We start from the raw sequence: 57,671 nt of genomic DNA on the forward strand, positions 1-57,671 counted from the left end.
GTTGTTGCGGATAGCTAATGGCCGCAAATCAGCTTCCAGTTGTTTTAATTGGCCAGTCGGTGACAGTTGCTGCCGATTGTCCTTGGCTTGGACTAATAAGTGGCGTTCCCAGTCCCGCGTCGCCGGGTTGATAATTAAGTTGTATATTTCGCGTAGTAAGTCTTCGCTGTTTGATTTCATCTGGATTGCGATGCAAAATATGAAGAAATATCGTCAGTCATGACTAATTTCTACATTTATGGCGATTGCATATTTCCTTTCTTTAGCTTGTTGATTGTTGTTAGGTGACCTAGCCTTGATATTTCACAAAGGCGTAGTTACACTGAACAACTTTGGAGACGTTAGGATTAGCTGGAACTGGCTTTTTGAATGCTGTTGTCTATCGTTAGGAGACCGTCAAATTTAGCTTGATTTTAACACGATGGTTTCACGGGTACATAATGTTATGATTTGAAATTTGATTTTGATAATCTCAAAGTTAACTGGCTGATGATTAAAACGCCATGAAGTAAGTGCGATGGGTTAAGAAGCCTATAAAAACGTGCCTGATAATAAGGTGAATGTCGCGATAAACATGTAACTGGGTGTGCGCTTGGTGGTCGTTAATCGGTGAATTGATGGTTTGTTAGCAATTTTGCATATTAAAAATAATTATTTGAAATGTAAAAACTGAATTTTCCTAAACTGTATTTGTAAATTTGTGTTTTATATGGGATTGTTAGTAACAAGTACATCAATTTAAAAATGAACCAAATTTTTACCTAGTACAGTTAAATCATATTCAACACGAGGAGGAATCTCCAGATATTGTTTTCTATTAATTAATCCGTCCATTGTGAAATCATTAAGAGAATTAGCAAGGAATTTTGACGGGATGGAATCAAGAGTTCTCTTTAATTCGTTATATCTCATTGGAGCCTTTTTTAATGCAATAACGTTTAAAATACTAATCTTATATTTTCCTCCAATTTTGTTGAGTGTGTATCCAAATCCGGTCTCGGATAAATCTATATTAAAAACTTCTTCTAGTAAATCGTCTTTTATCATTGCATTAGACTCCTTTAGGTGCGTTATTGTAAAACTTGTAAACAAAGCAGTCCTATACTTATTTCATGTTTAAATCAAGGAGAGATTAAAATGAAAACTATATATTTACGCACATCCTTATGACGGAAGTCTAAACCACTCAATTTTGGAAGGCATTACAAAAAAATTCACAGATAATAATGTTGAATACCAATTAATTAATTTGCATGCTGACAAATTCAACCCAGTACTTACATCGAATGGGCTATACAAGTATTTTCACGGTAACGCAGATGATCTATAAAAAAATACCGATCAATGCTTAAACAGACGGATGATTTGATCATGATTTTTCCAAATTGATGGTATGCCTGCAATTCTCACAGTTTTTTTGATAAGGTAATGATTCCACAAGTTATTTACGAAACTGATAGTGATGGAATGATGTTTGAAAAACTTACTGATATAAAAAAAGGCAACAATTGTTACGACTGCTGGTCAGACGGAAAACTATTTTGAAAAGAATAATATCAATTCATTATCAACGACGTTTATTGACCAAATACTACCTAATATTGGAATGAAGAAAGAAAATATCACAAGACTACATTTTGGAACAGTACATCAAACTAAAGATGATAGTTCTGCATTTTTGAATAAAGTCATAAAGACAATTTAATATAAGTGGTCGTTGGAACTACAGCATGGTCAAGAGTGATTTACAAGTTTCAACCAGCACGGATAAATTATTGTCTGAGTCTGTTTTAGACTATACGACACTACGTTTTCCATGGCTAAACGACCGTGACGAAGTTAAGTATTCGATTACTTATAAAGATGAACCGTTTTTTAGGGGCAGGTTCGCGTCCAAGCATGGCCGACGTGATTGTTAAGATTATTGCCGATTCCGATTATCTGAAAAATGATAGTGTTGAGGTTGCAGATGCGGATACTTGGGGTGAAACGCGTCCAGTTTATTAAAAGTCATTGATTTTTATTCAACAAGACCTGTCAAACTTGACCTTTGGCGGGTTTTGTTGTGTTTAGACTCAGTAATTTAATTTAGATAATTCGTTTATATTTACAAGTTCGGATAAGATTGCAAAAAATTTAGCTTTGAATAAGCAAGCATTCTCATGATTCACATAGTGAGAGCTGCTATTTTTAATTTTAACTCATTATTGGTCGGCATAGCTAACAGGATAACCATTATTTCAAGCAGTTTAAACAAGACGACTAGTTTCTGATTTCTATTTAATTTTGTCTTTGAAAAGGCGTGCGTTGACGATCAAAAAAGGTAATGGACACACTTTTTTCTTTATAACCTGCCGATGTTTTTAAAAGCATTGAGATACAGCATGATTTAATAAAAATAAACGTAATTACATTAAAAATCAATTGTAATTTTAGCATAATAGTCTTAACAGAACTTGAGGTGATACTATGCAACAATATTTAGTTTTTGATATTGGTGGTACGGATTTAAAGTATGCCATCATTGATCGGTCAGGTAAATTGATTCTAAAGGCAAAACAGCCAACTCAGAAAGATTCTTTGTCACAGTTTGTTCAGGAATTACAGGTGATTATTACCCAATACGCTGGTCAAATTAGTGGAATTGCCATTAGTGTTCCAGGCAAGGTTCACCATCCCGATGAAATGATTGAGTTTGGCGGCATGCTCCCAATTCTTAATCGCGTTCGATTAAGTGATTATTTGGATACGACAGTCCCAATTGTGGTTGAAAACGATGGGAAAGCTGCCACACTAGCAGAATTATGGCAGGGAAATTTGAGAGCGGTTAATAATGGCGTCGTTCTGGTTCTAGGTACCGCGGTTGGTGGCGGAATTGTTTTAAACCACCATTTGATTCGCGGCAGTCATGATCAAGCGGGTGAGTTAAGTTTCATGAAAGCTGGGCAAAAATTTACGCCGTTAGAAATGTTTGGGGCCCAAGGATCTGCAGTACGAATAATTAAAGAGATTTCACAAAAGCTAGGATTACCAACGTTAACCGATGGTGTTGCAGTTTTTGACGCCATTAAGGCCGGTAACCGGGTTGCCACGACTATTTTTGACCACTACTGTTATCAGATTGCCACACTCATTCAAAATATTCAGAGTGTGATCGATGTCGAACGTTACGTGGTTGGTGGTGGCATTTCCGCGCAAGCGAGTGTTGTTGAAAATATTAACCGACAACTTGACCGGCTGCGAGCCAATAATTCTATGATTAGTTCAACGTTGCAACGGCCGGAAGTGGTCACGAGTCAGTTTCACAATCTGGCCAATAGTTACGGCGCGTTATACCAGTTAATTCAAGAAACGGAGTTGAGTAAAAATGGATAAAAATTTCTTGTGGGGTGGAGCGGTTGCTGCTCATCAATTAGAAGGTGCTTGGAATGTTGATGGTAAAGGTGTGAGCGTGGCGGATATTATGACTACAGCCCAAAATGGTCATGAACGGCGTATTACTGACGGGGTAATCCCAGAAGTGTACTATCCTAATCATCAGGGAATTGATTTTTATCATCGTTATCCTGAGGATATTAAGTTAATGGCGGAAATGGGGTTTAAGACGTTTCGAATCTCCATCGCTTGGACCCGAATTTTTCCAAACGGGGATGAATTACAGGCTAATGAAACTGGATTGAAGTTTTATGACGATTTATTTGATGAATGTCGTCGGTACAGTATTGAGCCCATGATTACCCTATCCCATTTTGAAATGCCTTATCATTTAGTGACAGCGTATGGGGGATGGCGGAATCGTAAGCTAATTGATTTCTTTTTGAAGTATGCGGAGACGGTTTTTAAACGCTACCGTGAAAAGGTTAAGTATTGGATGACTTTTAACGAAATTAATAACCAAACCGATTATACTAAAGCCTTCTTCATGGTGACTAATTCTGGTTTGAAGTTGACTAAAGATGACCCCGCTGCTGAGCAACTGATGTACCAGGCTGCTCATTATGAATTGGTAGCAAGCGCGCTTGCTGTAAAAATGGGGCATGCCATTAATCCTAAATTTAAAATCGGTAATATGATCAATATGACCCCAATTTACCCTTTAACGGCTGATCCAGATGATATGCTGATGGCCCAGAAAGCGATGCAAACTAGGTATTGGTACACTGATGTTCAAGCTAATGGGCAGTATCCAAGTTACGTGATGCGCTATTTTGAACGCTCCGGTTTTAACTTAGACATTACTTCCCATGATTTAGCAGCCCTTCGTGCAGGCATCGTTGACTACGTTGGGTTAAGTTATTACAATTCTTTTACCGTGCAAGCTAGCGCCAACAATCCAACTTACAAGTTCATCGGTGAAGCAACAACTGTTGCGAACCCAACGCTAAAAGCTAGTGATTGGGGTTGGACAATTGATCCGAAGGGTTTACGGTATGCCTTAAACTGGTTAAACGACCGTTATCATCTCCCACTGATGATTGTTGAAAATGGACTAGGAGCAGTAGACAAGGTTACGAATGACGGAAAGATTCATGACACCTACCGCATCGGTTATTTACGCGCACACGTTGAACAACTAAAATTGGCAGTTGATGTTGATGGGGTAAACGTTATGGGTTATACGCCATGGGGGTGTATTGATCTAATTTCAGCTGGAACTGGGCAGATGTCAAAGCGGTACGGCATGATTTACGTTGACCAGGATGATTCAGGTCATGGTTCGTTAAAACGATTACGGAAGGACTCTTTTTATTGGTATCAGCGGGTGATTCAAACAAACGGGCGTGTTCTATGAATAACAGTGAGGTAAAGGCAAAACGTCGTGTGTTTTCCCTATTAGCAATTTCCCTATTACCTATGACAACGGGGGTAGTTGCTAGTGCCGTCGCTCAAATTGGTAATGTTGACCCCACGATGAGTAACTTAATTGTGACCATGCCATTGTTTGCAATGACAATTATGGTTATCCTAAGTGGCCGGTTGGTCGCCTGGCTAGGAACTAAAAGTGTCGTGATAGGAGGATTACTGATCACGAGTCTCGCGTCCGTGCTAGCGTTTATCGCACCTAATTTAACGGTATTACTGGGGGCACGGTTACTCCTAGGTGTGGGTTTAGGTTGTTATAACTCTCTAGCGGTTAGTTTGATTAGTATTCAGTATTATGGCGAACAACGTCGGCGTTTGATGGGATTTCAAAACGCAACTCAGGGGCTCGGTGCGATGCTGGCTTCATTGGCAGTTTCCGGATTGTTGCTATTGGGTTCGCGCTACGCTTTTTTAATCTACCTGATTAGTTTACCAATTGCGTGGTCGTATTTTAAGAACGTTCCGAATGTACAGTTTCCAAAGATGCTCCGAACTACTCAGCTTGAGCGAACGTCATCACGCCCGGCCTTGTGGTACTACGTCATCACGCTGTTTCTATTAATGACGTTATACATGGTAGCAAATTTGACCATTCCGAGTTTGATCTTGACGCGCCATATCGGGACTGCAAGCACAGGTGCGGTGGCTCTAAGCTTATTTTCCCTGGGAACAATTTTAGCAGGGGTGAGTTTTGGTCGATTAAAGGTTCGGTTACCCCGATTCATACTAGCGCTTAGCATGTTGACAATGTTGGTGGGATTTTCGGGACTATTATGGGGGCAAACTAAGCTAATGATCATGCTTGTATCATTTTTAATTGGTGGGAGTTTTGGCCTTTACGTGCCTGAAATTTTTAATACCGCTACGACGCTAGTGACTAAGGATAAAGCTAATACGATTACGATGGTTTTAATGACTAGTTCAAACTTGGCTTCGTTTGGCGCTTCGTTTTTCTGCGTTTTACTGAAAACGAATGGTACCAATGCTAGTCTTCTGATCAACGCAATTCTGATTTTATTCGTTCTAATTGTGATTAATTTGTCCCAGAACAAACGTCTTGATCAGGCCATTGAATAATGTGAATGATGTAAATAATAATTGATTGAAAAGTGCTCAATCTGAGAGCACTAACGTAAAGACCGTGATTATTCTTAATTTTTGGAATAATCACGGCTTTTTAGCTTGTGTACTGTTCTCATAGCTGAAAAAAATCAATCTAAAGATCATGAAAATATAATTAAGTTCTATTTTAAACTCTATTTGGCTAATTAGACGATTTGTTGTTGTTGGCGAAACTTGAGTGGAGTTTGTCCGGTTTGCTTTTTAAACGCTCGGGTGAGCTCTCCCTGATTAGCAAAGCTTAATTCATCAGCCACCTCGCCAATTGACTTAGTGGTAAAGATCAATTGCAACTTTGCATACTCGATTTTTTGAGTGATAATAAACTGCATTAGTGGGGTTCCAGTAGTCTCTTTAAAAAGGTGCATCAAGTAAGAATCGCTGGCATGAACGTGTTCGGAAACCGTGGAAACATTTTTCACTGTAAGAACATGATCATAAATGTATTCTTGAGCTAAGTAGATAATTGAAGGAATATTCTGCCGTTTGACCCGGGCAACATTTTTTAAGAACAGTTCTCCAATTTCGCGAGTGTATTCGTAAACGTTCGTAATATCGGTTTGACGTTCAGCCGTTTGGATACACTGATCACTGAGCCCATAAGCTACTTCAGCAAATACGCCCCCACGAATTGCGGCTCGGGTGAACAGGGTCGTCGCGGCGATGGTAATATTTTTTTTGCTCCGGAGATCATAACTGGCTAAACGGCCAAAGTTGCCGGCTGCCATGAAAGGAACATAGTAACGGTTAAATTCCGTTAAATTACCATGTTCGACGCCCAATAGCATCTGTTGTTCGGTAAGGTAGCCTTGATAGTAAGCATGTGGTTCGGTAGCCATAAAATCACGGGGCTTGTGGGTAATGCGGGTCAAGGCTTCGTCAACTGCGGCTAGTTGTGCACTTGAAAATTTGGGCAGAACTTGATTCAACTCAATAAACAGTGACTGAAGATTAGCTTTAAACTGAGTCAAGCTACTGAGGGGCATTTCGTCAGAATAATTTTCGTTGCCTTGAACCGAAACGTTGTGATTCCATATCGCAATTAAATCATTTTGGTATGGGAATGTTGCAATTAAGCCAACTTGATTTAAAAAGGCTAAGCTAATATTTTTGGATGATTCATTTGGGGTAACTAATTTATTGAGCCATTTTGTATTAAAGGTCGGTGTTACCGGGCTCGTATAACTAGTCAATAAGTCATAGTGTTGGTTGAATGTGTAGGTTGCGTAATTCGTACCTTGGTGGAAAAGTGTTAATAGCTGGGTAACGGGAATATTCATAAAATCACCTTAATCCATAATTTAATAAAAAATAGCATTTATAGCTAAAATATTTAAATCGATTATAGCATAATACTAATTGTAAACGGTTACTAAGGAATTGATAAACGAGGTGTCCATTTTGAAATTTGAGCGTATTGAAATTAACCATATGGTAGAACCAATGGGCTATCAATTTCCTGAATTATTAATACAGGGATTTGTAAGCGGTTCAAATTATGACGATTTACAAAAAGACTTAGAAATAAAACAATTTACTAATATTATCTATCAGAGTGGGTGGCAGCGCGCCACAGATTTATGCTTTCAGTTAACTGATTTGAAATTGACTCCCAAAACACGTTACGTGGTTACCATGCGGTTAAAAGACGGTGCTGATCATCAGTGGCAAGTTGAGACCTGGTTTGAAACGGGGTTAATGACCCAACAACTTGCCGGCGAATGGATTGGTACCAGCCACTCAGATTTACACGGTATTGAATTGGTGAAACAATTCAATGTTCCACAAGGTGTTCAACAAGCCCGGCTATATGTAACCGGTTTGGGATTATATGAAGTGTATTTGGACGGCATGAAGGTGGGTTCTGAGTACTTAGCGCCAGGGTTTACAAATTACAGTTATTATACTCAATTGGCAACCCATGACGTTTCAGCCAGTTTGGCGACGGCGGGACAGCACGAATTAGTGGTCCGGTTAGCGGACGGTTGGTATCGTGGCAAACTCGGGCTGAACGAACGGGGCGGTATAGCCGCTAATTACGGAAATGCATTGATGACAAATGCCGAACTGGATTATCAAGGAATTGACGGTATTGCCCACCGCGTCATCACTGACCATACTTGGGTAGCACGCTTATCACCGGTAACCCACTCCGGACTTTATTATGGTGAAGATTACGATGTAACTCAGACGGATACCAAGGTCCCAGTTACAACCTTCGAGCAACCTAGCAAGTATGTAGTTGACCGCTTGAGTTTACCTATTACGACACATGAACGGTTGGCCGTTAAAAAGGTAATTCGAACCAATCATGGTGATACAGTGCTAGATTTTGGACAAAATTTTGCGGGGTGGGTCATTTTTAAAGATCGGTTGGTTAAGGGGACTAAGATTCAAATTGAATTTGGCGAGATCATGCAAAATAGTGAGTTTTACCGTGAAAACTTGCGTTCTGCCCGGGCAACCTTTACGTACGTCAGTGACGGTAAGGGGAACACAGTCCGACCTCATTTTACTTACTTTGGATTTCGTTATGCACGATTAGTTAACTTTAGTGAAGTTGATCCGGATGACTTTCAAGGAATTGCGCTGTACTCTGACATGCGAACGATTGGCGCAATAGAAACGGATCAACCGTTAGTTAATCGCTTTTTCAAAAATGTTCAGTGGGGACAAAAGAGCAACTTTATGGATGTGCCAACTGATTGTCCACAACGTGACGAACGGTTAGGTTGGACAGGTGATGCTCAGATTTTTGCGAAAACTGCCAGTTACAACATGGATACTTACCAGTTTTTTACAAAGTATAGTTTTGACATGGCCGTTGAACAAAGTCTTCACCAGGGTAAGGTCACACTATACGCACCCGCCGTTGGCCAGGATGACGGCGGTAAGGCCGTTTGGAGTGACGCCACGACCATTATTCCATGGACTATGTATGAGCGAACGGGAGATGCCATTATTTTAACCCAGCGATTTGGTGCAATGGCGTCTTGGGTTGATTGGATCCATGACCGGGCAACTAGTAAAGGACACCCGTTCTTATGGCTAGGTGATGATCAGTTAGGAGATTGGTTGGCGTTAGATACAGATGATATCATGCATTTAAAGGGACGTACTCCTGATGATCTGATAGCAAGTGCTTACTATTACTATTCGGCTAGTATTGTGGCTAAAGCAGCGACAGTCCTAGGAAAGCAACCGGAACAGGACTATTACCAAAACATGGCCGACAACGTTAAACAAGCATTCTTAAATGAATTTTTCACTAAAACAGGTCGATTTATTACGGATACCCAAACGGCGCTTGCACTCTGCTTAAATTTAGGGCTATTTCCGGAAAATCAAACAAAAAAAATGACGGCCCAGTTGATTCAGACCATTGAAAAAAATCAGAACCATTTAACGACTGGTTTCGTGGGTACGCCCCAGTTATTACCGGCGCTTTCTAGTAATCAGGCGCATGGGGTGGCGGTGGCACTTTTCTTAAATCAGGGGTTTCCAGGCTGGTTATACGAAGTTGCTCACGGTGCTACTACGATTTGGGAACGCTGGGACTCTGTTGAACCAGATGGCACAATTAATGATAATGGTATGAACTCACTCAATCACTATTCTGCGGGGGCTGTTATGCAGTGGGCCTATGAATACTTAGTTGGGATTCAACAGTCTGATGCAGGAAGAGTATTGACTATCAATCCGGGAATTACGCCAGAATTCAGACATGTTAATGGGCAAACTGAGATTAATAATGGTGTAGTCAAGGTTGATTGGCAATTATTAAATTCAGCGGGTAGTAAGGTTGAGATTCACACGACGATCCCGTTTGGAATCCAGGCCCGGTTACAGTTACCCCGAGCAACTGAGTATTTAATTAATGGTCAAAAATATCGAAACGGGGATTTACTCGCAGCGGGCGAGTACGTGTTTACCTACGTGCCAGCAACCCCATTTTTAGCTCAGTTTAGCGTTCATACTCAGCTAGAAAAATATTGTCAGGATGCTGACTTAACACGTCAACTTAGTAAGCTGGTGCCATTCTGGAGTTTCTTAGCCTTACCAGGAAACATGGAGAAATTTGAGAAATATTCATTGTTACAATTAAGCTCAGAAATGCGCGGTATCGGGTTTAAGCCATTTAATCAGCAAGATATTCAAACTATTAACCAAGTGTTTACGAATGCCGCTAGTCGGCACGTCCAAGAGGAGGAACAGCATCATGCGTAAAACATTCATGCGACTTTCATTATTATTACTATCGATTTTTACCGTAAGTGCGGGAGCCACCGCTGCCACAATTCCAATGATGATCCGAAGTTTTTCAAATATTAACCCCACGTTAATTGAACTTTTGATGACTGTACCATCATTAGGAATCATCATCTTTACACCACTTAGTAATTTCTTTGCTGATCGATTTGGCGTAAAAAACACTATTCTGACTGGGTTAGTGGTGATTTTGATTTCAGGAATCACACCAGCGTTAACTACGAACTTTAGTTTGATTTTTGCTTCCAGAATTGGAATTGGTATCGGTACTGGCCTATTAGCATCGTTTGCACAATCCTTAATTATTTTCTTGTACGACGGGGAAGAGCAGCAACACATGATGGGACTTTCCAGTGTTTTTCAAGGCTTAGGGATGTTTGTAATCACCTATTTTGCCGGAGTTTTAATGAATTTTAATTGGCAAACGGCTTACTGGGTCTATTTAATTGCGCTACCAATTGCCTTAATGGTTGCTTGGTTTATTCCCAAAGGTGTCGGTAAAGTCGAATCTAACCCTGCTGCAACAACTCAGAGTAACATTAACAGTAAACACGTCGATGGTAAAATTTGGGGACTGGCTGCATTTGCTTTTCTGTTCAACGTGACCTTTGCGTTTATTACAATTAAATTTGCGACTCTAGTTGTTTCCAGACATTACGGAACAGTGATGGACGCAAGTACCTTGTTGGGAATGATGTCCTTTGCAATGGCTGCGGGTGGATTTATCTTCATGTATATTCAGAAACACTGGAAAGCCTATTCGATGGCGATTGCACTAGGGTTTGCAACAATTGCATTTTTTATTTTAACCGTTTCACATTCACTAATCTTAAGTGGAATCGGGGTTATCTTTGTTGGTATCGCCGTGGCTGTTTTTATGGCCTCAATGGTAACTTCTGTGAGTTATTTAACTTCCGCCCAACAAGTTCCCTTTTCAACGTCAGTTGCTATTACTTGTGCTAACGTAGGTACGTTGGTCTCACCATACGTTGCTCAGATGATTAGTCAGCTATTTGGTAATCAAACGCCTAGCTTTACTTTCATGGTTGGGGCAGTTATTTTTCTTGTACTAACCATCTTGGCTAGTTTAATCGGGGTAAACTACGGTAAACTGGCATACACGCAATCCGCACCATTTAAACAAAAAGCAATTTAGGAGATATGAACTATGTTAAGTAAAGAAGCCCATGCAGCTATCGCCATTGCACAGACGATTAAACTACAACAAGCAGCACCATTAACGGCAGAAAACATTAAACAGGCGCGGATTGGCGCGGATAATGGCAATTCATACACGCTACCGGATAGTGTAACTTTAAAGATTGTTAAAACTGATAAAGTTAACGGTGAATTTTATTTATTGAATCAAAATCAACACCCTGAAACGGTTTTAATGTTTTTGCACGGTGGTGCGTACGCTACCGGAACGGTTAAATCTCGGCGTGAGCTGGCGATTAACTTAGGATTGAAGAGTGGGTACGATACTTTTTCAGTGGATTACCGGCAATATCCGGAAGCTAAGCACCCCGCCGCACAACATGATGTGGAACGGGCGTATCAATATTTACAAGAACGATATCAAAACGTGGTCCTGTTTGGCGAATCTGCCGGTGCAAGCTTAGCGCTAACGCTAACACTGGCGTTGCGGGATCAACAAAAGAAACTGCCAGCTAGAATAGTGGTATTTTCACCAGTCATTACGCAACTAAACTTATTGGCTTCCGAATTCTTAAATCAGGAGCGCGATCCAATGTTGTTAGGAGCGGGGAAACCGGTACCGTATTTTGATCACCCTGAAAGTACTTCACCCTTAGTTTCTCCAATTTACGGCGACTATATGAATTTTCCACCGATTATGATCAATTGTGGAACTGAGGAAGTGAAGTACGATGACGCGGTAATTCTAAATAAGTTATGTGAAGATGCACATGTTCCGGTCACGTTTAAGGCGTGGCGAGACCTGTTTCATGTATTTGTCCTATTCGATATGCCCGAAACCGAGGTTGCCTTAACGCAAATTGCTAGTTTTTTGCAGTTATAATTGAGTTACAGGTTGTGGCAGTAATATCCTGTAGTAATAAAAGATAATGTCAGCTTTTATTACAACGCTACAATACTCGTAGTTAATGGCGCATAATGCTTGTGAAGAAAATGGACAACGATCATGATGAAACTGTTACACGGCTTTTCCATGATTGTATACGTCAATGATAAATACCAACTGGACCTTCTAAACCATAAATTGATGTTGTTACTACCACGCTTTAACTAATGTTCAACTAAAGATTGAAAAAACACTATGCTTAGGGGCATAGAAGTTACCCGAAGTGGGACTCCTATGCCCCTATTATTTTATAATGGTAGTGAAGACAAAACCGTGGAAAATAACGTTTATAATAAAGCGGTTGCATTTCCGAACATCTTTCGCTAGAGTGGAATAGTAAACCTAAACTGACCAAGTTCTAGTAGGTCAAGCGGATGAGAGGGAACCTTAATATGTATAAAATGATTGTTTGTGACTTAGATGAAACCTTAATGAATGACGATGGTACGTTGTCAGAAAAAAACACGGCGGCGATTCAAGCCGCCGCTGCTAAGGGCGTTTACTTCGTGCCGAACTCTGGCCGCAGTTACACGTCGTTTCAAAATGATTTAGAGACGATGGGCTTGCGTGATCAACCGCACCAATATTCGATTTCTTATAATGGTGGCTTGATTTTAGAAAATAAAGATAACCGACCGATTGCGGTCAATGCGATGCCTCATGACGTTGCGAAGGGGGTTTTTGCAGCCGGCATTGCAAACAAGCAGGCGGCTACGCATGTGTATACGCAAGACGCGTTATATATCTATAATCCGATTTCAACGGATTCGGATTATCTTCAAAACCGTGGCGTTACGTTTACAACGATGACAACGCCTGACTTTGACCAATTCAAGGACCTGAATGTGATGAAGATTATTATGGCATTGCCAACGATGGCGGACCGCAAACAAATGCGGGCGGATGTTGAAGCCATCGTCGATCCTAGTAAACTGGCCGTAACTTACTCATCTGATCGGTACGTGGAGTTCAATCCAGCTGGAGTCGATAAGGGGAGCGCCGCGGTTCAATTGGGCCAACTGCTGGGAATTAGTGCGGATGAGATTATTGCAGCGGGCGACAATAGTAATGATTTACCAATGCTGAACGCGGTCGGGCTACCAGTGAGTGTTGCTAATGGTATCGATGCCGTCAAAGCAGCGGCAAAGTACGTGACGGTTGGCGATAATAATCATGATGCGTTGGCGGAAGTGATTAACAAATTTGTTTTATAGCACTATATTTATCATAAAAACAAAAGTCCAGGTTTGAATTCCGGCTTTTACAAGTGGTATCATGGTAATTGAAAATATGATAATATGAGAGCAATTATTGGTTACAAATTACCGAATGGGGGAACACGCATGAGTGCGATTCGCGACGATTTAGCTAAGGCGATTAAAAATAAACACCTGGTTGAGATTTATTCAAAGGGAACCAATGAACAGTTCAGTGTCGGTTACGTCATTCAGCAGGATGAAAAGTTTGTGCTGGTTAAGGCCGTTAACGTTGATGGTGAGCTTGATGGGTTAGTCGTTTTTCGTAAGGCATCGTTAGCCCGCGTGATTAGTGACACGGATTATTTGAAGAGCATGGCGACCATTATTACGTTAGCTAAACAACGTGGTTACTATGATATTTGGAATACCGAACGCTTGATGAATAAATTATTGAAGAAGCAACATAAAACTAAGCATTCGTTGTTAAAGACGTTGTTAATGCAAGCGTTCCATCATGATCAAGTCATCCAATTATCTGGACGAATTAAGAAGCACGGTGATAGTTACGCTGGCTTTATTCACAGTGAACATAAAAAGTATATTGAATTTAATTACGTGGATATGTTTGACCTTGAAAAGCGGCCACAAATTGCAATTCGCTATGCTGAAATTGATGAGGCCAGTTTTCATAGTTTCGAAACCTTTAATACAACTGCAGTTATCGAGAGTTTTATGCCCGGTGACTTTCACTAATAACAATCTTTGAGCGACGCCAATAATGAATGGGGGTCGCTTTTTTGTATTCGTGACTGTTGCGACGTGTTGCTATTTTTCAGGAGCCGAAAAATAGCATTAAAGCTGGCTTTTCTGATGTTTATGAGTCGTAGCAAGGAAGTCAGTGATTCAGTAAAGATTGTTAAGTTTTTACCGCGCAAATATACAAATCACATTTATTTCGCTACAATAGTAATATTGAGCATTATGCGGGGGAGGGGAGCAGTTATCGTTTACGTTTATTGGTATATCGCGGCTTTTGACCATTGGTATTCGGTTATGCTGATATTCTTATTACAGCTATTAATTAATCGTGAATTGCGCCAGAAGCGGGTGTATGTCAGTATTGCGGTGATGACCCTGTTCTTAACGGCAATCTACATGTTATATGACGATTATTCGGATATCGTTACGTTTATCGTGAATATGGGATTGTTGGCGTTTGTTCGCCGTAAAAAGTACTTTATCGTAACCAGTCTAACGGCCACATTAGCATACATTCTCTTTAGCTTTTTTGGTAATTATGCGACAGAATCCATTTTTCATCTACTCAATCTTGGCTTGAATGATTGGAGTGGCTGGCTGTTTGAAGTTATTGGTGAGTCGATCGTCACGGCATGCATGTTGGCCGTTGTGGTTAGTTTTAAAGTTTTGCAAAAACGTTATCCGCGTCAATTTAGTGACGCAGTGACACTGAATGTGATTGTCAGTGCGCTGGCGGTGGTAGCTGTTGCTTTCTTTACGATTACGGTGGCTGCAGATAATTATAATATTGGTTCCGGCTTCTTGGGTATTTTGATGTTGATTCTAGTTGCGATTTTAATGATCAATGCGGGTACCTTTATCTACCTGTTTTATAGTTATACTTTACGGGTTCAAAGTAATCGCCAAGCGCTAGAGCGCAAACAATATGATATTTATGTTAAGAACTTGGAAAATAGTTATCAGAATTTACGCAAGTTTCGCCATGACTATCAAAATATCTTGCTGTCATTGGGTGAATATATTCAGACGGCTGATGATCCTGAATTACAGTGTTACTTTGCCCAAGTTGTAACAAAATCAAAACAGAGTCTAAGCCGTGATTTTGGCCATTTTGATAATTTGGAACAAATTAAGGACAAATCGTTAAAGGCCATTGTTCAGAGTAAATTTTCAGCGGCGCGGCAAGCTGGTATTCAAGTGCGCTTAGAAGCGAATGATCCGATATCAGTCATCGCGATTGATCCGGTGACGCTGGCACGGGTCAGTGGTATTTTATTGGACAATGCCATTGAAGCCGTCAATGGTCAGAGTGGTGGTCAGATTACGGTGGCGGTCGTTAAATATCCTCGAATGGTTGAATTGATTTTTGCGAACTCGTTAACACAGCCCATTGAGCGGTTGGACGAATTAATGGTCGCAGGGCACACCTCTAAGGGCGCCGGCCATGGTCAAGGCTTGGCCACTGTCCGTGAATTGTTGGATCCACTGACTAATGTGACTTACGAGGTGAGTTCACGGCAACGATTTGAATTTATTATTAGTATTGAAAGTGAGTGAGCAGCGTGTTAAAGACCTTTGTTGTGGAAGATGATCCTGAGCAATTAGCAACATTGAAGCAAATTATTAAAAATCACATTATGATTAATGATTTCGATATGGAACTAACTTTGGCAACTGGTCAAGCACAAGAATTGCTGGATTATGTCGAGGCGAATACTAATGTCGAGGGCTTATACTTCCTAGATATTGAATATCCAGGTCAGGAATTGAACGGTTTGTCGCTTGCAACTCGGATTCGTGAAACGGATGTGAACGCCAAAATTGTTTTTGTATCGACCCACTCAGAGATGGCTTTTTTAACCTTTGAACGCCGAGTCGAACCATTAGACTTTATTGTTAAGGATCTTGGTCAGGAGACGGTTAAGGCTAAAGTTGAAACGGATATTCGAGTTGCTTATGAGCGATATACGAAGCAAGGCGTTACGAGTAAGGCAATGTTCTCTTATTCTAAGGGGGGCCAACTCTTTAACGTCCCATTGGAGCAAGTCTTGTTCATTGAGACTGGGACGAGTCGTAATAAGTTGGTGCTACACTTAATTGATCGGATTGTTCAGTATAACGGCAAGATTAGTGACGAGACGGTCGCACATCCCGAGTTATTTCGGGTCCACAAAAGTTTTTTAGTGAATCCGCAAATGCTAGTTCGAATTGATAAACAACAACAGCTGGGGTACTTTGAGAATGGCGAAGCAGTTGATATTGCGATTCGCAAAATGCATGACTTGGTGACATTGATCAAGCGTTCGGAATTGAGCGTCACTGTTAATTAATGTTCCAAGATAACTCTAATGTAACAAAATCGTCAAACTAATATGGATTTTAATGACGTTGGTGCAAGCTATTCAGAGCTTTGCACCTTTTTTGGTTTTTGCTGTCAATTTAAGATTATGCTAAGACTATCAAAAACACCAGTTATGGGGACTGGTTTGGAGGTGGGGTAATGAAGCAGTTTTGGTCATTAGTATTAATGATTCTGGCTGGTTGTCTCTTGATCTTTGGTTCGGAATATAGTCTTCAGGGGGATTATCATCGACACGTCAATCATCTGACCGTGTCGAAGGTCGTCTATCACCACAATGCCACCTCCGCAACGATTAGTGGGCGAACGAAACACGGTATTATTGTGACCTTAAGAAGTGGTAAGCATGTTCGACAGGTGATTTCAAATAAGCAGAGTGGTCAATTCTACGTTAAAATGCCAGTTAACAAGCGGGTGACGATCAAAGTCGTTGGGCTAAAACCCAAGGTGTTAACGGTACCAACTGGGACAAAGAGTTAGATTGGGATGAGCGGGCATTGCCGGCTCTTTTTTGATTTGAATTGTCAGCGGTACGGATTGCTAAAAAACGGTTAAGCTTCATGTTAAGTAGTAGGCGACTTCTGAATTTTAGCGTACAGTAAAATTCAGAAAGAAAAGGAGCAGTGGCTGTATGTTAGTGGTTGGCATTATTTTAGTGATTGGGATTGTGGGGACGTTTGTCTTGAGGTTTCGGTACCATTTTCGATTATCAATGGGGACGATTACTGAAACTGCATTTGCCTGTTCATTGTTGAATATCGGGGTGTTTTTACTGTTTATCTTGTTGGGGCAATTAACAGGACCAGTACTATTCTCAGAGCGAGCATATTTGCCAATTTATCGGTTATTACAAGGGGGCTTAATTCCAATTATTGGCATTGTTCTAGCAATCATGGGAATGGTTCGCGAAAAAGGGCTGATGAATTGGTGGTTATTGCACTTTAATATCCTATTTTTGATTTTTGATGTGCTATTGGTTTGGATGGGTGGTTACACGAGCTGAACAAGCGATAAAAGACGCCCGCCGGCACTTGTGCAATTGAGCGAGCTAGTTGTCAGTGGCATGAACCGCTGATATTTTTTGTGAACGTATTATTTTAGTAGTCATTGGAACTATTAGGATATTAATATAAAGCAAAGGTTAAACGGGCTATTTCAGCGCTGAACTAATGGAATTATAGATTAATAATTCCAATAGATGGTCAGTAAACAGGCAATGATCTGGCTTGATGGTGCGCTTTTAGAGCATTCTAAACAAAAAAATGACTCTACCGCCAGAAGCAGTAGGGCCAAAGAGTTAGGTTTAAGTACAATATGGGGGATTGTACTTGCTTGTCCATCCACTTTGGGGGAGTAAAATGGACAAGTGTATAACTATTAGGTACAAGTATATACTATTACATAATTGTGAAGAAAGTGTGAAGATTTATTCGAAATAGCCAAAATTATATTTTATTTTTTAAATGTATGATTGTTTTTCGATAATTTTTAATGAACAATACAGTTTTTATTAATAATATTTAAATTCAGATCAAATGAATATTGCCAATTACGACTTGCAATTACGTGTTTGATTACTGGGACTGCGGTAAAATTATGCCGAGAGGTGAAGTCCAATGGCGTTATTTGACCGTAGCTTGGGATGGCTTGCAAGAATTCTTATGATGACCGGCTTAGTGGTTGGTGTTGTCATCCCACCAATGTTACTTAGATTAATTAATCAATTGAATCAGCGTCCTAACACAACGACATGGCAAGTATTAGTGGTGATTAGTTATGTTCTTGTGTTTGTAATATTGGCCGTGACAGCTAATGCTTTGATGCGACATTACACTGGTGAGTATGAGTCGCAACCCTTAAAACGTCGTGATTGGGCAATCATTGTAGGCAGTTACGCCGCTATTTTGATTTTAGAAGGGATATTTCAACTGATCAATCAGATTATTTACCATCAAAGCCAAACTCAAAATAATATGGTCATTCACGATTTGATGGCCGGTAGTACGCTCTCGTTGTGGCTAATGGCATTCAGCGCAGTTTTTTTAACACCAATTACCGAAGAACTAGTTTTCCGCGGTGTCCTTACTAATTTGTTTTTTAAGCAAACTTGGCTAAAAATTTTGCTTAGTGGTCTGGTTTTTGGGGGGTTACACAGTAGTTCGACAGTACCTAGTTTTCTGATCTATGTGACAATGGGGCTGATATTAGCGATGGTTTACCGGCTGACTGGCAAGATCCGAGCAGCGATGATTCTTCATTTTATAATCAATGCGTTTGCGATGAGTATTTTGTTACTACACTGATAATTTTTGAATTAGATCGGTGACACCAAACTATAAGAGGTTTAATGACAATAACTGGTAATGATCGATTTGAATAGCAAAAAGGTCGGCGTTAATCGCCGACCTTTTTGACTATTTAACCTCAATAAGCGCAACTGATTAGAATGCTTCACCAGAATAGTCGATCTTTTTAGGATCGGCGTTTTTGATATGTTCAGAAGCAAAGTTAACTGTTTCACGAATTTGATTGTACGTTGATTCATCGAGGCCAAGTAAGTCCATGCAAGAATTAACATGAGCGAAAATCTCTGGCTTGGCATCAACAGCCTTTTGTGACAATGAAATATTAACTTGCCGTTCATCATCCGTATCACGTTTGCGTTCGACCCAGCCTTGCGTCTGCATCCGTTTGAGTAGCGGTGTTAAGGTGCCGCTGTCAAGGTTGACGTGTGATCCAAGTTCGCGGACCGTCATCGGACTCTTTTCCCACAGTGCCAATAAGGTAATGTATTGGGGATAAGTCAGCTTAAAGGGTGCTAATGCTTCGGAATAAAAGTGATTATAACGTTTGCTGGCGGTGTAGAGCGCAAAACAAAGCTGTTCGTCTAGCAAAATGTTTTTTGTTGGGGTTGCCATCAAACCGCCTCCTTTACTATCTATTTTAGTACATTGTACGCAATTAATTCGCCAAATGCAATTAATATTACGCAAATACATCATTTTCAAACAATTTAATTATAAGTGATGATTAATTAACCAACCTTGTTAAGGGCTTGTGGTTGGAGGGCCTGCAGAAATAAGGTGGCCAGTGCACGTTGATTGATCGCCAACTGGTGATTGTCCGTGAAGGCGTAGAGCGGAATCTGGGTAGGTAGACTCTGAGCGTAATGGCCGGTGACCGGCACCGAGTAGGTAGCTTGGACTTTCTTATGAGCAAAGCCGTGGGAGGCCTGTGGTGTGGTTTTGATGGTTAATGAGGCCAAGACGTGATAACCACCCGGAACTAAATGACGTGCGTGTTGAACGTGCACGCCGTGTAATCGTGAGCGTAGCTGTAGACCAGTCGTGGTCGTCAATTGTAAAGCCTGCTTGAGTTCCAGCAGATAGCTTTGTTGACTATTAATATTCTTCAGCCGAATCTTAAAATGGCCGAAGGGGATGGCACGGTCCTGATGCTGGACGGCTAAGCTATGTTGTTCAACCCGAAGCTTAGGTTTGACGGGCTCAAAAGTATATTTTTGTAAAAGTTGTGTTGCAGTTTTCAAATTCTCACTCCCCATGCTTAACTTAGTCCTTTAAAAACTGTTGGTCAAATAATTGGTTACATTTGCTAGTCATGACCTTTTCAAGTAAAATTATAATGATAGGGGGTTGGGATAATGTTTATGACAACCGGTGATTTACAACGCTCGCACATGATTAAAGGCGTTGTCTCCGTTACCAAGCACTTGATGTTTGAATCTGATGGAATCGATCAATTTGAGCGGTTCGATGATTTAATTGAACAAGTCAAACCATTACTGTTGGAAAAGGCGGAAGCCCAAGGTGGTGACGGATTGATCTATGTGAACTTTAATACCGAAGTGGCTCAAATGAGTGTGGCACCTCGATTTTTAGTGGTGACAGGCTATGGGACCGTCGTCAAGCTCGTTGATGAATCTGTTTAGGCCTCAGGATCTGAATTTTCAGGTCCTTTTTTTGACGTTATAGAACCGTTGGGTAGAAAGGAAGGTTGGATGACAAGTCATTCATTTACTAAGGGTGCCATTGAAGTTTTCGATGCAACTCAAAACAACTTAAAACATGTTAGTTTACAAGTACCTAAGTATGCGACGACGGTATTTGTCGGTTTATCTGGTTCTGGAAAATCGTCACTGGTTTTTGACACGATTGCCGCGGCATCACGTCGGGAACTAAATGAAACGTTTCCCAGTTTTACGCAACAGTATTTACCGAAGTATGGGCAGCCACACGTCGGTCATATTGAACACTTACCAGTTGCCATTGTGATCGCACAGCAACGACTGGGCAAAAATGCCCGCTCGACTTTGGCAACCTACACGGGAATCTACTCCTTGTTACGACTGTTGTTTTCACGGGTCGGGCAGCCGTTTATTGGGTATTCGGATACTTTCTCGTTCAACTTGCCACAAGGAATGTGCCCAACTTGTCAAGGATTAGGCTACGTTGATGATATTGATGAGCAACAATTGATCGACCCAGAGAAGTCATTAAATGAAGGTGCCATTACGTTTGTGAGTTTTGCACCGGATACGTGGCGTTGGCGACGTTATGCGACCAGTGGTTTGTTCGACAATGATAAACCTATTAAGGATTATACGGCCGCCGACTATGACCTGTTGATGCACGCGCCACAACAGAAGCTAGCACATCCTGGGGACGGGTTTCCCCGAACGGCATTGTACGAAGGCGTGGTTCCGCGGATTCAACGGTCGATCATTGGTAAGAAGGAAGCAGAACATCATCGTGATGCGATTGCGGCGATTGTGACACGTAAACCGTGCCCAACGTGCGGTGGTACTCGGCTTAAGCCAGTGGTGCTAACCAATCATATTAACGGGGTCAATATTGCTCAGGTGACGGCCATGGATTTGAAACACGTTTTAGCATTTCTGCAAGGAATCAACGCGCCGTTAGCCCAAGACATCGTGCGGGAACTGACGACTAAGATTCAGTCATTGGTCGATATTGGCCTAGGCTATTTGACGTTGGACCGTGGCACTAGTTCGTTATCTGGCGGTGAGGCGCAGCGAATTAAGATTGCCAAGTATTTAACCAGCGCCTTGGTTGATATGGTTTATATTTTAGATGAGCCAAGTGTTGGATTGCACCCACACGATATTCAGCTGATCAAGCAAGCATTGACGAAGTTGAAGGATAAAGGGAACACAATTCTGATTGTTGAACACAATCCGGCCATGTTTACGTTAGCTGATTACGTTGTCGAAATGGGCCCCGCGGCTGGTCGGACTGGTGGTCAGGTGACATTTACTGGTACTTATGACGAGCTATTAGCTTCTGATACACTAACAGGTCGATGGCTACGTCAGCCGCATGTTTGGAGGTCGGAGCGACCTGTTAAAACTGTGCTAGCGTTGCGACATATTAACGAAAATAATCTGCATGATGTTAGTGTGGACGTACCTCTTGGGGTGATGACAGTTGTTTCGGGTGTGGCCGGGTCAGGGAAGAGCTCCTTGATTACTGCGCTAAAACAACAATTAAAGACGGCTTATATTGATCTGGCCCAGACGCCCGTGGGCTTGAATATTCGCTCAACACCGGCGACTTATTTAGGGGTGCTAGACCAAATCCGACAACTATTCGCGAAAGCCAATGGCGTGGCAACTAGTTGGTTCAGCTATAATGGTAAGGGCGCATGTCCGCGTTGTAAGGGCAAAGGCGTGACCATCACGAATATGGCCTTTATGGATCCCGTTGTGCAGACATGTGAATTGTGTCATGGGCTGCGGTATAATGAAACGGCGCTCAGTTATGCCTATCAAGGTAAGACGATTGCCGACGTCCTCCAGCTGTCAGTCACCGCGGCGTTAGCCTTCTTTGCCGTGGTGGATAAAGTGGCCCGGCCACTGACTAATCTAGATCGGGTCGGGTTAGGTTACTTGACATTGGCACAACCATTGACGACCTTGTCGGGTGGCGAGCTGCAACGATTGAAATTAGCTGTGGAATTAGGTAAGCAGGGAACGGTATACTTGTTAGATGAACCGACTGCCGGCCTGCATTTGCAAGACACACAACGTTTGTTAAAATTATTTGATGCCTTAGTGGCCGCTGGTAATTCGTTGATTATTATTGAGCATAATCTGGCAGTAATTAGTCAGGCCGATTGGCTGATTGATGTGGGGCCTGATGCTGGTCAGTATGGCGGCCGAATTCAATATAGTGGGACGCCCCGTGAGTCTGTCAATGTCGCGACTTCTCGAACCGGTGCCGCGCTGAAAACTTGGTTAGACGCTTAAGGGACAGCTGAAAGTGAATAAATAAAAAAGCACGTGCAATTTGCACGTGCTTTTTTAGAAGGGCGGTAGGTGGGAATCGAACCCACGCGTGCCGGAGCCACAATCCGGTGCGTTAACCACTTCGCCACTACCGCCATCACGTTAACTTTTCGTCAACATATTTAGTATACACTAAAATCAGGAGTTGCATAGGACTTTTACTGATTTAGAGAAAAAAACTGCATAAATATAGAAAAAGGTTTATTTTTATGTTGCTTTTCGCTATAATTAATAATGTTGTTAAACGCAACTGCCCCAGTGGCGGAACTGGCAGACGCGCAGCGTTCAGGTCGCTGTATTGGAAACAATGTACAGGTTCGAATCCTGCCTGGGGCATAAGGGATATATCGGGAAACTTAGAAGTACGGCAAACTAATGGTTGTCGTACTTCTTTTGTTTTATCTATTTTTGAATTACATATAAATGGGCATTGGTTGTGGGACATTTTTTATAAAAAATCACCCCCTAAAAGTATGTTTAGTAACATTACTTTTGGGAGTGATTGGTATGTGACAACTTGTCAGTTAATTAATTCGCTTGTTTGGTTGTAATGCTACCATCTAAATAAACAAAGTAACTATTCAAATAATGACCGCGACCACCGTTAGTCGTTTTCTGATAGGTATCGACTTGATAGTAGTGATGCCCATATGCATCCTGATTCGCAGTTGGAATGACACCAAACGTCTGCTGTTTAGGCTTGTTAAGGACCTGATCCACGGCCGCCACGGCGCTAGTTGCGCTGGTGATATGATCGTCAGTTGCCTGATAGTGGTCACCCGACTGTTTCTTGGCGCTGGCATCTGCGGCCTGATTGGCACGACTGGTCTGTTCTGCCCGATTAGCTGCTGCGACTGAATTTGCCTGTTTGGTTGAGATATTCGGTTCAGCGTTAGAGGTGCAGCCGGCTAAAAATAGTAGCGAACAGAGACTGATTATAATTGCCCGGTTCACGTTTCGGCCTCCTTATTTTGTTTGTTCTTGGGATAAGCTCGGATAGGGGGTCTGCCGAATAACGTTCAAATCGACGACGGTCATCACACCGATTGATAAAAGTAACAATACCGCTAAGATTAATTTTTTCATTAAAATAACCTCACTTGATAATCTTGATACACCTATTTCCAATTTGGAACCCAGATGACGCGGTCAATCTGCTCTGGAATAACGGTAATCTTGGAACCAGTCTGTGGTCCAGCTTGAATATCAATGACGTATGAGACCGGTCCGGCATCGACTTCAACAATCGAGCCTCGTTGACCGTCGACCGTATTGACTAAACTATAGAGTGGGATCTCGTCGTTGCTGATTTCCATTTCATATAATGTAAATTGCAAGAAGTAGGACTTCTGACCAGTTTTTATTTTTAATGGGGTATCAATGGCACCATAGTCGGGCAGGGCCCGATTCTGGGCATTTGGATCATTCATATACTGCATTTCGTCAACGGCATCAATAGCCATCTTCCATTCACCACCGGTTAAGTTCGTTTTGGAGGAAAGCGTCATAACTGAATTGGCATAAATGTCGATCACGTTGAAGGCTTCGTCGACCTGCTTCTTTGGCAGATAACCAATTGTATAACCGTGCTCAGCAACTTTTAATTCAACCCGCACTGATCGCTGAGGGCCATCGACCTCTTCGACCAACTGAATTTCACCGATATTGGCATTGGCGTCCACCCGGTATTTTTTCGCGTAGAGATAATCCGCTTTAAGGCCAGAATCATTATAACCACCATATGGTTTAAAGTAGCCTCGAGCACTGGCATCGGCCAAAGCAGCTTCAAATTCTTTTTGGTAGTAATCTAGCCCAATGACGTAAGAACGGAAAATCGCCCGTGAATTGGCATTGATTCGCCGCGTTTGTGGCACGGCCACGGGATGGGGGACGGCTTGATTAAGTCGGTTACGAAAACCGTTATTTTGAGTCTGCAACTTGGTAATCTGACGATCTTGTTCCTGATTAGTTAATGTCTGGTGGACAAGCCGCTGCCGAATCGATTTTAACAACGCGGCCTGTTCGTTCGCCGCCTGGTTGACATGGTGGAGATGGACTAACACCGCAATTAAGATGATGATTAAAATTAGACAGGCTAGGACTAGCCCGGCAACAAATAAATAAGTTCTCATAAATAATTCACTCCAAAAAGAATTGCAGATTAGTTTAAGTATAAGCGACCAGCTCATTAAGCGCCAATTTAACGGCTGTGCTTGTCAGGTAGCCGATAACAAGGTATGATATTGCTATTGTATAATATTTTCGAGTCAGAAGAAACGGTGGCGAACGGCGTGCAGTGGTTGATTAAAATCTACCATCAATATCAATATTTTTGGAAATACGCACTGTTTGGCTTTATGGCCGCGTTAGTGAATGTTTTGGTATTCTGGGTACTTCATTCAGTTTTGGCGGAACACTATTTATTTTCCAATACAATTGCTTGGGTGTTAGCAACTTTGTTTAGTTTTTTTACCAACAAAGCGGTGGTCTTTCAATCTAAGTCCCAAGACTTTGGGCACTGGTGTCGAGAGTTCATTAGCTTTATGCTGACCCGGGGATTATCGTATTTTTTCGATACTTTTCTCATGTTCGTCGGCATTTCGCTGTTATTTTGGGCACCGCTACTGGTTAAAATCATTGACCAAGTTCTTGTGGGCCTATTTAACTACGGGACATCGCGATTAATTTTTATGGAAAGTAATCAAAAAATGCGGATGCGCCAACAAATCATGAAACGATTGAGTGATCACAATAGTTAATGATAGTAAGGACGGCAAGTAGTCAGTTATCAAGGCTGCTTGCCTTTTTAATATGCAGTTAATCACGTTCACCAGTAATCAACAATTTCGATACCAGCAGGGCCGATAAGAATTTTAGATCCAACTACCAGTCAGTTGCCAGTGCAAACCGATACCGCAAATGATGGTCAATAAAGTTCCGCAAATTAGTAAGGTGAGCAGGCCGTGGTTCAAGTGGCTTTCTTGCTTACGCGCAAAGGCGACTTCGATTAAACCGATGGTACCTAGTCCTAGAATTGCTTTGAGAAGTGTCAACCACCAGTTGCCAGATAACGTTCTGATAGCTAGTGCCACACCCGTTATGATGATCAGTAAGTATCCTAAACGACTAAGAATCAAAAAGCGGTTAGCTGATTTGACCGAGTGACGACTGAGACCAATCGTAATCGTCAGCATGAGCCAGAGCCAACCAATAATGTGTCCTAATAAGTACATGACAAAACCGCCTCCACATTTACAATTCATGTCTAATTTTAGCATGAAAGTAGGTGTTGGCGGCGGTTTCTTTTATTGTACTTTAATTAAGTTTTTCTGTTGGATGTAATCGACTAATTCAATGACCGTTTTAAAGCGGTTAAACGGTGTGACGATGTGAACGCCGTTGAAGCGCGCACAGATACCATCAATCAATTCCTTTGCAATAGCAATGCCCACTGCCCGTTCGGTTCCGGTCTGTTCGGCTTCTGCCATGCGCTCCAAGATAGGTTCTGGAATCCGAATGCCATGGACTTCATGGTGCAGGAATTCAGCATTACGCCGTGAGACGAGTGGCATAACACCAACGAACACTGGCACATTCACGTGATTAGCCGCTAGAGCATCTGCCAAAGCGTCAACGTTTGCCAGATCATACACGGGTTGGGTGATAATGTAGTCACAACCATAACTTAACTTCCGACTGATCGACTTGGTCGATATTGAAGTGCGATAAGCATTAGGATTAAAGGCGCCTGCGACCCGAAAGTCACTGGCTTCTTTAAGCGATTTACCTGTGGGTCCAATGCCGCTATTGAATTGCTTGATCAACTTCATCAGTTCAACGGAGCGCACATCGCTGACCGAAGTGGCTCCCGGAAAATCACCGAGCTTAGCCGGATCACCCGTGATTGCTAAGATGTCCTCAATACCGAGACTGTGCAAGCCCATAATTTCTGATTGTAGACCAATTAAATTATGATCGCGGGTCGTCAAGTGCACGATTGGCGTGATGCCGTAGTTCAACTTGAGCTGCGCCGCAATCGTCGTATTAGCAATCCGGACCGTTGCTAACGAATTGTCAGACAGTGTAATGCCATCGACACCAGCGGCTTTTAACCGTTCAGCACCCCGGAAAAATTTAGTCGTATCAAAATCGCGGGGGGGATCGAGTTCGACTAACGCCGTTTTTTGGGTCGCAACTTTTTGCAGAAACCGGTGCTGACTCTTTGTCGTGACGAGCGTTGGTGGCTGTAGTTTTGTAGCCGGCTGGTCATGAGCAACGATGCTGCGATTACTTAGACCGCGGACAGTTGCGCTGGTATGCAAAGGTGTGGTCCCACAGCAACCGCCAATAATGTTCAAACTGAGCTGACGAAAGCGTTCAGCGTATTCTTCGAAGTAGCTTGGTTCACCATCGTAGACCACCGCACCGTCCTGATCAGTGCCAGGTAAGCCAGCGTTTGGGTAAACAGCTAGTTTGACGTTAGCTGGAATTGCCAAGTTTTCAAATGACTGGGCTAAATAGTAAGGTCCCAGGCGACAGTTTGTGCCGATTACGTCGGCGCCGGCAGCGTTGAGTTGGACGATGGCATCAGTGAAGCTCGTACCGTTTCGTAAGACACCGGGGGCCAACATTGAAACATTCGTGATGACGGGCAAGTCAGTATGGGCCTTCACGATTTTTAACGCGGCGAGTAGTTCTGGCAAATCATAATATGTTTCGAGCAAGATGCCATCTAACTGGTTGGTGGCTAGAAGAGCGGTAAGTTGTTCAGTCACGCTGGCAGCAATCGTTGCTGGTGTCGCCCGTTGAACAGTTGCATCGGTATCGCCGGCTAGTCCACCAATCGTTCCCAGAATGTAAACGGGGTGATCCGCGTGTTCCCGTGCAGTCGCTGCAATTTTCACAGCGGCCTGATTGATGGTGGTGACTTGGTCTTGTAAATCATACCGGGTCAACTTTAGGCGGTTCGCAGCGTAGGTGTTGGTTTGAATAATATCGGCACCAGCCCGAATGTACGATCGGTGAACGCGTAAAATCGTGTCGGGATGCGTCAAATTCAGGTTTTCAAAAGCCGAATTGATGCCATAGTTACCATATAAAAGGGTGCCCATTGCGCCATCGGCAACGAGGACCCGTTGCTGGAGTGCTTGTTTAAACTTCATTCAAGCCACCTCCTTAGTGGATGCTAGTGGTTAGTTGGGCCTGGATCGCGTTGCGCGCAGCAATCATGTTCTTTAAGGCTGCTAGGGTTTCTGATTCTTGGCGGGTTTTGAGACCACAGTCAGGATTGATCCAGAATTGCCGGGCGTCGATAACGCGTAGTGCGCGTTGGATGTTGGCTTCAATTTCCGCAACACTCGGTACGCGTGGACTGTGAATGTCATAGACCCCCAGACCGATTTCTTGATCATATCCGGTTTGTTCAAAGGCACTAATGATTTCACCATGGCTACGAGACGTTTCAATCGAAATGACATCTGCATCCAGAGCTTTGATGGTATCGATGATATCGGCAAAGTTAGAGTAGCACATATGGGTATGAATCTGAGTGTCGTTTTGCACGCCGGTCGTGGTGATCTTAAATGAGTACACTGCTTCATCCAAATAGGCTTGCCAATGGCGCTGCTTGAGTGGCAAACCTTCCCTAAGTGCTGGTTCATCAACTTGAATAATCTTAATACCAGCTTTTTCCAAGTTTTGAACTTCTTGCCGGAGGGCCAAAGCAATCTGATTTTGAACCTGCGCCCTAGGGATATCGTCGCGAACAAAACTCCAGTTGATAATGGTCAGCGGTGCTGTCAACATGCCTTTAACCGGCTGGTCGGTTAGACTTTGTGCGTAAACGGACTCAGCAACGGTGATTGGTTCCGTGTAGGCGACATCCCCAAAGATAACGGGTGGCCGGACGCCTCGTGAACCGTATGATTGGACCCAACCATTTTGGGTCGCATAGAAGCCAGTCAGTTTTTGACCAAAGTATTCGACCATGTCAGTGCGTTCAAATTCACCGTGAACCAGGACGTCGAGGCCGAGGTCTTCTTGTAGCTTGATCCATCGTTTGGTTTCAGCATGCAGGAATGCCTGGTAGTCGGCGTCGGTTAAATTACCCTTGCGCCATGCTGCTCGTTTTGCTCGGACTTGCGCACTTTGCGGAAAGCTCCCAATCGTTGTTGTTGGCAGGAGGGGTAGGTGTAATCGGTCGTGTTGTAACTTAATCCGGGTCGCAAATGGTGCCTGGCGTTCGAATTTTTGATTACTCAGTTGCGCTTCAGCGGCGCGAACCGACTGGTTGTTGCGGTGACTGGACTGGTTGAGGGCGGTCAAGTTGGCCTGATTATGGTCAAACACTGTTTGAACAGCGGCAACCCCCTGATTGGCTGCCACGGTTAAGGTATGCAATTCTGCCAATTTCTGGTCCGCAAAGGCCAGACCGCCTAGTAAGACGGGGTCAGCCTTGGTTTCATTTTTGGTGGTAATGGGAACGTGTAATAATGAGTTGGCCGGTTGGAGCCATAACTGATCATCGGTCACGATTTGCCGTAACTGTTGAACTAATGCAAGTTTTGCTTGTAGATCACTAGCCCAGACGTTATGGCCATCAATAATGCCAGCTGCGAGAATTTTGTCGGTTGGGAAGCCGTGGTCGACCAAGTGCGCCAGGTTTTCACCATGGTCGTGTACTAGGTCTAGTCCAAGTGCTTGGATTGGCCAGGTCACGATTTGGTCGTACTGATCAAGACTGTCGAAATAAGTTTGGAGTTCGATTTTTAAGGATGGGACAGCCGCATGCAAATGTTCAAGTGCAGTCTGATAAGGTGCGAGTTCCGCAACCGTCGATGTTTTGACTAGGGTCGGTTCATCCAATTGAATCCATTTTGCGCCAGCTGTCGCTAATTCTTCAAACACTTGTTGGTAAAGCGGTAATAACCGCGGTAATAGTTCGTTGACGGCGGCGTCATTCAAGTACTGTCCGTGACGTTTACCCAATTTAAGGAAAGAGATGGGACCCAGAATGACTGGTTTACCATCAATGCCAAGTTCTTGCTTAGCTTCTTGGTAGTAGCGTAGCCAGCGATTATCTAATAACTTAAAGGACACGTCATCGAATTCAGGAACAATGTAGTGATAGTTGATATTGAACCACTTTGTCATTTCGGCCGCCACGGCGGTATCAGTCCCACGGGCAATTGCATAGTAGTCGGGTAAGTCCAACTGGTGATCAAAGTGACCAAAGCGACTTGGAATCGCGTTGAATGCGACTAGTGTATCTAAAACGTGATCGTAATCCGAATTGTCAGCGACCGGAATATAGTCCACTCCCAGGTCGCGTTGCTTTTTCAAGTTAGCTAGGCGTAATTTTTTAGCAGTGGCGTGAAAGGTCACGTTGTCTAATTGTCCTTTCCAAAAGTGTTCCAATAAGTGCTTCCATTCACGATGTTCACCTAAACGTGGATATCCCAAGTTACTATTAATAATTGTCATTAAAACCCACTCCTTATATTTAGCAAATTATTTTAAACGAAAAAACGGCAACCTCATCCTGATTAAAGGACGAAGTTGCCGTTCGCGGTACCACCTTAATTTGTCAATACCTCACGATATTGACCTCAATCCGTACGTTTCATACGGAAGCTTATTAACAGTAGCTAACTGTCATCACCTGGCGAAAGCTCAGTGGTGCCGTTTGGAGGCCATTTTTCATCAATCGTTTTCCGGTTTGGTTTGCACTATTCCAAACTCACTGCACGGGTAGCGATGATTACTTTCCTCTTCAGGACGTTTACTTGTTTTATGATTGATTAGAAAATACCACCAATTTCTAATTTAGTCAAATCATTTTTTAATCTTTTACGCATGTTCAAGGCACAATGTGACGCACTCGCTATTTGAAGCCAGGCAAGTAAGAAACGTGGTGTGAACAGCCACTAGTCTTTGCCAGCAATCGTTGTTGGATTCCGACCGCTAGAGCTGGTGAACATTGTTGAAACACAGCTCCCACATGGTTGGGTTGACATTGTAGGGCTTCATAACAGGGGCGTTGCGCTAAGCATTCAATTAAGGATTAAGTTGGTTAAGGGTGCTGACGATATTGAGGAAAATCAGGCACTTGGGTGATCAATGTACTGGTATAAAGAGATTTTTACAGTCCTAAAATTTGAATATTTCATCAAAACTGTGGGTGAATGTCCTAATCTACACTCAGCAGATTACCAGGAGCGTACTTGTTAAAAGAGCTAAATTTCATGAAATCATCATATTTTTTTCGAGTTAAGGGTACTTATTTTCACAATTAACTTGCTAGTATATTTGTTGAGCCCACTAACGAATTATCAAAGATCAAATAAATAATAATGATTAGGATGATGAAGAATGAGTCAAAGCTTATGGCAACGATTGTTTAATCACCGTCAACAAACGAAACAGGCCGTATTAATTCTTGGAAGTGGCCGTTCCGGGACATCGGTAATGACTAAGTGTGTTAATTTGATGGGTATTTCTCTCGGGACTGATAACCTGCTGGCACCTAGTAAGCGGATCAATCCGAAAGGCTATTTTGAGAATAAAGATGTCATCAATATTCACAAGTCACTTGGAAGTCGCATTCGGTACCGGCCAGCCTTCAAGGGTTACTATGATAGCTCGAAAATCAAAAAGGACCGGGTAGCGTTAACCACGTACTTACGAAATTTTTTTGAGAATGAACAGTATCTGGCGATTAAAGACCCGCGGATGAATGATTATATCGAATTGTGGCAACATGTTTTGGCTGACGTTGAGGTTCAACCGGCCGAGATCGTCTTGCTACGTAATCCAATGGACGTGGTCAATTCGAATGAGCGCGCCTGGCACCGTGATACCACGCTCGCAATGCGTCAATGGCAAGTCCGGACGTTGCTTTCATTACGTGATACCGACCGTGAGCACCGCATTTTAGTCACGTACGAAGATCTGTTTGGTCAGACACTGACGACGTTGCAACAAATCGCGACCCAATTTAACTTACCGTGGACGAGCGACGAGACGGCCCTCCAAGCGCAAATCGATGACTTCATCGATCCAGCACTCCAAAAGAGTGATAGCGGTGAAAGTTTAGCTGATTTTGAAGCTCGAATGGACGTGGAACCCGATGTTAAGGCGCTTTACTTACTAGGCCGTCAAGCTGCGGCTGACCCGGATTACTTCGCCTCGGCTGAATTTCAACAGCGCATCGACGAGATGACTAACGAGTATTTAGCCAAGTATGGCGCTTTATACCGGGACTTTAACGTCAAGATCAATAGTAAAACGTTCTTTGTATTCGGCGAAAATCAAGCCCAGGTTGATCAGGTCAACACGACTTTACGAAATGGTCAAGTCAAGATGGTCGGCACAGAAGCTGACAGTCATGAGGTTGCTGAAGATTTGAGCGAACGGTTGAATAATAATACGATTGCCATTCAGACGTACCCCTTAGATTATTTAGTGGTCGAGCAAAAGGAAGCCCTGAATAATTATCTCCGTAAAAACGCGAAACGCGAGACGTTATGGGGGATTGGGGATGCTAAAAACAATGAAATCGTTGAAATGTTAACGACAGTCAGTGCCGAGTTAGGTGCGGATACGCATAACGTGGTGATTGCAGATGACTTAACGGCCATCACTGATGAACGTGAGCGCCGATTAGCGATTCAACACTTAGTACGGGCGTTGCACGCGGTTGAACAGCCACCATACTTGGTCCTGATGGCTGACGAACTGGGAACCCCTGCGTCGCAAAGTGCGGTGACGGCTTTTATTGCTGCTGAACCGACCAAGGCAGCGCCATTACGAGACGAACAGCCGGACGAAACGTTCAAGCTGCGGACCCCGCTAGACATGGATGAGGTGGCGGCAACTTTAACAGCGTTGTGTCGACATGCGAGTCAGGATGAACAACAGCAAGCCGCATTGAACCATTTTGTAAGTCTTAATTATGATGAAATTTTAAACGTGAAAGGTGATCAATATGCAAACAGTGTACGGAATTAAAGCTCATGGTGGTAAGTTAGTTAATTTAGAAGATTTTAGTGAAGCAACGCGTCAGGCTGCTGAGCAGCTGCCAAGTTTAACCATCAATAATTGGAATATCTCAGACTTGGAATTAATTGGGATTGGTGGTTTTAGCCCCCTGACTGGCTTCATGGTCAGTGATGATTACCATTCAGTGGTCAACACGATGCACTTGAAGAGTGGCGTTATCTGGAGTGTACCAATTACGCTGGGTGTGTCCCAAGCGGATGCTGATAAGATTGAATTGAATACTAAGATTGCTTTGAAGGGCGCTGACGGCGTCATTTATGGCACGATGCAAGTTGAAGATAAGTTTGTTCCAGACAAGCAATTGGAAGCCCAAAACGTCTACAAGACCACCGACGAAGCCCATCCAGGTGTTAAACGTTTGTATGCCAATGGTGACGTCTACTTGGGTGGTGCAATTAAATTGTTGCATAAGCCAGATCATGGTGCTTTTAGTGATTATTATATGGAACCATTAGAAACTCGGAAGATGTTCCATGACCTCGGCTGGAAGCGGATCGTTGGGTTCCAGACACGGAATCCAATTCATCGGGCGCATGAATATATTCAAAAATTAGCTTTGGAAAACGTCGATGGGTTATTCTTAAATCCATTGGTTGGTGAGACCAAGGCGGATGATATTCCAGCAGATGTTCGGATGGAAAGTTATAAGACGATTCTGAAGTATTACTATCCAGAAGACCGTGTTCGGTTGGTCATTTATCCAGCCGCGATGCGGTATGCTGGTCCTAAGGAAGCCATCTTACACGCAATCGTTCGTAAAAACTATGGTTGTACTGACTTTATCGTCGGTCGTGACCATGCTGGTGTGGGTGACTATTACGGGACCTATGAAGCCCAAGAATTAATCACTTCGGTCGAAGATGAGATGGGCATGCACTTCTTCAAGTTCGATAATTCCTTCTACTGCAAAAAGTGTGGTTCAATGGCAACGCAGAAGACTTGCCCACACGGTGCCGAAGATCACATCTCATTGAGTGGGACGAAGGTGCGTAAGATGCTGGCTGATGGTGTTGTACCACCAAAGGAAGTTTCACGTCCCGAAGTTGCCCGGGTCCTCATCGACGGGTTGAAGCGTAAACGTGAACAGCAACAGGAGGTCTAAGCATGGTGAAATCAGATAATATTACTTGGCATCAATCGCAAGTTAGCAAGGCCGAACGGCAAGCGCTGAACCATCATAAAAGTGTGGTTTTATGGTTTACTGGCCTGTCCGGCTCCGGTAAGTCGACGATTGCGAATGCCGTTGAAAAAGCATTATTTGACCAACAAGTTGGTAGTTACGTTTTAGACGGCGACAATATGCGCTTTGGCTTGAATAAGAATTTAGGCTTCTCAGCTGAAGACCGTGAAGAAAATATTCGCCGAATCGGCGAAGTTGCCAAACTATTTGTCGATGCTGGCGTGATTACGTTGACGGCTTTCATTTCACCATATCGGGCCGACCGTGATAAAGTGCGGGCGAACCTTGAGGTCGATGAGTTTATTGAAGTGTTCGTCGACACGCCGCTTGAAGTTTGCGAACAACGAGATGTGAAACAATTGTACGCGAAGGCGCGTCGTGGTGAAATCACGGGCTTTACAGGCATCGATGCACCATACGAAGCACCTATCGATCCTGAGATTACGATTGACACGTCCAAACAACCACTGACCGCTTCCGTCCAACAAGTATTGAATTACTTGGCGGAACACCATTACGTCAGTTTGGCTACTGCAAATGAAAACTAGTGCAATCATTACTGCCATCACAAAATCGATTGTGAAAATGGACCGAATCTTGGTCTATCGTCATACGAATCCGGATCCCGATGCAATCGGGGCACAATTTGGACTAGTCGCCTTGCTCAAAGCGGCTTACCCGGAGAAACTCGTTGTGGCGATGGCCCCAGTTCCGGGCCATTTGGCGTGGATCGATACAACCGATGGGCAGTTAGTGACCCCACAAGCAACGGACTTAGTCATTGCCGTAGATTGTGCTAACCATGAGCGCCTAGCTGGGGAGTTGCCAACAGGTGCTTTTGTGATCAAAATCGACCATCACCCGAATCACGATCCCTATGGGCAACTGAACTGGGTCGATGAAACTTATAGCAGTTGCTCGGAGATGATTTATGAGTTGGCGCAAGCGGGTCGTTTTATAGTGACGGCGGCCGTTGCAACCAAGCTATATGCCGGAATTATCGGCGATACGGTGCGCTTTTCAACTCCCGAGACGTCCACTCGAACCCTAAAGATTGCTAGTGCACTCGCGGCAACGGACATTGATATTGCCACTATTAGTCACCACGAAATGGACTTAACGCCAGCACTCAGCAAGTTGTATGGGTACGTCCTGAGTGAACAAACTATTGAGCCAAGTGGTCTGGCACACGTTGTCTTACCGCAACGGCTATTTAGTGACTTGGGTCTGGAATATGGCGATGAGGATGCGATTGTCCCGTTGCCCGGTAACCTGACGACGGTCAAAGTTTGGTTGTTCTTCATTGAAACCCCACAGGGGCAATATCGTGTACATTTCCGTTCGAAAGCAATCAACGTCAATGCGGTCGCAAAAGCGTTTAATGGCGGCGGCCATCCGTTAGCAAGTGGGGCATTTGTCCCGGATCTAGTGACAGTTGGACAAGTCATTGAGCAAATGCAGACGCAAATATTAGCTGCGACGACAGTAGATTGAGTATAATAAATTTAATATAAACTGAACTGGTTCGTTTCGGCATGGCAATTGTTAGTCATTCTATGTCGGTCACGTGAGTTGCCACGGGAAGGTTAGGCTGCCAATATCAGCGGCGTGAGTCTAATATTCTGGCTGACAAAATGGGCATGTTGTTGGAGTAGCGGTCGTGAGGAATTAACTAGTGTCAGAAAAAATAGTGAGATAGGGTCGGTGAAAGGTAAATGAAAAAGCGAAATTGGTTGATTGCGCTGATTGTCGTTGTGATTGTCGCAATTGGCGGTAGTTTTGGGTATTATAAGTATCATCAGACAACAACGACGACAGCGACCACCAGTAAGGTACGTTCGGCGAGTGCGACGAAGAAGGACATCAACACGCGACTAGTCAAGACTGAGATTAAGGCCCAGTCGAGTGAGACGGCGACGCTGAAGAAAGCGGTCGCCAATAAGACTTACAACGTTAATAACATGTACACGAAGGTTAACCCATACGGAGTGTCTCCGTTATCCGCCAAGGTGATTTTCCAGACGACCAAGGCTGCCAAGGTCAGTTATACGGTGGTCGGCAAGAGTAGTAAGACTTCAATTTCTAATACGGTCAATAAGTACACAACGAGTCATGATTTGACCGTGCTGGGGTTATACGCCAACACGAATAATCAGGTCAAGATTAAGGTGACTTATAAGGATGGCACGTCGACGACCCAGACGATCCGACTGAAAACGGCGAAGTTACCATCGGCGTTGACCGATTTTAAGATCAACGTTAAGAAGGCTAACAAACAAAAAATGGTCTTAGGGACTGGTAATTCGAAGCTGACATTTATGGTTCGGACGACGATCTCTGGTAGCAAGCAGTCTAAAAACTTATCGTTCGGGATGGATGCGGATGGTAATATTCGGTGGTATACAACGCGGCCAACTTCCCATATTTTCAAACAACTTAACAATGGGCATTTATTGATTTGGACCAAATCGAATGCTAAGAATTCATATTTTGATGAGTTAGTTGAAATGGATTATACGGGTAAAGTTTATAAGACTTATAAATTTAATCATAAAGCCTGGGGTAAGGCTAAGGGTTCTGAGAAGCAGAACCATAATCAGGTCCACCATGACGTAACGGAATTGCCAAACGGTGATCTGATTGCGACCGTTTCCGATGGCGGCCGGACCTATGTCGAAGACACAATGATTGTTATTTCGCATAAGACGGGTAAGATCATCAAGGTCATTAACATGAAGAATATCCTACCTGCGAAATTCTACACGAAGTACAACGCGACGAAGTCTAGTAAATACATGGGCAAGAAGGATTGGTTCCACCAAAATTCGGTCTACTATGATAAAACGGATAAGAGTCTGATTATTTCCAGTCGTAATCAGAACTTAGTGATGAAGATCGATTACAAGACTGAAAAGATCAAATGGATCTTGTCTGGTAAAAAGACTTCCGCATGGCCGAAATCATACCGCAAGTACTTGCTGAAGGCTAGTGGTAAGATTGCTTGGCCGGGTGGGCAACATGCAGCAATTGTCGATCCAAGCACGTTGGGCAAGAAAAATTCGCTTAATGTGATGATCTTTAACAATAATATTGCGGTTGGAACAACCAAAAAATCGTTGGCAGCTTCATCTGGTAAGTACTCAGAAGGTGTCGAATACCATATTAACGAAAAGACCAAGACGATTTCTCAAGTTGGTAGTTATGGTAAGTCGTTGGGTGAAAAGAATTTTGCCAATATTATTGGTTCTAATCGTTACTTGAGTGCTTCGAATCGGCTAATTGATTTTGGTTGGTTGAATAATGGTAAATCAGCTAATATTATTGAATACGATTTGAAGAGCAATCAACAGGTGTTTAACGTTGAATTAACGGGCCTTCCAAGCGGTGGTTATGTCTACCGGGCCGAACGCTTCTCGTTGTATCCAACGAAGCACACGTATGGTATTAATGAATAAGGACAATCGAATGTAAAACGGGCGCTCATGACTAGATGGATCATCTGGTCGGGGCGCCTGTTTGCGTGTTGATCCAATCAGGATACTGATGGCGAGATGGTCGTTAGTGGCCCGTTATGAAAAATATGGCTCAATGGCGGACTAGTCATAATATCGGTTGATCAATAACTGCGGAAAATGATTGCCGGTTGATTAGCTAGGCGTCACTTTTGAATGCTTGATAATCAATATTTCGTCACCCGCACGCCTTCAAGCGCGTCCGTTCTTAAACCAGTCGTCAGCCCGAAAAGGTCGTTTTCAAAGTTGTGACTGGATGTTAATAAAAAAGACACAATTTAGTCGCAAAATCATCCGCAAAAGCTAGAATAATTTCATACCGTGTCGCATTTATGTTCACATTCCAAGTCTACAATGGTTCTTATGTTGAACGCGCGACGGATATAGGATGATTATGAGCAGTGGCGCAAGACTCAGCGAGATGAAAATTAGTTGAAGCGGAGCGATGACGATGACCTTAAATATTGCAATTGTTTTAATCACGTTATTAGTATCATTTATATTAATGGCCATGGAAGTTACGACCCCGAACGCCGTAATTTTGTGTGCCTTAGCGTTTTTGATGTTTGTCGGCATCTTGTCGCCAACGGACGCACTGTCAGGTTTTGCTAACGACGGATTAGCGACAATTGCACTGATGTATATTATTGCCTATGCCATTGCCAAAAGTAATATTATTACCCGCTTATTTGACCGGATTCTCGGCGATGGTCACAGCGAGAAGCGTTCCTTATTACGGTTGCTAGCTAGTGTGAGTGTGATTTCACCATTTATGAACAATACCCCGATTGTGTCCACTTTGACACCGATGGTCCAGCGTTGGACGAAGCAGAAGGGGATGGCAATCTCAAAGTTCTTGATCCCACTATCCTACGCCACGATTCTGAGTGGGTTGTTGACCGTTCTAGGGACTTCGACCAATCTAGTGGCACAAGGGTTATTATCTAAGTACAAATTAGCACAATTTGGTACCTTTGACTTGGCTGTCATCGGGATTCCTATCACGATTATCGGATTGATTTACTTATTGACGATCGGGTACCGCATGTTACCGACCTATTATGGGAGTAGTGTTGACGATGTTGTTGCTGAACCGAATGATTACTTGATTGAAATGACGATCGGCGATGAGTTTGAACACCTCAATCAAACGGTGGTCGCCGCCAAACTTCGTAATTTACCGCGCTCTTTCTTAGTGGCGATTAATCGGAGTGGTCAGTCGATCGTGCCGGTGACGGATGAGACGATTCTACAGTTAGGTGACCGTCTTTACTTCACTGGAAATTTTGATTGTATTAATGATCTTATGAATATTAAAGGTCTAATACCAAGTACTCAGAAAATCAATATGACTGATATCACCAATGAACGGGTCCGGCTTGTCGAAGTCTCCATTCCGGATACGTCCAGTTTGGTGAACCAAACGGTCAAATCAGCGCGTTTCCGCAATGTCTTTGGGAGTGTCGTCGTCGCAATTCGACGCAACGATGTCAACCTCGAAGGGCATCTCGGAAGTATTCGCTTAAAAGGCGGGGACAACTTGGTCATGATTACCACTGGTGAACCAGACGAGCTGGCAAGTCTCAAAGATTTACACGTCTTTAATTCACAACCAGTGAAGTCCCGGAAACATACTTATAAGGATGTTTTACCGATTGTTTTATTGGTTGCAACAATCATCGTGTCGACTATGGGCGTGATTGATTTGTTCGTTGGTCTGGCGGCCTCGTGCGTGGTACTTTTCTTGACGAAATGCGTTTCAATCAGCGATATTGTGAAGGCGGTCGATATGAACGTGTTGTTTTTAGTGGCTAGTAGTTATGGACTTGGGCTTGCGATGTCGAACGTGGGTGCTGATAAGTTTATCGCGAAGTCATTGGTAGCAATTACCGGGAATGCGTCACCAATCATCTATATGTTCCTGATTTATTTCGTGACCAATTTCTTAACGGCCATCTTGTCCAATGCGGCGGCGTTATCACTGATGTTTCCAGTGGTCGTTTCCGCAGCAAAGTTGGAAAATCTACCCGTGATGATGCTTGTTATGCTGATTACGATTGCTGCGACGGCGGACTTTTCAACGCCAATCGGGTACCAAACAAACTTGATTGTTTACGGCCCTGGACATTATAAGTTCACGGACTACTTTAAAGTCGGAATTCCGTTAAATTTGATTTGTATGGTCGTTTGTGTGTTTGTGTCCTATTACTATTATATGGTGCTGTAATGTGATTTAATCGAATCTAAAAGACTTGTGGGCGTCCGCTGACAAGTCTTTTGTGTTGGTTAGTAAATCGGTGACAGCTTAGCACAGTGAAATGGCCTTATAAAGTAAATCAAGACGACCAATTCACTGATCAAAATAAAATATTTAATATTTGCGAACAAAGGACTAGTATTATAAATCTAAAGTTGATATACTAGCAAAGTTTGCTTGTCTGACAAAGCACCGAGAAAACGATTACAAGCACGTCATCTTAATTAATGAAAGGAGTGCGAAAATGAACGATTTAACAAAGGGAAAACCGCTAAAATTAATTTTTTGGTTTACGATTCCGTTACTAATCGGTAACATTTTTCAGCAATTTTATAGTTTATCGGACACGTTGATTGTTGGTCAGACGTTAGGGGTTAAAGCCCTAGCGGCAGTTGGATCAACTGGTAGTGTTCAGTTTTTGATCATTGGCTTTGCGCAGGGGTTAACCGCTGGCTTATCCATATTAACAGCCCAGCATTTTGGGGCACGTGATTTTAAAGCGGTGCGGCGCAGTTTTGCGATTAGTATCGTAGTTAGTTTAATTGTTGGGATTATTTTGACGATTCTGTCGTTGATTTTTGTTGACCATATCTTGTTGTTGATGCAAACGCCAACGGATATCATTGCGGATGCGCGGACGTTCTTACAAATTATGCTTGGCGGGATGCTGGCACCAATTGCGTTCAACCTGTTGTCAAACATCATTCGCGCACTCGGTGATAGTCGCACGCCTTTATGGTTTTTGATTATCAGCGCGTTAATTAATATTGGCTTGGAATTGTTATTCATCTTGGCTTTCAAATGGGGCATTGCCGGGGCGAGCTGGGCAACCATTTTAGCGCAAACCATTGCAACGCTCATGTGTGTGGTTTACATCATCGTCAAAGTGCCCATCTTGCACATTGGGCGGCGCCACTTCAAGTTGGTTTGGTCAGAAGTGAAGGCCCATCTGAATGTTGGGTTACCCATGGCCTTTCAGATGTCGATCATCGCGATTGGAACGATCGTGTTACAAGCGGCACTGAATAGTCTTGGCACTAACTCAGTGGCGGCCACGACTGCCGCTCAGAAAATCGACCAAGTCGCGACTCAGCCATTAATGTCTTTTGGGGTCACCATGGCGACTTTCGCGGCTCAGAATTATGGCGCTCAGCAGTATGAACGGATTATCACGGGAGTCAAACAGACCATGTGGTTGTCGGGGAGCTTTAGTGTGGCTGCCGGTTTGATTGAAATTGTTTGGGGCAAGCAACTCGTGGGGTTCTTCGTTGGTCATCAGGACATGGCGGTATTGAACTTATCCCAGACGTATTTTAACGTCATCGGGAGTACGTATATTCTATTATCAATGTTATTTATTATGCGTAATACCTTGCAAGGGCTTGGACGCAGCGCGATTCCAACTTTGGCAGGCGCGGCGGAACTCTTTATGCGGGTGTTTGCAGCACTGATCTTAGTTCGGATCTTCGATTACGCCGGTGCTTGTAGTTCGGAGCCGTTAGCTTGGTTAGGGTCGTGTGCCGTGCTTTTGCCTGCTTATATCAAATCGGTCCACGATTTACGACAACAGGCCCGCATGACAAACACGGTCGCAGAAGGGGCCGAACCAATATTAAACGATTCTGAAAAATTGTAATTAAGGCTTGCAACCAAGTGGATTATTTGATAATATTTGTTATCAATTTTATTTTAAAGTCACTCATATAATCTCCCGGACACCTGTGGACGGGGCATGAATTGAAAAACGTTAAGGAGTTTACAAATGGCCGTAGAATTAAAAATTGGCGATTACGTCGCTGGTAAGAAGTTTGCTTCGTTAGAACATGATTTCAAGGGTGAAATTGAAAAAGTGTATGAAAATTCAGTCTTGATCTTAATTAAGGAATTTCAAAAAGCTGACGAACCAATTGTTAACGAGTATAACCACCGCGCAGTTGTTCGTAAGGAAGATGCTAAGCTCATTAAAGCGGCTCCAAAGCCGAAAGTCGTCCCAGAAAAAGAAGACTAAAAATTTATAAATAACCATGACAACAGAAAAAATGTATGCTATACTAATTTCTGTTGTCAAATGCGGGTGTAGTTTAGTGGTAAAATTCAAGCTTCCCAAGCTTGCGTCGCGGGTCCGATTCCCGTCACCCGCTTTGCTATTAATCATTTCGGTTAGTAGTCATTGTATTCTCAAGCTCCTTGAGCGCATGGTCCGTTGGTCTAGTTGGTTTAGGACGCCTGCCTGTCACGCAGGAGATCACGAGTTCGAGTCTCGTACGGACCGTCAATAGATGATGATAATCAAGAACGTTAGTCAGCAATGACCCGTTCTTTTTTATTGAGTAAAAATCAAGATGACTAATAGTTGACCAGATAGGTGATCACCAGTAATCGTTAAGGAGCGCAAATGCAATTTATAACAACATCTTTCGATGAGTTAACTGTTCGGCAGTTACAACAGATTTACAAGTTACGAGTGGCGGTTTTTGTCGTCGAACAGGCCTGTCCGTATCAAGAAGTCGACGATACGGACTTGATGGCTTGGCATTTACGGGGGCTGGATTCAACGGGACAGTTGCTAGTATATGCGCGATTAATGCGTGAAGCCAACCAGCAGGCCCGTATCGGCCGGGTGATCACTAATCCGGCGGTGCGGGGGCACGGCTACGGACAGCAGTTGCTCCAACAAGCGATTGAGCAGATTCAAGCGTTGTGGCCTTCCACGACGCAAATCAATATTCAGGCCCAGCATTACTTGGATCGCTTCTACCGTGGATTTGGTTTTCAACCAGTCTCTGGCGTTTATTTAGAAGATGGGATTCCGCATCAGGATATGATTTTAACGTTGAGCTAGTCAAAACGGCTGAATTCTGTTATACTAACGCATGGTAAAAATATATACGTCTAATGAGAAAGAATAGTACGATGAACGTTTAGACCAGCGAGTTCGGGACGATGGGAGCCGAATCTAAGCATCATTGGAAGCGCGCTTTTGAAGACGACAATTCGATAATAAGTGGATGTCATATCAATTAGAGTGGTACCGCGGGCACGTCTCGTCTCTTACATGTTTTTAAATATGTGAGGGACTTTTTTTGTTCCGTAAGACAATCAAGGAGGACAATATGGATTATAAACAACTCGTCGCAGCGGCCTTAGCGCCGGCACTACCAGATTTAACGCAGGAAGCAATTCTAGACAAGATTGAACAACCAAAGACGTCTAAGCAGGGGGACTTGGCTTTTCCAACCTTCACCTTAGCCAAAACGTTACACAAGGCACCTCAAATGATTGCCAGCGACATCGTCGAAAAAGTCGATGGCAGTGACTTTGAAAAAGTTGTTGCAATGGGCCCGTACGTTAACTTCTTCTTCAAGAAAGATGCGTTTGCAGCCGATATTTTAAATCAAGTGTTGTCGAATGGTGGTCATTTTGGTGATGCTAAGCTCGGTGAAGCGGGTCAAGTTCCCATCGATATGTCATCGCCAAACATTGCCAAACCAATCTCAATGGGTCATTTACGTTCAACAGTGATTGGGAATTCTTTGGCAAATATTTTAAGTAAGTTGGATTACCAACCCGTTAAGATCAACCACTTAGGTGACTGGGGCACACAGTTCGGTAAGTTGATCACGGCCTACAAAATGTGGGGAAGCGAAGCTGAGGTCAAAGCTGATCCAATCAATAACTTATTAAAATACTATGTGCGTTTCCATAAAGAAGACGTTGATCATCCTGAAATGGATGACGAGGCGCGTGAATGGTTCAAAAAGTTGGAAAATGGTGATGAAGAAGCCACTCATCTGTGGTCATGGTTCCGCTCAGAATCATTGAAAGCGTTCAAGAAGATTTACCAACGTTTGGATATCGACTTTGATTCCTTCAAAGGTGAGGCCTTCTACAATGATAAGATGCAAGAAGTTGTCGACATCTTGGAAGACAAGCACCTCTTGCAAGAAAGTCAAGGCGCCGAAGTGGTGGATTTAAGCAAGTATGACTTGAATCCCGCATTGATTAAAAAATCAGATGGCGCGACCTTATACATCACGCGGGACTTGGCGGCCGCAATTTACCGGAAACGGACTTATGATTTCGTGCAGTCCCTCTACGTCGTTGGGAATGAACAGACCAACCACTTTAAGCAATTAAAGGCTGTGTTGACCGAGATGGGCTTTGACTGGGCTGACCAGATCCACCACATTCCATTTGGTTTGATTACTTCGGGTGGTAAGAAGTTGTCAACTCGGAGTGGCCGGGTCATCCTGCTTGATAAGGTCTTGGACGATGCGGTTGCGTTAGCTCATGAACAAATCGAAGCCAAGAATCCGGACTTGCCTAACAAGGATGAAGTTGCGGATGCGGTTGGGATTGGCGCTGTGGTCTTCCATGATTTGAAGAACGAACGGATGAACAGCTTTGACTTTAACTTGGAAGAAGTGGTTCGTTTCGAAGGTGAGACTGGGCCATACGTGCAGTACGCCCATGCACGCGCTGAAAGTATCTTACGTAAAGCTGGTAGTCCAGAAATTGCGGCAACCGAGCAAACGTTAAGCGACCCAGCCGCTTGGGATACCTTGAAGTTATTGAGTGAATTCCCAGCGACTGTAGTACGTGCCAGCACGGAATACGAACCATCCGTTATTGCTAAGTATGCGATCCACTTAGCCAAGGCATACAACAAGTATTATGCTAACACCAAAATCTTAGTTGAAGATGATGAATTAAACGCTCGTCTGGCTTTGGTCAAGAGTGTCAGCATCGTCCTGAAGGAAGCCCTTCGCTTACTTGGCGTTAAGGCTCCCGATGAAATGTAATTAGAATTAATTAACAACTGTTCAAATTTGAACGCCACGCATACTAAACCGGCCGTTAAAGCCGGGCGAGAATGCGTGGCGTTTTTTTGTTGCGGCCGTAGAGGCACGGAACTCGATATACAACCGATGGCGAACGCAGGTTGCGAACCAATCGCAGAAATCGCAAGTAGGTAGCGGAGGCCCACTATTGTAACTGGAAACAGACTTATCGTGTGAAGTGGATCATCAGTCGACGAATCAAGGCTTTACCGCCCCGGCCGAGTAAAATGATCCCGATCAACGGCCAAGATAGTAACAATAGGCAACCATGAATGACAAAGGAAACACTGATCGATATCATATCGTCACGATATTCATTTTGAGAGAGCAACATATCACGGCTACTGACGGGATTGACGGCGTTATGATAAATTTGAGTGATTGTTTGATGTTGGCCGGTCGCATCATTCAGGGCACGTGAAGCGACTGAAATCATTCGAAAGGGGTTATGGGCAAGTCGTGGCAATAGGCACATTAGGAGTGGATGGCCGAAGAAGTATGCGGAAGTCAGATAGAGGTTGGTTAACGTCCAATGTAGGTGAAAACGGCCACTGGGGTCTGCGGTGACGGCATAAAAAGCAATCACGAAAAAAATCGCGCAACGAATATAGTCGGAACCGATTAAGCTGAGAGCCTTTTTCATGGTTATCCCTCCTGGCTGTGTTTTCTTCAGATAAACGATCAAACTGGATTGAAGGCGCCGTGATGCTTACAAATGACCGCCCATCCGAGTTAGTGAAACCAAGCATGATTTATGTCTGATTATAAGTTGGTGTGATGATCGAAGCAAACATTAAAATCTTAATAAGGCAACTTCCAGTACTAAAATTTTAATGACCTGTTTAGTCGTCCGGGGTGGTATTCTGAAAGCTAATTCAAAATGCCATATTGGGGGCTTGGTGATGAGCTACTTAGAACTAACAAATATTTGTAAGAACTATCAGGTTGGCAAACAAACATTCAACGTCTTGAAGGACATTAACTTGCAGTTTGAACTCGGTGAGTTTGTGGCGATTGTCGGTGAATCAGGTGGTGGTAAGACAACCTTGATGAATATTATTGGGGGACTAGACCATGATTTCACGGGAATCGTCAGTATCGCTGGACAATCACTTGATTATCATCATGAGCGCCAGCTGGATCAGTACCGGCGCGAAGTCATTGGCTATATATCACAGACCTACAATCTAATCGGTCATTTGACCGTGCTTGAGAATGTCCTGCTAGCCTTAGATATGACTAAATTAAGCCATGGTGACCGATTGCGGCGGGCACACGAGCTCCTAGCAAACGTTGGCTTGACGGCACAAATAAAAAAATACCCGCAACAATTATCAGGTGGTCAAAAACAACGGGTGGCAATCGCTCGGGCATTAGCCGGTGATCCTAAAATTTTGATTGCGGATGAGCCGACTGGTGCGCTGGATGCAGACAATACCGCCGATGTCATGGTCATGCTTCAAAAAATCGCACGGGAAGGGCGCTTGGTGATTTGTGTGACCCATTCACAGCGCGTGGCGGGTGCGGCGACCCGGATTGCCGAGTTGGTGAATGGACGAATTAAGTCACAACCAGTGACCACCCAAAATGTCGGCACCACGCAAACAGTTGCGTCACTACCTGCGCGGTCACTTTCGTATTGGGTATCAGTCATGATGGCCTTCAAGCATATGCGGCATACGTGGATCTGGAATACGCTAATTGTCGTTGGCACAGCGATTGGATTATTCGCCGTCATGCTTTTCAATGGTCTGGGGACCGGCATAAAAGGGTATATTAACCACGAAATGAATGCGTTGGTGGATCCACAATCAATTATGGTCATGCACCAAGCGGATAACGCGAAGGATCGTGATGAACAGGCTGCGGCCGTCTATGATCCAGCTGTAGCCGGTGGTATCGCAGCCCGGATGCCGGTGTTCACCGACTCACAACTCACAGCGTTGCGTGACCTTAAGCACGTGACCAACGTGGAACCCGGGATTTCAGCTACAAACGCAACGATTGCGATTGGACAACAAAAGTATGCCGCACCTGAACTGACGACCTGGACGAGTAGTGACCCGACCCGGCAGTTGAAAGCAGGCCACGTGGCGGGTGACAATCAAATCGTATTAGATAAGTCTTCAATCGCGCAGAAATGGTCGGCAACGCGTTGGCGTCAGTTAGTGGGTCGGGCTGTGACTGTGAGTTATCAAACCTTCAATCAAAAAGGGCAACCCGTGACCGTGGCGCGCGTGTTGACGGTTGCCGGAATAGTAGATAGCACCTCTGAGGTCGGTTTGAATGCAGTTAACTACACCACGATGCAGTCGATGCGTTCAGCAGCACGTGTCTCAACACAACCAACGTTTGTGAGCGTTAGAATTAAGAGTCGGGTGCAGAATCAGGTCGTGGTCAATGAAATTAACCACTTATCAATTAATGGCAAGCATCCATTTGCCGCGACTAGTATTGCGGCCACTTTGGATTCGTTCAATACTTACGTTAATATTGCCACTAAAGTGTTGGCGGCGATTGCGGGGATTTCATTAATCGTTTCCGCATTAATGATTATTGTAACGATGTTCATGTCGGTCAGTGCTCGGATGCGAGAAATTGGTATTCTGCGGTCGCTGGGGGAGCGCCGGCGTGATATTCGCTGGCTATTTACTAGTGAAACGCTGATGTTAGGCATTATCAGTGCCACGTTAGCGACTGGGCTGTCCTATTTAGCTGAACGAGGGCTCAATCATGGTCTGGCTAAGCTAACTGGCGGGTATGCGCTAGTTCAGATTCAGCTCAGCAACGTAATTGCAATTTTTATAATCGCAATTATTATCGCTTGGCTTGCAGCTATTTTACCAGCAAGGCGGGCTGCGCGGGCTAATCCGATCAAAGCCTTGGCCGCTGAATAACAAGTGATTGGATAATTGCCATGATGGAAAAGTTATGTTGACCAGTCAACTTGGTTGAAGGAGTGGTAAAAAATTGTGCGAGATGTCTCAAAATAGTCGTCTTATTCAGGGGTGGTGGTCATTAATTCATTAGGTCTGGTATTAAAGACAGAAGCCAGTTCTAATATTGGCTCGCCCAGGTTACTCAGAAACTTCTGATTGAGAAAAATAAATTAGCTCGGCTAGGTTCTGGATTACTAGTCGAGCTAATTTTGATTAATATCTTCTGGTCGTAAGTAACTGGGGATGGCTATTTGACAGTTAGCGTGTACTTGAGACGTCGATGATGGTTCTTTACAAACCGTGTGCTAGTTAGTTAATTGACATAACTAAACATTATTAGTAAAAACTAATTTTTGAGGAGATAAGTAGTAATGGCGAAATTGAATTGTATCCGTTTAAATTGATCGCCACACGTGTTAGCGCTTACTTTTTATGGCCAAAACCGTGTCTTGTCAACCCTATGCAGAATTAATCCATCGTCCCCTTGACTGATTCAGCGAGTGAATTAATTCGCCAACAAACTTATCAGTGACTTCTCATAAAAAGCCCAAAGTCCCCCCTGTTATACATGCGAAACACTAGTAATTCAGCGACTGTCCGGGTATGCTGTTGGTGTAAATTAAGCTAAGGAGGATTTTGTTTTGAGGAAACAACCACAGACACTAGTCATTGGTGGAACGCAGGTTGCTAGTGGCAAAAGCCTGTTGACACTGGCGTTAGCGAACGTATTGACTAATTGGAAAATGACGGTCACCATCGTTAGTTGCAATTATCAAACCGTTACGTGGCGGACCATTCAAAAGCATCACTGCCATGAGTGGCAGTCAGATATTCGGACGGCTAACGAGCTCAATAACTTTTGGATAGCGTTGCAGGGTGTCCAGACGGATTATTTATTGATAGATCTTGATTCTACGGGTCCGAAACACGATAACTATACTTGGCTACTCAACGAGTGCTGGTTGCCATTAGCGCAACAAATTATTTTAACCTATTCGACTGAAACGGATGTCAACACGTTGTTGTATCAAGATTTAGGGGCCTTACAGTTTAGCATGGAATACACACTGACCAATCCTAAAATCTATACCGTGTTGAATCGTTATCCAGCACCAGTAGCTGTTAGGTCAGCGATGACGGCCAGTGACTTACTCCCATTCCATCGTCAATTTCAAACTCGGCACGCAGAATTCGCTGCTATGAATTTAGAGCCATTGGGTATGTTGACCGACGCCCGCCAGCATCCAGAAAAAGTTTTGGCGGATGCCACGCAAATTTTAACCAAACTTGTGGCGTAATTATGGCTAATTATTGATCAAAACGACACGCGCTGTGATGAGCAACGGGTGCTTTTTTACGGGTAGGGTGAGAATAGGCAGCTTAAAACGTTAATCTGTCCCTGGCCCGAATCCCGAAGGACTCTTTCTACTGGTACCAGCGAGTGATTGCATCCAATGGTCAAGATCTGGGTCCCTCGGCCTCAAATTAGATGAGTGTTGCTCAGCAGTTTTCATCGATATCGGATGAAGACTGCTTTTGGTTGTTCAATAAGATAATTAGCCGCGTCAAACAAAACAAGAGGATACTACCACCAAGCAAGGGGAGGGTCCAAGAACCGAGCATTAAGATCAAACGGGGTGCTAGCAAACTACCAATAACGGTAGTGGTGTCGATGACGGTTAAGACCCCCGTCATTAGAGTATTACGATTGTTTGTGGGGATTTGTTGGATAGTGGTGAAAAAACTAATGTTGGTCTGTCCGCGTAATGCACCAATTAAGAACATGGTAATCATAAGACTGGCAAAGGTCGGCGCCACATAAGTAGTAAGCACCCACCGGTGAAGGCTGTCAAAGTTAGCAGGGATTGCTTTGACCATCGTTTTAGCAATAGTGGTGCCAATAAGATACCTGTGGCGTTAGCTGTTAAGAACCAGCTAAGTGGCCAGTGACTATGCAACTTGCTGACGACGAGCCAAGGAACGGCTACTGCAATCGTCGCGTCGACCAGATAACCGAGAACGGCGTACAGTAACGACCATGTCGGCCATGATCGATGGCGGTCTAGCTTGACGGGGACAACCGCATCCGAGGAGAGATTGGAACGTGTTCGGAATTGCCAATCGAGGCCGGCTGAAACCAAGAACGCTATCCCCATTATTAAGATTAGGGTAGCCGGCGTTACCCATAGTAATGCCATCGTGACGAGCATTGTCGCGCTAACGATGGCCAACTGGCGAATCTGAGTTTGATAGCCGTTGACGATTTGAATATTTACGGGCGCAAAAAGGTCTGGCAAAATCGTTTTGTTACTGAGCTTATAAAAGACCCCAATTGATTTATTAAGAACGGCGACGATGACTAAGCAAGTGATTTGCCAACTAACCGTATTTAGTGCGTAATAGGCACCAATGAAGAGTATTCCCGTCAAAATATCCGTAATGAACATCATTTGTTTGGCTGAGTAGCATTTAAGTACCCGACCAGCTACTAGGTTCAGACCGATTGCCGGCAGCATTGTCATCACCATGACGTTGCCGAGTAACTGGGGATCACCGGTCTTTTCAATCGTTAACCAGGTGACTAGGTAAGTAAAGCCATAGAAGCCAAAAAAGGTAATTAACATGCTGCTGAGATAGCAGAGTAGATTATGGCGGTCGTTAGGATGTGGCCTAAATTCTTTTTTCATTAACTGACAACCACCGGTGTATGGTTTGAAATGTTTTCATAGAGCCATTTGGCATCAGCAATCGTCAGGCGAATACAACCATGTGAATTGGCGACTTTACCAAGTTGCTGGGCTTCTTTAACGATGTATTGATCGTTAGCATCGACTGGGACTGAGTGAAAAAGGTAAATCCCATGATCCTTGAATGAGACCCAGTAATTGGCGCCTTCACCCGATTGCGTGTTAAAAAAGTGTTGTCCTCGTTCGGCTTGGATTTCAAAGTGTCCCTTGGGGGTATCAGAGCCATGTTTGCCCGTAGAAGCAAGCATGGTATAAAGGGTCTGATCGTGGTTTTTTAAGTAGACTCGCTGTTTTTTGATTGAAACCTGAATGTTGATGTCATCGTATTTAGCCAGTTTGGGATACGGCCGTGACAGGGAGGGCTTATGCCAGTCAACGGTCTCCGGGACTGGCGTGGTTACCTTAGTTGCTGAATGACTAACTTTAGTGATTGGTCGATTACTGGCAATGGCCTGGTGGTGCCGGGCAAATAGGTGTCCGAATCCGGTAAAAATAGTTAAGCTAATTGCGCCAATCGTGACCCAGATGAGCTGATGAACACTGATTTTCAAAATACCATCCCTCACAAAAATGATTTTAGTGATTTTAGTTTACTCAGTTAGCGAACGTTTGTTTATCAAAATTGTGTAAACTTTGCATATCATTTTCGTGAAATTTTCCAAAATAAGTTGGGATAGCCGTTATCACTGGTGCCACGGGTAATGTCGGAAATCGGCAAATTAAAGTTATTTGCAGTAAACCAGCTGTTAATTAGACAATTTTTTCAGCTAATTAAAAAATCGCCATTAAGCAGCGTGCTTAACGGCGATTTGAATTTTATTTATTGTAAACTAGCGACCTTAGCCACGATTTTAGCAGGCGTTTCCCATTCAGAACGTTCAAATTCGGAAACGGGCACTTCAATACCAAGCCGATTTTGAAGTTCTAGTAACAGTTGCACGGAACCCATGGAATCTAAGATACCTTCATCAAATAAATTGGCATCCATATTGTTTGAAACATCTTCCCCAGTCAAATCTTGCAAGATCGATAGTACCGTTGCTTTAACATCATCCATGATCAAAATACGCCCCTTATCATTATTGTGAATTATTCAGTCTTCATTCTAGCATAGTTTTATCATCGATGATGGTTAATCAGGTGTATTAACGAAATCTTTACTTGATTAAACGTTAAAATTGGCGTGAATTAAATCAGTTAGAATTTTAATCCCCTGTTCAAAGCGGTCGCTGGATTCATAAGAAAAGCTCAGACGAATGTACTGATTCGGCTGGAAATCGTAGATACTACCAGGGTTGAAGAGAACGTTGTGCGCAGTGGCAAGGTCGAATAATTTGGGAATATTAATGTTGTCGGCTAAGCGGACCCACAGATAAAAGCCACCCGTGGGCGTCTGCCAAGTCGCAAAATCGTCCCAGTAATGATGCAGAATTTGTTCTGCCGCCGCGGCCTTCTTGGCAAGTACGGACCGGAAATCAGCTTGATACGTTTCATATTCAGGATCAGCTAAGATTTCTGCCAGCACAAGTTGTGACAGTGAACTAGCGCCGTAATCGGTTTGCATGCGCACGTCAGTCAAGCGATCGATGACCGGTTTGGCGGCCACCGTCCAGCCGATGCGTAATCCCGGTGCAAGGGACTTTGAGATGCTACCAAAATAAATAACGTTGCCAGTCTTATCGAGTGCCTTCAGTGGCTGTGGCGGCTGCTGATCGAACCAGACATCTTGATAAGCAGCGTCTTCTAAGATTGGTAAGCGGTGTTCTTGTGCGGTTTGTAAGACCTGTTGACGTCGCTCGGCACTCATGACGATTCCAGTCGGGTTATTGAATGTCGGAATCGTGTAAAGAATGGCATGGTGTCCCTGAATAGGGGCGTTCATCTGCCAGTACGCCAAGCCCTGACTGTCCATTGGGATGCCAGCGAGATGGGTGTGGGCCGATTGAAAGACGTGTAAAGATTTGACATAAGTAGGTGCTTCCGTGTAGATGGTGGCATCTTTGGGAAATAGTGACATTGAGACCAGTTGGAGCGCTTGTAATGATCCGGAAGTAATCAGAATGTTTTCCGGATGGGTATGAATCCCAACTTTTTCCAAGTGACGTGCAATTTGTTGTCGCAAAGCCAAAATGCCCGCAGGCTCGGTATAGTTCAAACTCGTTAACTGTTCGCCTAGATGTGCAAAGGCCCGTTGAAAAAGTGGACGAGGAAATTGTTCTGGTGCGGGTTCGCCTGTGCTTAAACGAATAACCGCATCCGTTTCAAATTGGTTGATTTTTTGGAGCGCGTGGGAATTGGGCTTGAATTGTCCTGCTTTAACATATTGCGACCAGTTGACGTGTTCCGCCAATAAGCTGGACCAATGGTTACCGGAAATAACCATCCCAGAGCCTGGATTGCTCGTAATTAAGCCGACTGCCATTAGTTCATCAAGTGCCGTAATTAGGGTGCTACGATTCACGCCGAATTGTTCGGCCAGTTTACGCTGCGCAGGAAGCTTAGCCCCAACGGCCCAATTGCCTTTCGCGATTTGTTCTTGAAAATAGTTAGTAATTTGTTGGTAAATTGGTGTGCTGACCTGTTTATTTGGTTGCCAGTTGATCGTTAAAATTGCCATGACAAACGCCTCCTGAGTGCCCATGCGGGCGAATTAAGCTGTTATTCTACTAGCCAGAAATTTGATGATTGATTCAGGTGGTTGGGTGAAAAGTGTTAAATTGGTTGGCTACAAATGAAATTATCTCTATTATAATCATCTCTGAATTAAAAGCTAGTCGGATATGACCAATTGATTGAACGATAATTGGTTGGTAAAAGAATCGAATTGGCTGGTATTAAGGAGGTCAAAAACATGCAAGTGTTTTTACAAGGATTATTATTTGGAATTGTTTACATTGCACCAATCGGGATGCAAAACTTATTTGTGGTTTCGACAGCTATTGAACAACCATTGCAACGGGCATTGCGGGTGGCTTTAATTGTAATTGCGTTTGATACGTCGCTCTCCCTGGCTTGCTTTTATGGGGTGGGCCGATTGTTGCAGACCACTCCCTGGCTCGAATTAGGGGTGTTGTTGATTGGGAGTTTATTGGTCTTTTACATTGGCTGGAATCTGTTGCGGCAAAAGGCCACGGCAATGGGGACCCTCGACGCGGACTTCTCATATAAAGCAGCGATTCTGACAGCTTTTTCGGTAGCATGGCTGAATCCGCAAGCACTGATTGATGGTTCCGTGTTGCTGGCGGCGTTTCGGGTGTCAATCCCGGCGGCACTGACCCATTTCTTTATGTTGGGGGTCATCCTAGCATCCATTATTTGGTTCATCGGTCTGACCAGCTTGATCAGTAAGTTTAAACATCTCATGCAACCACGAGTCCTACTCTGGATCAATCGAATCTGTGGTGGCATCATTATTCTATACGGCGTGAAGTTGCTAGCAACCTTCATCACGAAAATATAGTTGCGGTTACCTCTGACAATCGGTATGCTAGTCGTATTGGACTTTTTATGAGAGGGACGATACGCATGAAGATTGCTGGTTTCGGAGTGGAGGCCTGGTTAAACGCACATGAGCGTGAAGCAACCACCGATATTAGTCAAAGCTCAATCGCAGCCTTAACGATGGCAGAAATTGCGGCTTTAGACGACCAACAAGCACCACAGGATTTTTACGAAGAACTAGGGGTGGCCCGGCTGGATTATGGCTGGATCGAGGGCTCACCACGATTTAAAGAACTCGTTAGTCAGTTATACGAGCAAGTGCCATCAGCCAATGTTCTCCAAACAAATGGGGCGACCGGTGCTAATCATTTAGCAATCTATAGTTTGGTGGAACCCGGCGATCACGTGATTGCACTGTACCCGAGTTATCAGCAGCTGTATGATATTCCCAAGTCATTGGGCGCTACGGTTGATTATTGGCATATTCATGAGTCAGCGGGCTGGTTGCCGGATATTATGGAACTGCAACGATTGATCCGGCCGGAAACAAAGATGATTTTACTCAATAATGCCATCAATCCGACTGGGAGTTTACTAGATCGGACACTGTTAGAACAGGTCGTCACATTAGCTCGCTCAGTTGGGGCTTACGTTTTGGCCGATGAGGTATACGAGCCACTGGATGAAACCCCGTTCGTCTCAATTGCCGATTTGTATGAGCGTGGAATTGCGGTCAACAGTTTATCCAAGACCTATTCAGCGCCTGGTATCCGGATCGGGTGGACGGCGACACCTAGTCAAGCCATTGCTGATATTTTTCGGAAGTATCGTGATTATACGATGATCTGCGGGGGCGTTTTGAATGACCAACTGGCCGTTAGAATTTTAGTGCACCGCCAACGTGTTCTGGCGCGAAATCGGGAGTTAGTCAGTCGCAACCTCAAAATTCTGACAGATTGGGTCGCACAGGAACCGCGGGTCGAATTGATTACGCCACATGGCATTTCAGTGTCGTGTATTAAACTAATAGTACCGATCGATGATGAGACGTTCTGTCAACAATTACTGCGGGATACTGGTGTTTTATTAGTGCCGGGTTCACGTTTCGATATTCCGGGGCACGCCCGCTTAGGTTACTGTACGGATACGCTGACGTTACAACGGGGTCTGGATTTATTAGGGCAATATTTACGCCGCTTTGATTAGTTACTAGTGGACTGGCAACCGTGGTTGACTCATCACTTGTAAATAATTATACAAATTTGTTTAAGCGCATTTTCCTAATAGTGGCGGAAAATGTGCTTTTTGAAGTTCTGTGCGTAGTTTGCCAAGTGAATATTTGCTATAATGTATTCATTACAAGATTTGGGGAGGTTTCGCGACATGAAAAAGTCAGAGCGTCAAGCAGTTATCGAACAATTAATTAGTGAATATCCGATCGCTACCCAGGAAGAATTGATGGCTAAGCTTAAAGCAGAAGGCATTGCTGCGACGCAAGCGACGATTTCGCGCGATATCCGAGAGATGCAGATCGTTAAGACGCCGGATGAGCACGGTCAGACGCGGTACGCGATTTTTAAAACAGCTAACAAAAATGAACAGGACCGGCTATTTGAAACGCTACACGATGTGGTGACGAGCATTGACCGTGTTGAATTCATGAATATTATTCATACGCTACCGAGTAATGGGAATCTATTGGCGGCGATCATTGATGATTTGAACCTGCCAGAAGTGAGTGGGACCTTGGCTGGTCACGACACGATCTTTGTCGTGAGTCCGAATACGACGGTGGCCAAGCAGCTATACGAATCCTTTGCTAGTCACATTAGTAATGAAGACTGACTGTGGTGAGCAGTCTAATTGGTTGCACTAGGCCGTTGTTCACGGTATGATTATTGTCATCAAAAGAGGTGTGAGATATGAAATATACGAAGAAACGGGCGCCTCGAAAGAACCAAAAACAACGCGATGCGACCTTCGATAAATTTAAACAACAACAAAATGAGCTCAACGCTAACCGCCGGGGTGTCCGGCGCAAGTAATGGCTGAGCTAGCTTTCAAGTATGTCATATGGACGGCTCGGAAGCTTTTTTTGTTTATGGCCGTTTTATCGTAGTGACCATTAATCTGGTTACAACACGTGGCCTAGATCAGTGATTTCGACAACAACTGGCAAACATCGGGTTATCTACAAAATGAGTTGCGTTTGATTGTTGAAGATTTTTTCAAGGTTGCGGTCAATTACTGAGCATCGGAAAATTTATGATACAATTGTAAAAGCTAACAAGTAACGCGGACGTTGTGACAGGTGCGTCGGCTGAACAAGGGGAAGATTATGCAAAAAAATGGTTTTTGGGCCACGATCAAAGACGGCTTACGAGTCATTGGCAATTGGTTAGCACCCTATTGGCAGCGATTCGCTGCCGTAGTTGGCTATCAATGGCATCGGCGACAAATCACACGGTGGCTAATTGTACTCGTCTTGACCGTCATCTTAATTGGGAGTGCCTATTTAACTTATGAAGCCAAGACGGCTAAAGTTGGTAATTTACAGGCGGAGCTAGAAAAGACAACTGAAATCTATGATAAGGACAATAAAAAGGCCGGTTCACTCTATTCACAAAAGGGAACCTATGTCCACTTGAGTAGTATTTCAAAAAACTTACAGAACGCGGTAATTTCGACTGAAGACCGTAATTTCTATAAGGAACATGGTTTCTCAGTCAAAGGAATCGGGCGGGCGTTTGTCCTGCTCGTTATCAATAAGATACTTGGTCGTGACTACATTAGTGGCGGTGGAAGTACGTTGACGCAACAATTGGTCAAAAACGCCTACCTAACACAACAACAGACCTTCTCGCGTAAGTTTCGGGAAATCTTTTTGGCGATTGAAACTGAAAATGTCTATTCTAAGGGCCAAATTTTAGCGATGTATTTGAATAACGCTTATTTCGGCCACGGGGTTTGGGGAGCTGAGGATGCGTCTGAACGGTATTTTGGCGTACACGCGTCAGAGTTATCCGTTGACCAGGCGGCGACCTTGGCCGGAATGCTGAGCTCGCCCAGCGGTTATGATCCAATCAATCATCCGAAAGCGTCTACGGCTCGTCGAAACGTTGTCTTGAATAACATGGTCGCTAATAATAAGCTATCCGAAAGCGAATATAAGCTTTATTCGCAAAAGGCGATGACGCTGACGAATAACTACCATTATGAAAGTGGTTATAATTATCCATATTATTTCGATGCGGTGATCAATGAAGCAATTAATAAGTATGGGCTAACGGAATCTGACATCATGAACCGAGGGTATAAAATTTATACTTCACTCGATCAAGATGATCAGACACAAATGCAAGATTCCTTTAAGAATAGTACGCTATTCCCAGCCAATGCGGATGATGGTACGAAGGTCCAGGGAGCCTCGATCGCTGTTGATCCGTCGACAGGTGGGGTCTTGGCCGTAGTCGGTGGCCGTGGCAAACACGTCTTTCGGGGCTTTAACCGTGCGACTCAGATCAAGCGGCAGCCGGGTTCGACTATCAAACCGTTGGCGGTATACACACCGGCATTACAGAATGGGTATACGTATGATTCGAACCTCTCTAATAAGAAGCAAACCTTTGGGGCTAATAAGTATGCGCCCAAAAACTATGATAATGTCTATAGTAAATCAGTCCCAATGTATACTGCAC

At 43.7% G+C, this 57,671-nt stretch carries 51 protein-coding genes, 4 tRNA genes and 1 other annotated feature (2 of these 56 cut by a window edge); of the genes, 38 read left to right on the forward strand and 17 right to left on the reverse strand.

Annotation, left to right across the window (positions count from 1 at the left end; all coding sequences use genetic code 11):
- A protein-coding gene (gene msrA / locus RXV91_RS07405) for a peptide-methionine (S)-S-oxide reductase MsrA (RefSeq protein WP_316439352.1) crosses the window boundary here: on the reverse strand, positions 1 to 180 show its beginning. 627 nt of this gene lie to the left of the window's left edge; 180 of the gene's 807 nt are visible here — the first part of the coding sequence; it begins with the start codon at positions 178 to 180; the stop codon falls past the left edge of the window.
- Between the two features lie 558 nt (positions 181 to 738).
- Positions 739 to 1,047 (reverse strand): helix-turn-helix domain-containing protein, encoded by a 309-nt coding sequence (locus tag RXV91_RS07410; protein WP_316439353.1) that lies wholly within the window; start codon positions 1,045 to 1,047, stop codon positions 739 to 741.
- Positions 1,048 to 1,730: 683 nt separating this feature from the next.
- Here RXV91_RS07410 and RXV91_RS07415 point away from each other — a divergent pair.
- The 5 genes from RXV91_RS07415 (at position 1,731) to RXV91_RS07435 (ending at position 5,940) form a co-directional block, all read left to right on the forward strand.
- On the forward strand, positions 1,731 to 1,919 hold the full coding sequence (locus RXV91_RS07415) for an NAD(P)H-binding protein (protein ID WP_316439354.1): 189 nt from the start codon (positions 1,731 to 1,733) through the stop codon (positions 1,917 to 1,919).
- Entirely contained in the window at positions 1,864 to 2,007 is a 144-nt protein-coding gene (locus RXV91_RS07420; RefSeq protein ID WP_316439533.1) for a hypothetical protein, read from the forward strand. Before RXV91_RS07415 ends, RXV91_RS07420 begins: the two co-directional genes overlap by 56 nt.
- Before the next feature lie 462 nt (positions 2,008 to 2,469).
- Positions 2,470 to 3,375, forward strand: a complete 906-nt coding sequence (locus tag RXV91_RS07425; RefSeq protein ID WP_316439355.1) for an ROK family protein — start codon at positions 2,470 to 2,472, stop codon at positions 3,373 to 3,375.
- On the forward strand, positions 3,368 to 4,792 hold the full coding sequence (locus tag RXV91_RS07430) for a 6-phospho-beta-glucosidase (protein ID WP_316439356.1): 1,425 nt from the start codon (positions 3,368 to 3,370) through the stop codon (positions 4,790 to 4,792). Before RXV91_RS07425 ends, RXV91_RS07430 begins: the two co-directional genes overlap by 8 nt.
- 62 nt (positions 4,793 to 4,854) lie before the next feature.
- Positions 4,855 to 5,940 carry an MFS transporter gene (locus RXV91_RS07435; protein ID WP_316439357.1) on the forward strand — a complete coding sequence of 362 codons (1,086 nt, stop codon included), beginning with the start codon at positions 4,855 to 4,857 and terminating at the stop codon, positions 5,938 to 5,940.
- A 191-nt stretch (positions 5,941 to 6,131) separates the two neighbouring features.
- Here the strand turns inward: RXV91_RS07435 and RXV91_RS07440 are convergent, their stop codons facing one another.
- On the reverse strand, positions 6,132 to 7,262 hold the full coding sequence (locus RXV91_RS07440; RefSeq protein ID WP_316439358.1) for a helix-turn-helix transcriptional regulator: 1,131 nt from the start codon (positions 7,260 to 7,262) through the stop codon (positions 6,132 to 6,134).
- A gap of 151 nt (positions 7,263 to 7,413) precedes the next feature.
- Between RXV91_RS07440 and RXV91_RS07445 the strand changes: the two genes are divergently transcribed.
- The 10 genes from RXV91_RS07445 to RXV91_RS07490 all read left to right on the forward strand — a co-directional run bounded on the left by RXV91_RS07445 (position 7,414) and on the right by RXV91_RS07490 (position 18,975).
- On the forward strand, positions 7,414 to 10,209 hold the full coding sequence (locus RXV91_RS07445; RefSeq protein WP_316439359.1) for a family 78 glycoside hydrolase catalytic domain: 2,796 nt from the start codon (positions 7,414 to 7,416) through the stop codon (positions 10,207 to 10,209).
- Positions 10,202 to 11,407, forward strand: coding sequence for an MFS transporter (locus RXV91_RS07450; RefSeq protein ID WP_316439360.1), 1,206 nt, complete (start codon positions 10,202 to 10,204; stop codon positions 11,405 to 11,407). The genes RXV91_RS07445 and RXV91_RS07450 overlap by 8 nt, the downstream gene beginning before the upstream one ends.
- Before the next feature lie 12 nt (positions 11,408 to 11,419).
- Positions 11,420 to 12,292, forward strand: coding sequence for an alpha/beta hydrolase (locus RXV91_RS07455; protein ID WP_316439361.1), 873 nt, complete (start codon positions 11,420 to 11,422; stop codon positions 12,290 to 12,292).
- A gap of 455 nt (positions 12,293 to 12,747) precedes the next feature.
- Positions 12,748 to 13,569 carry an HAD family hydrolase gene (locus RXV91_RS07460; protein ID WP_316439362.1) on the forward strand — a complete coding sequence of 274 codons (822 nt, stop codon included), beginning with the start codon at positions 12,748 to 12,750 and terminating at the stop codon, positions 13,567 to 13,569.
- A gap of 84 nt (positions 13,570 to 13,653) precedes the next feature.
- Positions 13,654 to 14,307 (forward strand): hypothetical protein, encoded by a 654-nt coding sequence (locus RXV91_RS07465; protein WP_261977584.1) that lies wholly within the window; start codon positions 13,654 to 13,656, stop codon positions 14,305 to 14,307.
- A gap of 228 nt (positions 14,308 to 14,535) precedes the next feature.
- On the forward strand, positions 14,536 to 15,870 hold the full coding sequence (locus RXV91_RS07470) for a sensor histidine kinase (RefSeq protein WP_396426755.1): 1,335 nt from the start codon (positions 14,536 to 14,538) through the stop codon (positions 15,868 to 15,870).
- Positions 15,871 to 15,875: 5 nt separating this feature from the next.
- Complete coding sequence (locus tag RXV91_RS07475) at positions 15,876 to 16,643, forward strand: response regulator transcription factor (RefSeq protein WP_316439363.1); 768 nt, start codon at positions 15,876 to 15,878, stop codon at positions 16,641 to 16,643.
- 170 nt (positions 16,644 to 16,813) lie between these two features.
- Positions 16,814 to 17,152 carry a hypothetical protein gene (locus RXV91_RS07480; RefSeq protein ID WP_316439364.1) on the forward strand — a complete coding sequence of 113 codons (339 nt, stop codon included), beginning with the start codon at positions 16,814 to 16,816 and terminating at the stop codon, positions 17,150 to 17,152.
- Between the two features lie 151 nt (positions 17,153 to 17,303).
- Complete coding sequence (locus tag RXV91_RS07485) at positions 17,304 to 17,675, forward strand: hypothetical protein (RefSeq protein ID WP_316439365.1); 372 nt, start codon at positions 17,304 to 17,306, stop codon at positions 17,673 to 17,675.
- A gap of 613 nt (positions 17,676 to 18,288) precedes the next feature.
- Entirely contained in the window at positions 18,289 to 18,975 is a 687-nt protein-coding gene (locus RXV91_RS07490) for a type II CAAX endopeptidase family protein (protein ID WP_316439366.1), read from the forward strand.
- 138 nt (positions 18,976 to 19,113) lie between these two features.
- Here RXV91_RS07490 and RXV91_RS07495 read toward each other — a convergent pair whose 3' ends face one another.
- Both RXV91_RS07495 and RXV91_RS07500 read right to left on the reverse strand, forming a co-directional pair.
- A complete protein-coding gene (locus RXV91_RS07495; RefSeq protein ID WP_316439367.1) occupies positions 19,114 to 19,590 on the reverse strand; it encodes a MarR family transcriptional regulator in 477 nt (158 codons plus the stop codon).
- A gap of 116 nt (positions 19,591 to 19,706) precedes the next feature.
- Complete coding sequence (locus tag RXV91_RS07500; protein ID WP_316439368.1) at positions 19,707 to 20,219, reverse strand: hypothetical protein; 513 nt, start codon at positions 20,217 to 20,219, stop codon at positions 19,707 to 19,709.
- A gap of 114 nt (positions 20,220 to 20,333) precedes the next feature.
- Between RXV91_RS07500 and RXV91_RS07505 the strand changes: the two genes are divergently transcribed.
- Together RXV91_RS07505 and RXV91_RS07510 are read left to right on the forward strand one after the other, a co-directional pair.
- Positions 20,334 to 20,621, forward strand: a complete 288-nt coding sequence (locus RXV91_RS07505; protein WP_021731342.1) for a hypothetical protein — start codon at positions 20,334 to 20,336, stop codon at positions 20,619 to 20,621.
- A gap of 69 nt (positions 20,622 to 20,690) precedes the next feature.
- Positions 20,691 to 22,958, forward strand: a complete 2,268-nt coding sequence (locus RXV91_RS07510; RefSeq protein WP_316439369.1) for an excinuclease ABC subunit UvrA — start codon at positions 20,691 to 20,693, stop codon at positions 22,956 to 22,958.
- Between the two features lie 61 nt (positions 22,959 to 23,019).
- Here the strand turns inward: RXV91_RS07510 and RXV91_RS07515 are convergent.
- A tRNA-His gene (locus RXV91_RS07515) sits at positions 23,020 to 23,092 on the reverse strand.
- A gap of 157 nt (positions 23,093 to 23,249) precedes the next feature.
- Here RXV91_RS07515 and RXV91_RS07520 point away from each other — a divergent pair.
- A tRNA-Leu gene (locus tag RXV91_RS07520) sits at positions 23,250 to 23,333 on the forward strand.
- 192 nt (positions 23,334 to 23,525) lie between these two features.
- Here the strand turns inward: RXV91_RS07520 and RXV91_RS07525 are convergent.
- A complete protein-coding gene (locus RXV91_RS07525) occupies positions 23,526 to 23,951 on the reverse strand; it encodes a hypothetical protein (protein ID WP_316439370.1) in 426 nt (141 codons plus the stop codon).
- 164 nt (positions 23,952 to 24,115) lie between these two features.
- Complete coding sequence (locus tag RXV91_RS07530; protein WP_316439371.1) at positions 24,116 to 25,129, reverse strand: hypothetical protein; 1,014 nt, start codon at positions 25,127 to 25,129, stop codon at positions 24,116 to 24,118.
- 105 nt (positions 25,130 to 25,234) lie between these two features.
- Here RXV91_RS07530 and RXV91_RS07535 point away from each other — a divergent pair, with 105 nt between their 5' ends.
- The gene (locus tag RXV91_RS07535; protein ID WP_316439372.1) at positions 25,235 to 25,756 is read left to right on the forward strand and encodes a GtrA family protein; all 522 of its coding nucleotides are present in this window, start codon (positions 25,235 to 25,237) and stop codon (positions 25,754 to 25,756) included.
- A 114-nt stretch (positions 25,757 to 25,870) separates the two neighbouring features.
- Here the strand turns inward: RXV91_RS07535 and RXV91_RS07540 are convergent, their stop codons facing one another.
- From RXV91_RS07540 to metE, 3 genes are all read right to left on the reverse strand, one after another.
- A complete protein-coding gene (locus tag RXV91_RS07540; protein ID WP_316439373.1) occupies positions 25,871 to 26,230 on the reverse strand; it encodes a YisL family protein in 360 nt (119 codons plus the stop codon).
- A gap of 72 nt (positions 26,231 to 26,302) precedes the next feature.
- Entirely contained in the window at positions 26,303 to 28,159 is a 1,857-nt protein-coding gene (locus tag RXV91_RS07545; RefSeq protein WP_316439374.1) for a bifunctional homocysteine S-methyltransferase/methylenetetrahydrofolate reductase, read from the reverse strand.
- 13 nt (positions 28,160 to 28,172) lie between these two features.
- Positions 28,173 to 30,479 carry a 5-methyltetrahydropteroyltriglutamate--homocysteine S-methyltransferase gene (gene metE / locus RXV91_RS07550; protein WP_316439375.1) on the reverse strand — a complete coding sequence of 769 codons (2,307 nt, stop codon included), beginning with the start codon at positions 30,477 to 30,479 and terminating at the stop codon, positions 28,173 to 28,175.
- Positions 30,480 to 30,541: 62 nt separating this feature from the next.
- Positions 30,542 to 30,781: a binding site (T-box leader), on the reverse strand.
- A 586-nt stretch (positions 30,782 to 31,367) separates the two neighbouring features.
- On the opposite strand from metE, the gene RXV91_RS07555 reads away from it, so the two are divergent.
- The 12 genes from RXV91_RS07555 to argS all read left to right on the forward strand — a co-directional run bounded on the left by RXV91_RS07555 (position 31,368) and on the right by argS (position 44,807).
- Positions 31,368 to 33,005, forward strand: a complete 1,638-nt coding sequence (locus tag RXV91_RS07555; protein WP_316439376.1) for a hypothetical protein — start codon at positions 31,368 to 31,370, stop codon at positions 33,003 to 33,005.
- Entirely contained in the window at positions 32,983 to 34,158 is a 1,176-nt protein-coding gene (sat, locus tag RXV91_RS07560; RefSeq protein ID WP_011101379.1) for a sulfate adenylyltransferase, read from the forward strand. The genes RXV91_RS07555 and sat overlap by 23 nt, the downstream gene beginning before the upstream one ends.
- A 2-nt stretch (positions 34,159 to 34,160) precedes the next feature.
- Positions 34,161 to 34,784 carry an adenylyl-sulfate kinase gene (cysC, locus tag RXV91_RS07565; RefSeq protein WP_013355452.1) on the forward strand — a complete coding sequence of 208 codons (624 nt, stop codon included), beginning with the start codon at positions 34,161 to 34,163 and terminating at the stop codon, positions 34,782 to 34,784.
- Entirely contained in the window at positions 34,774 to 35,730 is a 957-nt protein-coding gene (locus RXV91_RS07570; RefSeq protein WP_316439377.1) for a bifunctional oligoribonuclease/PAP phosphatase NrnA, read from the forward strand. Before cysC ends, RXV91_RS07570 begins: the two co-directional genes overlap by 11 nt.
- Positions 35,731 to 35,951: 221 nt before the next feature.
- Positions 35,952 to 37,691 (forward strand): aryl-sulfate sulfotransferase, encoded by a 1,740-nt coding sequence (locus RXV91_RS07575; protein WP_316439378.1) that lies wholly within the window; start codon positions 35,952 to 35,954, stop codon positions 37,689 to 37,691.
- A gap of 508 nt (positions 37,692 to 38,199) precedes the next feature.
- Positions 38,200 to 39,975, forward strand: coding sequence for an SLC13 family permease (locus RXV91_RS07580; protein ID WP_060684322.1), 1,776 nt, complete (start codon positions 38,200 to 38,202; stop codon positions 39,973 to 39,975).
- Between the two features lie 274 nt (positions 39,976 to 40,249).
- Positions 40,250 to 41,641 (forward strand): MATE family efflux transporter, encoded by a 1,392-nt coding sequence (locus RXV91_RS07585; protein ID WP_316439379.1) that lies wholly within the window; start codon positions 40,250 to 40,252, stop codon positions 41,639 to 41,641.
- A 126-nt stretch (positions 41,642 to 41,767) separates the two neighbouring features.
- A complete protein-coding gene (locus RXV91_RS07590) occupies positions 41,768 to 42,013 on the forward strand; it encodes a DUF2187 domain-containing protein (protein WP_316439380.1) in 246 nt (81 codons plus the stop codon).
- 62 nt (positions 42,014 to 42,075) lie between these two features.
- Positions 42,076 to 42,146 (forward strand) — tRNA-Gly (locus RXV91_RS07595).
- Between the two features lie 56 nt (positions 42,147 to 42,202).
- Positions 42,203 to 42,277 (forward strand) — tRNA-Asp (locus RXV91_RS07600).
- A 123-nt stretch (positions 42,278 to 42,400) separates the two neighbouring features.
- Positions 42,401 to 42,847, forward strand: a complete 447-nt coding sequence (locus tag RXV91_RS07605; RefSeq protein WP_316439381.1) for a GNAT family N-acetyltransferase — start codon at positions 42,401 to 42,403, stop codon at positions 42,845 to 42,847.
- A 271-nt stretch (positions 42,848 to 43,118) separates the two neighbouring features.
- The gene (argS, locus tag RXV91_RS07610) at positions 43,119 to 44,807 is read left to right on the forward strand and encodes an arginine--tRNA ligase (protein WP_003643128.1); all 1,689 of its coding nucleotides are present in this window, start codon (positions 43,119 to 43,121) and stop codon (positions 44,805 to 44,807) included.
- A 205-nt stretch (positions 44,808 to 45,012) separates the two neighbouring features.
- Here the strand turns inward: argS and RXV91_RS07615 are convergent, their stop codons facing one another.
- Positions 45,013 to 45,489: a hypothetical protein gene (locus RXV91_RS07615; protein WP_316439382.1), complete on the reverse strand. Its 477-nt coding sequence runs from the start codon at positions 45,487 to 45,489 to the stop codon at positions 45,013 to 45,015.
- Between the two features lie 259 nt (positions 45,490 to 45,748).
- Here RXV91_RS07615 and RXV91_RS07620 point away from each other — a divergent pair, with 259 nt between their 5' ends.
- Positions 45,749 to 47,743 (forward strand): ATP-binding cassette domain-containing protein, encoded by a 1,995-nt coding sequence (locus RXV91_RS07620; protein WP_316439383.1) that lies wholly within the window; start codon positions 45,749 to 45,751, stop codon positions 47,741 to 47,743.
- A gap of 683 nt (positions 47,744 to 48,426) precedes the next feature.
- Positions 48,427 to 49,083, forward strand: coding sequence for a hypothetical protein (locus tag RXV91_RS07625; RefSeq protein ID WP_003643125.1), 657 nt, complete (start codon positions 48,427 to 48,429; stop codon positions 49,081 to 49,083).
- 202 nt (positions 49,084 to 49,285) lie between these two features.
- Here RXV91_RS07625 and RXV91_RS07630 read toward each other — a convergent pair whose 3' ends face one another.
- From RXV91_RS07630 to RXV91_RS07650, 5 genes are all read right to left on the reverse strand, one after another.
- Positions 49,286 to 49,570 carry a hypothetical protein gene (locus RXV91_RS07630; RefSeq protein ID WP_316439384.1) on the reverse strand — a complete coding sequence of 95 codons (285 nt, stop codon included), beginning with the start codon at positions 49,568 to 49,570 and terminating at the stop codon, positions 49,286 to 49,288.
- A 5-nt stretch (positions 49,571 to 49,575) separates the two neighbouring features.
- On the reverse strand, positions 49,576 to 50,472 hold the full coding sequence (locus tag RXV91_RS07635) for an MFS transporter (RefSeq protein ID WP_316439385.1): 897 nt from the start codon (positions 50,470 to 50,472) through the stop codon (positions 49,576 to 49,578).
- Positions 50,472 to 51,083 carry a L,D-transpeptidase gene (locus tag RXV91_RS07640; RefSeq protein ID WP_316439386.1) on the reverse strand — a complete coding sequence of 204 codons (612 nt, stop codon included), beginning with the start codon at positions 51,081 to 51,083 and terminating at the stop codon, positions 50,472 to 50,474. The genes RXV91_RS07635 and RXV91_RS07640 overlap by 1 nt, the downstream gene beginning before the upstream one ends.
- 269 nt (positions 51,084 to 51,352) lie before the next feature.
- Positions 51,353 to 51,595 (reverse strand): D-alanine--poly(phosphoribitol) ligase subunit DltC, encoded by a 243-nt coding sequence (dltC, locus tag RXV91_RS07645; RefSeq protein WP_316439387.1) that lies wholly within the window; start codon positions 51,593 to 51,595, stop codon positions 51,353 to 51,355.
- 102 nt (positions 51,596 to 51,697) lie between these two features.
- A complete protein-coding gene (locus tag RXV91_RS07650) occupies positions 51,698 to 53,149 on the reverse strand; it encodes a PLP-dependent aminotransferase family protein (protein ID WP_057137438.1) in 1,452 nt (483 codons plus the stop codon).
- Between the two features lie 234 nt (positions 53,150 to 53,383).
- On the opposite strand from RXV91_RS07650, the gene RXV91_RS07655 reads away from it, so the two are divergent.
- The 5 genes from RXV91_RS07655 to RXV91_RS07675 all read left to right on the forward strand — a co-directional run.
- Positions 53,384 to 53,992: a LysE/ArgO family amino acid transporter gene (locus RXV91_RS07655; protein ID WP_003645229.1), complete on the forward strand. Its 609-nt coding sequence runs from the start codon at positions 53,384 to 53,386 to the stop codon at positions 53,990 to 53,992.
- Between the two features lie 65 nt (positions 53,993 to 54,057).
- Positions 54,058 to 55,179: an aminotransferase gene (locus RXV91_RS07660; protein WP_316439388.1), complete on the forward strand. Its 1,122-nt coding sequence runs from the start codon at positions 54,058 to 54,060 to the stop codon at positions 55,177 to 55,179.
- A gap of 177 nt (positions 55,180 to 55,356) precedes the next feature.
- Positions 55,357 to 55,818, forward strand: a complete 462-nt coding sequence (argR, locus tag RXV91_RS07665; RefSeq protein WP_316439389.1) for an arginine repressor — start codon at positions 55,357 to 55,359, stop codon at positions 55,816 to 55,818.
- 77 nt (positions 55,819 to 55,895) lie between these two features.
- Positions 55,896 to 56,018: a hypothetical protein gene (locus tag RXV91_RS07670; protein ID WP_003643109.1), complete on the forward strand. Its 123-nt coding sequence runs from the start codon at positions 55,896 to 55,898 to the stop codon at positions 56,016 to 56,018.
- A gap of 293 nt (positions 56,019 to 56,311) precedes the next feature.
- Positions 56,312 to 57,671 carry the 5' portion of a PBP1A family penicillin-binding protein gene (locus RXV91_RS07675; RefSeq protein ID WP_316439390.1) on the forward strand. The gene runs 770 nt beyond the window's last position, so 1,360 of the gene's 2,130 nt are visible here — the first part of the coding sequence; the start codon lies at positions 56,312 to 56,314; its stop codon lies beyond the right edge, outside the window.

Source organism: Lactiplantibacillus sp. DA1 (assembly GCF_032681335.1).
In the GTDB taxonomy this organism is placed as follows: Bacteria; Bacillota; Bacilli; order Lactobacillales; family Lactobacillaceae; genus Lactiplantibacillus.

Coding starts and splice junctions, on each gene's coding strand:
- RXV91_RS07440 (WP_316439358.1), bottom strand. CDS start 7,262: ATGAATATTCCCGTTACCCAGCTATTAACACTTTTCCACCAAGGTACG.
- RXV91_RS07620 (WP_316439383.1), top strand. CDS start 45,749: ATGAGCTACTTAGAACTAACAAATATTTGTAAGAACTATCAGGTTGGC.
- RXV91_RS07530 (WP_316439371.1), bottom strand. CDS start 25,129: ATGAGAACTTATTTATTTGTTGCCGGGCTAGTCCTAGCCTGTCTAATT.
- RXV91_RS07480 (WP_316439364.1), top strand. CDS start 16,814: ATGAAGCAGTTTTGGTCATTAGTATTAATGATTCTGGCTGGTTGTCTC.
- RXV91_RS07555 (WP_316439376.1), top strand. CDS start 31,368: ATGAGTCAAAGCTTATGGCAACGATTGTTTAATCACCGTCAACAAACG.
- RXV91_RS07455 (WP_316439361.1), top strand. CDS start 11,420: ATGTTAAGTAAAGAAGCCCATGCAGCTATCGCCATTGCACAGACGATT.
- RXV91_RS07495 (WP_316439367.1), bottom strand. CDS start 19,590: ATGGCAACCCCAACAAAAAACATTTTGCTAGACGAACAGCTTTGTTTT.
- RXV91_RS07410 (WP_316439353.1), bottom strand. CDS start 1,047: ATGATAAAAGACGATTTACTAGAAGAAGTTTTTAATATAGATTTATCC.
- sat (WP_011101379.1), top strand. CDS start 32,983: ATGCAAACAGTGTACGGAATTAAAGCTCATGGTGGTAAGTTAGTTAAT.
- RXV91_RS07425 (WP_316439355.1), top strand. CDS start 2,470: ATGCAACAATATTTAGTTTTTGATATTGGTGGTACGGATTTAAAGTAT.
- RXV91_RS07575 (WP_316439378.1), top strand. CDS start 35,952: ATGAAAAAGCGAAATTGGTTGATTGCGCTGATTGTCGTTGTGATTGTC.
- argS (WP_003643128.1), top strand. CDS start 43,119: ATGGATTATAAACAACTCGTCGCAGCGGCCTTAGCGCCGGCACTACCA.
- RXV91_RS07535 (WP_316439372.1), top strand. CDS start 25,235: ATGATATTGCTATTGTATAATATTTTCGAGTCAGAAGAAACGGTGGCG.
- RXV91_RS07655 (WP_003645229.1), top strand. CDS start 53,384: ATGCAAGTGTTTTTACAAGGATTATTATTTGGAATTGTTTACATTGCA.
- RXV91_RS07505 (WP_021731342.1), top strand. CDS start 20,334: ATGTTTATGACAACCGGTGATTTACAACGCTCGCACATGATTAAAGGC.
- RXV91_RS07510 (WP_316439369.1), top strand. CDS start 20,691: ATGACAAGTCATTCATTTACTAAGGGTGCCATTGAAGTTTTCGATGCA.
- RXV91_RS07570 (WP_316439377.1), top strand. CDS start 34,774: ATGAAAACTAGTGCAATCATTACTGCCATCACAAAATCGATTGTGAAA.
- RXV91_RS07460 (WP_316439362.1), top strand. CDS start 12,748: ATGTATAAAATGATTGTTTGTGACTTAGATGAAACCTTAATGAATGAC.
- RXV91_RS07585 (WP_316439379.1), top strand. CDS start 40,250: ATGAACGATTTAACAAAGGGAAAACCGCTAAAATTAATTTTTTGGTTT.
- RXV91_RS07470 (WP_396426755.1), top strand. CDS start 14,536: ATGCGGGGGAGGGGAGCAGTTATCGTTTACGTTTATTGGTATATCGCG.
- RXV91_RS07630 (WP_316439384.1), bottom strand. CDS start 49,570: ATGTTCTTAATTGGTGCATTACGCGGACAGACCAACATTAGTTTTTTC.
- RXV91_RS07540 (WP_316439373.1), bottom strand. CDS start 26,230: ATGTACTTATTAGGACACATTATTGGTTGGCTCTGGCTCATGCTGACG.
- RXV91_RS07430 (WP_316439356.1), top strand. CDS start 3,368: ATGGATAAAAATTTCTTGTGGGGTGGAGCGGTTGCTGCTCATCAATTA.
- RXV91_RS07465 (WP_261977584.1), top strand. CDS start 13,654: ATGAGAGCAATTATTGGTTACAAATTACCGAATGGGGGAACACGCATG.
- cysC (WP_013355452.1), top strand. CDS start 34,161: ATGGTGAAATCAGATAATATTACTTGGCATCAATCGCAAGTTAGCAAG.
- RXV91_RS07490 (WP_316439366.1), top strand. CDS start 18,289: ATGGCGTTATTTGACCGTAGCTTGGGATGGCTTGCAAGAATTCTTATG.
- RXV91_RS07545 (WP_316439374.1), bottom strand. CDS start 28,159: ATGAAGTTTAAACAAGCACTCCAGCAACGGGTCCTCGTTGCCGATGGC.
- RXV91_RS07450 (WP_316439360.1), top strand. CDS start 10,202: ATGCGTAAAACATTCATGCGACTTTCATTATTATTACTATCGATTTTT.
- RXV91_RS07635 (WP_316439385.1), bottom strand. CDS start 50,472: ATGAAAAAAGAATTTAGGCCACATCCTAACGACCGCCATAATCTACTC.
- argR (WP_316439389.1), top strand. CDS start 55,357: ATGAAAAAGTCAGAGCGTCAAGCAGTTATCGAACAATTAATTAGTGAA.
- RXV91_RS07605 (WP_316439381.1), top strand. CDS start 42,401: ATGCAATTTATAACAACATCTTTCGATGAGTTAACTGTTCGGCAGTTA.
- RXV91_RS07660 (WP_316439388.1), top strand. CDS start 54,058: ATGAAGATTGCTGGTTTCGGAGTGGAGGCCTGGTTAAACGCACATGAG.
- RXV91_RS07415 (WP_316439354.1), top strand. CDS start 1,731: ATGGTCAAGAGTGATTTACAAGTTTCAACCAGCACGGATAAATTATTG.
- RXV91_RS07445 (WP_316439359.1), top strand. CDS start 7,414: ATGGTAGAACCAATGGGCTATCAATTTCCTGAATTATTAATACAGGGA.
- RXV91_RS07485 (WP_316439365.1), top strand. CDS start 17,304: ATGTTAGTGGTTGGCATTATTTTAGTGATTGGGATTGTGGGGACGTTT.
- RXV91_RS07435 (WP_316439357.1), top strand. CDS start 4,855: ATGACAACGGGGGTAGTTGCTAGTGCCGTCGCTCAAATTGGTAATGTT.
- RXV91_RS07670 (WP_003643109.1), top strand. CDS start 55,896: ATGAAATATACGAAGAAACGGGCGCCTCGAAAGAACCAAAAACAACGC.
- metE (WP_316439375.1), bottom strand. CDS start 30,479: ATGACAATTATTAATAGTAACTTGGGATATCCACGTTTAGGTGAACAT.
- RXV91_RS07420 (WP_316439533.1), top strand. CDS start 1,864: ATGAACCGTTTTTTAGGGGCAGGTTCGCGTCCAAGCATGGCCGACGTG.
- RXV91_RS07580 (WP_060684322.1), top strand. CDS start 38,200: ATGACCTTAAATATTGCAATTGTTTTAATCACGTTATTAGTATCATTT.
- RXV91_RS07615 (WP_316439382.1), bottom strand. CDS start 45,489: ATGAAAAAGGCTCTCAGCTTAATCGGTTCCGACTATATTCGTTGCGCG.
- RXV91_RS07590 (WP_316439380.1), top strand. CDS start 41,768: ATGGCCGTAGAATTAAAAATTGGCGATTACGTCGCTGGTAAGAAGTTT.
- RXV91_RS07650 (WP_057137438.1), bottom strand. CDS start 53,149: ATGGCAATTTTAACGATCAACTGGCAACCAAATAAACAGGTCAGCACA.